Below are 41,226 nucleotides of genomic sequence, written 5' to 3' on the forward strand. Positions count from 1 at the left end.
AGGGCGGGGCGGCGGCGGGTCCGGCGCCGGTGGGCGGGACGTCCGCGCCGACGGGCGGAGCGCGGGTCCAGGAGCACGGTCGCCGCCTCGGCGCCGGGCGGAGCGGACGCCGCGCGGACCCGCGGCCGGTCCGCCTCGCCCCCGACGAGGTCGTCGTCCTCCTCGCGCAGCCGCCCGGTGCTCCTCGGCGGAGCGGGCGGCGAGACGACCTCCGGGGCGGGGCGCCACGGCAGGGTGCCCTCGGGCAGGCAGGTCTCGGCCGGCCCGAGGTTCAGCACGGTGCCGGTCACCGAGGACTCGGCGATGCAGATGCCGTAGACGCCCTCCTCCGCCAGCGGGGCCAGCACCTCGCGGTACGGCCCGGCGGCGGTCGGGTCGAACTGGCCGATCGGGCGCAGCCCCGCCGGCTCCACCGCGAGCACCGTGATGCCGCCCTCGTGGGGCTCCAGGGCGACCTGGATCCGGGGTGAGCGCAGGGCCTCGGTGGTGGCGCGCTGCACGCCGTCGGAGGACAGCGGGACGAAGGGCATGCGGGAACTCCGGCGGCGGACGCTGGGGAGCGGACGCCCGGTTATCGGAGGGCGGCGCGTGGTGTTACTCGATCGGGTGACGGTTCGCTCAGAAGGACCGCGTCTCGGGGTCCTGGCCCTGCGCCGCCCGGCCGCCGTCGACCGGGACCGTCGCCCCGGAGACGAACGAGGCCTCCTCGGACAGCAGCACCGCCACGACGGCCGCCACCTCTTCGGGGCGGCCCACCCGGCCCACCGGGTGCAGGCGGCGCATCTGGTCCGCGACGTCGGCGGCGGCCTGCGGCCCGATCCGCCCGAGCAGGTCGTCGTAGCGGGCGGTGGCGATCGAGCCCAGCGCGACTGCGTTGGCCCGGATGCCGTGCGGCCCGTACTCGACGGCCGTGGCCCGGGTCAGCCCCTCGACCGCGGCCTTGGCCACCGAGTAGGGCAGCGCGCCGGGCACGGCCCGCGACGCCTGGTGCGACGACACGTTGACGATCGACCCGCCCGACCCGCCGGCGAGCAGCCTGCGCACCGCCACCGCGGTGCCCACCACCGCGGGGGCCAGGTTGGCCGTCACGAGGTCGAGCACCGCGGCGGCGCCGTCGACGTGCAGGTCGGCGTCGCGGAAGAGCGCCGCGTTGTTCACCCAGCCGCCCAGTGGGGCGATGGCGGCGGCCCGGTCGGCGGCCCGTTCCGCCACCGCCTCGTCGGCGGCGCTGCCGGTGACCGCCGCGGCGCCGGGGAGCCCGGCGAGCCACTCGACGGCCGCCGGGTCGAGCTCGACGGCGACGACGCCGTGCCCGTCGGCCAGCAGGCGCTCCACGATCGCCCGGCCGATCCCGCGCCCGCCCCCGGTGACGACGAACGACCTTCCGCGAGGAGTGCCCATGGCGGCGAGGCTGCTGCGTCCGGCGCCGCGCCCGCAAGCCGGAATCAGGTGGCGGGGTGCCCGCCGGTGCTCAGCGGCAGCAGGTCGGAATGCTTGGCCGCGAAGCCGTCGCCCGCCTTGTGGCCCTGCAGCCTGCGCCGCACGAACGGCATGACGAAATCGCGCATCCAGCGCAGGTCCTCGACCTGGCGGTGCCGCCACGGGGCGGGCTCGGCCGCCGGCAGCGGGGTGCGCCAGTCGTCGGTGACGGGCTCGCCCAGCGTCTCCAGCACGCGCAGGGCGACCCGGCGGTGCCCCTCGGCGGTCAGGTGCAGCCGGTCGCGGCCCCAGGTGCGCGGGTCGGCCAGCGGGGTCATGCCCCACAGGTCGACGACGGTGGCCCCGTGCCGGTCGGCGCTGGCCCGCATGAGCTCGTTGTAGCAGGCGACCCGGCCGCGCAGGCGGCGGATGACCGGGTGCATGCGGCCCAGGTCGAAGCCGGTGAACACGAACACCCGGGCGCCCGTTGCGGTCAGCCGCTGCAGCGCGGCGTCGAACCGGGCGGCGAGGTCGTCGGTGTCGCAGGACAACCGGATGATGTCGTTGCCGCCCGCGCAGAACGCCACCAGGTCGGGGCGCAGCCGCTCCGCGACCGGGAGCTGCTCGGCGACGATCTCGTCGAGCAGCTTGCCGCGCACGGCCAGGTTCGCGTAGCGGAACCCGGGCCGCCGCTCTCCGAGGTGCTCGGCGACGCGGTCGGCCCAGCCGCGCGGTGTGCCGTCGGGTCGCCAGTCGTCCAGGCCCTCGGTGAAGCTGTCCCCCAGTGCGATGAAGCTGTCGGCCGGCGCGATCCACTCGCCCATGTCGACGCCCCCCTTCCGTCACCTGCCCGTCCCCGCGTCGACGGGTGCCGTACCGACCAGGATTGCTCAGCGGGCGGGCCGTGCGCCAGCGTCGCGGCACACCGACGGGTGGAACCCCGCGGCTCCGACGGAGATCACCGGGGCGGCCCTGGGATCCGCGCGTCGGGATAGGGCACCCTTGCCTCATGTCCGGTGGGGAGCAGCGCCCGGAGCCGTCGCTGGCCGACGTGCTGGGCGGGCGCGGCGGCGCCGTGGACGCGACCGTCCCGGTCGTGGCGTTCGTCCTGGTCTTCACCCTGGGCGACGCGCTCGGCTGGCCGTCCCCCGTGGCGTGGGGCGGCGGTGCGGCCGTGCTGTCCGCCGCGGTCGTGGCGGTGGTCCGGGTGCTCGCCGGCCGGCGGCCGCGCGCGGTGCTGCTGGGGATGCTGGGCGTGGCGGTCGCGGCGCTGGTCGCCGCCTACACGGGCCGCGCCGTCGACTTCTTCCTCGTCCAGATCGCCTCCAACGCGGCGAGCGCGCTGGCCTGGGCGGTGTCGATCGTGGTCCGCTGGCCGCTGCTCGGGCTCGTCGTGGGCACCGCGCTCGGCCAGCGCACCCGCTGGCGCCGCGACCCGCACCTGCTGCGCGGCTACCAGCGGGCCAGCTGGGTGTGGGTCGGCCAGTACCTGGTGCGGCTGGCCGTGTTCCTGCCGCTGTACTGGGCCGACGCGGTCGTCGCCCTCGGGATCGCGCGGACCGCGCTGACCTGGCCGTTAGTGGCCCTGTGCGTAGCGCTATCGTGGCCGGTACTCCGTTCGGCCCTGCCTCCAGGCCATGGAGGGCTGCGCCATCCGGAGGATCATGGAAAGACGGCCCGCCCGACGGCGTGAACGCTCTCACGAAAAGTGATCGACTGGAGCTTTCCGGTCATCTCGTCGGTTGGAACGGGTAAGCCGTGGGACCGCCACCTCCTCACCGGCCACCCGCCGGTAGCGGGGGGTGACGGTCGACGACCGCTTCGCTCGACGACCGTGATTCGGAGCCATGCCACACCACCCCACCGCGCCCCGCCCCCTCCCGGACGGGCCCCGGCCCTACCCGGAGCCGCGTCCCGACCCCCGCGCCGGTCACCCCGACACCCGGCCCGTTCCCCATCCCGACGGCCCGCCCGGGTTCAACCCGGGTGGCCCGTTCCCGCGACCCCGCCCGCCGGTTCCGGGGTACCCGAACGGCAGCGGGCACGGCAATGGGCACGGCAATGGGCACGGCAATGGGCACGGTGCCGGCCGCGGCCCCGGAAACGGGCACGGCGCCGGCGACGGCGCGACCGTCCGCGTCGACACGACCCCCGAGCGCCCGAGGTCCGAGCTGTCGCCGACGAAGGTGCTCGCCGGCGCCGGCGCCGCGGTGACCTCGGCGCTGCTCGGCTCGTTCTTCGGCGCCGACGGCACCATCGTGGGCGCGGCCTTCGGGTCCGTGGCCAGCACGGTGGCCGCCACCGTCTACCAGCGCTCGCTCGACCGCACCCGCGAGACGCTCGTGGCCAGGGTCCGGGTCCGCCGCAACCCCGCCGACCCGGCGCACCGGTCGGACTCCGAGATGACGGTCCGGCTGCCCCCGGTCGACGCCGACGGGGCCGACCGGCCCGTGCTCGACGAGCCGGCCCCGCGCGGGCGCCGCTGGCTGCTCTGGGTCGGGGCGACGGTGCTGGTGTTCGCGCTGGCGATGGCCACCATCACCGGCATCGAGCTGGCCAAGGGCTCCACCATCACCGGCAACGACCAGGGCACCTCGGTGGGGCGGGTCGTCGAGCGGCCCCCCGCCGCGCCCGAAGAGGAGGAGGAGCCCGGCTCGACGGGCACCGACTCCGACACCACCGCCACCCCGGAGCCCACCGCCGACCCGGAGAGCCCGACCACCGCCACCCCCGACCCGGACGCCCCCGGCGGCGCGGAGGGCGACTCGCGGACCCAGGAGGACGACGAGCAGGCCCCCGAGGACGACCCCGGCGGTTCGGTCGACATCCGGCCGACCGAGCGGGACACCCCCGGCGAGACCCCGGCGACCCCCGACAGCGGCGCCCGCACCGGCGCGGGCGGCGGTGCCGGTCCGAACATCAGCAACCACTTCGGCTCCGGCCTGGGCGACCGGTTCGGCACCGATGTGGAGGAGACCACGGTCGCACCGCCGACGACGCGCCCGTAGCGTCGGCGGACGTGCCCGACCTCGACGGCGCCGCCCGGCGCTCCCTGCTGGCCGACGCCCGCCTCTACCTCTGCACCGACGCCCGCCGCTCCCGCGGCGACCTGGCCGAGTTCGCCGACGCCGCGCTGAGCGGCGGCGTCGACGTCCTGCAACTGCGGGACAAGGGCCCGGAGGGCCCGCTGGAGGCCCGCGAGGAGCTGGCCGCACTGGAGGTGCTGGCGGCGGCCTGCGCGGAGCACGGCGCCCTGCTGGCCGTGAACGACCGGGCCGACGTCGCCCTGGCCGCCGGCGCCGACGTCCTGCACCTCGGCCAGGACGACCTGCCCGTCGAGTGGGCGCGCCGGGTCGTCGGGGACGAGGTCGTCGTCGGGCGGTCGTCGCACAGCCCGACCGAGACCGCGACGGCCGCCGAGGAGCCGGGCGTCGACTACTTCTGCGTCGGCCCCTGCTGGCCGACGCCGACCAAGCCGGGCCGCCCGGCGCCGGGGCTCGACCTGGTGCGCGAGGTGGCCGGACGGTCGCCGCTGCGGCCCTGGTTCGCCATCGGCGGCATCGACGAGCGGCGCCTGGACGAGGTGCTGGCCGCGGGCGCGACCCGGATCGTGGTCGTCCGCGCGATCACCGAGGCCGAGGACCCGGCCGCCGCGGCCGCGAGCCTGCGCGCCCGGCTCCCCTGACCGCCCGGCTGTGGGCCGGGCCGCGATCCGGGTGCGGGCGGCGCGCGGCGGCGTAGGGTGGCGGCAGGTGACGCACGGGAGCCCGGGCAGCGGGCTGAGAGGGGATCGCGGATCCCGACCGTCGAACCTGATCCGGGTCATGCCGGCGCAGGGAGCGGAGTGATGACTTTGTCGCGGTTGACCGTCGTCGGGGCGGGCGTCATCGGGCTGAGCTGCGCGTGGCGCGCCGCCGATGCCGGCTACGACGTGACGGTGCTCGACCCGGCGCCGGCCTCGGGCGCCTCCCGGGTCGCCGGCGGGATGCTGGCCCCGGTCACCGAGGCGTGGCCGGGGGAGGAGGGCCTGCTCGGGCTCGGCGTCGAGTCGGTGCGCCGGTGGCCGGGCTTCGCCGAGCGGCTCGCCTCGGCGGCGGGACGTCCGGCCGGGCTGCGCACCGAGGGCACGGTCGTCGCGGCCACCGGCACCGGCGACCGCGCCGAGCTGGACGCGTTGGCCGGCTACCTGGCCGGGCTCGGTCGGGAGGTCGAGCGGCTCGGTGGGCGCGAGCTGCGGCGGCTGGAGCCGGCCATCGGGCCCGAGGTGCGGGGCGGGCTGAGCGTGCCCGGCGACCTCGCCGTCGACAACCGCGTCCTGCTCGACGCCCTGCGGGCCGCGGTGGAGCGGGCCGGGGCGGTGGTGCGCCACGTCGAGGTCCGGGAGGTGCTCGACGACGGCGAGCGCGTCACCGGCGTCCGCACCGTCGACGGCGACCTGCCCGCGGAGCGCGTGCTGGTCTGCGCGGGCGCCCACTCGGCGGCCCTGCACCCGGCGCTGCGCGGGCTCGTCCGGCCGGTGAAGGGCGAGATCCTGCGGCTGGCCGCGCGGGCGGGCGCGTTCCCGCCGCCGTCGCGCACGGTGCGCGCCCTGGTCGACGGCCGCCCCGTCTACGCCGTCCCCCGCGACGACGGGGGGCTGGTGATCGGGGCCACCCAGGCCGAGACCGGGTTCGACACCGAGGTCACCGTGGGCGGGGTCCGCGACCTGCTGCGCGACGCCGAGCGGGTGCTGCCCGGCATCGCCGAGTACGCGCTGGTCGAGGCGGCGGCCGGGCTGCGCCCGGGCAGCCCCGACAACGTGCCGCTGCTCGGCGCGCTCGGCCCGGCCGGACTGCTGGTCGCCACCGGCCACCACCGCAACGGCATCCTGCTCGCCCCGCTGACCGCCGACGCCGTGCTCGGGCTGTTGCGGGGCGAACCCGACCCGGCGGCGGCGGTGGCCGACCCCGCCCGGTTCGCGGCGGCGGGACACGGGCGCTGAGCGCCGGAGGGAGCGAGGGATGCAGGTGTGGATCAACGGTGCCGGGCACGAGCTGCCGGCCGGGGCGCGGGTGGCCGCGGTGCTCGACGTGCTCGGCCTGCCCGGGCGCGGCGTCGCCGTGGCCGTCGACGGGGAGCTGGTGCGCCGGGCCGACTGGCCGATGACCCCGCTCGCCGAGGGGGCCCGGGTGGAGGTCGTGACCGCGGTGCAGGGAGGGTGAACGTGGGCAGCGGGACGCTGGTCGTCGGCGGTCGGAAGATCGCCTCACGGCTGATCATGGGAACCGGGGGCGCCGCCAACCTGGAGGTGCTCGAGCGCGCGCTGGTGGCGTCCGGCACGGCGCTGACGACGGTGGCGATGCGGCGGGTCGACGCGGCCACCGGCACCGGGGTGCTCGACCTGCTGCGCAGGCTCGACATCGAGGTGCTGCCCAACACGGCGGGCTGCCGCACCGCGGCCGAGGCCGTGCTGACGGCCCGGTTGGCCCGCGAGGCGCTGGAGACCGACCTGGTCAAGCTGGAGGTCGTGGCCGACGAGCGCACCCTGCTGCCCGATCCGGTCGAGCTGCTCGACGCCGCCGAGCAACTCGTCGACGACGGCTTCACCGTGCTGCCCTACACCAACGACGACCCGGTCCTGTCGCGCCGGCTGGAGCAGGTCGGCTGCGCGGCGGTGATGCCGCTGGGCTCGCCGATCGGCACCGGGCTGGGCATCCGCAACCCGCACAACATCGAGATGATCGTGGCCGAGGCGGGCGTCCCGGTGGTGCTCGACGCCGGGATCGGCACCGCGTCGGAGGCCGCGCTGGCGATGGAGCTGGGCTGCGACGCCGTCCTGCTGGCCACGGCCGTCACCCGGGCCGCCGACCCGGAGCGCATGGCCACGGCGATGCGCCTGGCCGTCGAGGCGGGCCACGCCGCCCGTCACGCCGGCCGCATCCCGCGCCGCTACTGGGCCCGCGCCTCCTCGCCCGACCGCGACGACTGAGCCGGCTGACTGACCCCGGCCGGAGTTCAGGAAAGCCACGATGCTGCCCTGTGCGGGCAGCATCGTGGCTTTCCTGAACCGGGTGGTGGACCTCTCAGCGGGTGCGGGCGGGGGCCAGGTCGGGGGACGCGGGCGGGGCGGAGGGCACCTTGGCGATCGTGGTCCGCAGCGGGACCTCCCGGATGAGGATCACCGACACCAGCGTCACCAACGAGGCCGCGGCGGCGATCAGGAACACGAACGAGATGCCGTCGCCGTAGGCCGCGCGGATCAGCGTCGCCTGCGCCGGCTGCGCCGTGGCCAGCGCCTCCAGCGCGTCGGGGCTGCCGCCGAGCAGGTCGGAGACGCGGCCGTCGAGCACCACGCCGAGCAGCGTGACACCGACCGTGCCGCCCATCGAGCGGAGGAACGCGACGAGCGAGCTGGCCGCACCGACGTTCGACACGTCGACCGTGTTCTGCACGGCGAGCACCAGGTTCTGCATGGTCATGCCCATGCCGGTGCCCAGCAGCACCAGGAAGATCGACACCTCCCACACCGGGGTGGCGTGGTCGATCGTGGCCAGCAGCGTCAGCCCGGTGGTGATCAGCGCGGCGCCGACCAGCAGGTAGGGCTTCCAGCGCCCGAACCGGCTGATCAGCTGGCCGGAGACGGTCGAGGAGACGACCAGCCCGCCGATCAGCGGCAGGGTGAGCAGGCCGGCGGCCATCGGCGAGTAGGCCCGCCCGATCTGGAAGTACTGGCCCAGGAACACCGAGCCGCCGAACATCACCACACCGGCGATCATGCTGGCCAGCACGGACAGCACCACCGTGCGCTCGCGGAAGAGCCACATCGGCACGACCGGCTCGGGCACCTTCGTCTCGACGATGACGGCGGCGGTCAGCGCGGCCACGCCCAGCGCGACGAGCGCCCAGGACGTCGGGGAGCTCCAGGGGAACTGCTCGCCGGCCAGCGAGACCCAGACCAGCAGGGTGGACACGCCGCCGACGATCAGCGCGGCGCCCCAGTAGTCGAGCTTGACCTCGCGGCGCACCGTGGGCAGGCGCAGGGTCTTCTGCACGACGAGCAGCGAGACCAGCGCGACCGGGACGCCGACGAAGAACGTCGCCTGCCAGCCGAGGCCGGGCGTGTCGACCAGCAGGCCGCCGATGAGCGGGCCGGAGACGGTGGCCGCGGCCAGCACCGAGCCCATGTAGCCGGAGTACCGGCCGCGCTCGCGCGGCGGGATGATCGCCGCGATCACGACCTGGGCGAGGGCCTGCAGCCCGCCTGCGCCGACGCCCTGCAGGAACCGCCAGCCGATCATCTCGCCCATCGAGTGGGAGAACCCGGCCCCGATCGAGGCCGCGATGAAGATCACGGTGGCCGCCTGGACCAGCGGTTTCTTCGGGAACAGGTCGGCGAGCTTGCCCCAGATCGGGGTGGACGCGGTGGTGGCCAGCAGGGTGGCGGTGACGATCCAGGTGTAGCCGGTCTGCGAGCCCTGCAGGTCGCTGACGATCGCGGGGAGCGCGTTGGAGACGATCGTGTTCGACAGGATCGCCACGAACATCCCGGTCAGCAGGCCGCTGAGGGTGGTGACGATCTGCCGGTGGGTGAGCCCCGGGGCGTCCTGGGCCGGGGCGGTGGACGGGCTGGTCATGCGGTGGTGCCTCTCGAACTGGTCAGTGCGGGGTGGCCGGAGCGGGCCGGAGCGGCGGGGGCTCCGGGGGGTCCGGCGGCGCGTTCGGAGATCTCCTCCGCGATCGCGGTGATGAGGCGGGCGGTGGCCTCGACGTCGGTGTCGGGCAGGCGGGCCAGCGCGCCGCGCAGCCAGTCGCGGCGCAGCTCGGCCAGCTGGGCGAGCAGGTCCTGCCCGGCGGGGGTGAGCCGCACGAGGCTGGCGCGCCGGTCGGCCGGGTCGGGCCGCCGGCACACCAGGCCCTTGGTCTGCAGCTCGCTGATCTGCCGGCTGACCACCGACTGGTCGACCCCGCGCAGGGCCGCGATCTCGCTGAGCCGGCGCTCGTCCTCGCCGAGCAGCCGGACGAGTTCCAGGACGGCCATGGTGGAGGGGGCCCCGCCCTCGGCCGCGCGGTGCGTCAGAGCGCGCCAGCTGCGGAGGAGGGCCTGGACGGCGTCGGCGAGCTGGTCGGCCGCGCGGTCGGGGGCGTACCCGTCCGCCGCGCCGTTAGTTCGCATAGGACAACTATAAGACCAATGGTTGCACCATGCAATCGAGTTGGCGGACGTCACAGCGCCCGGCCCACCCCCGTCGAGAACGAAGTTGTAGTGATCAACAAGCCCTGTGGATCACCACAACTTCGTTCTCGACGGGCCGGGGCTCAGGAGGGGACGACCGGGACGACCGAGGCGCGGTGCCGGCGGGCCAGCTCGCGGTAGATGTCGGGGTTGGTGTCGATCCAGCCCTTCGCCGACGCGCTCAGCGGCCCCTTCACCCTGGCCACGGTGTCCAGCACGAGCTGTTCGTCGGGCACGACGGTGTTCGGCGGGATCGTGGCGCCCGCGCCGATCAGGCAGCGCGCCCCGATCCGGGCGCCGTCCTGCACGGTGGCGCCGTTGCCGATCAGCGCGTCGGTGCCGATGACCGCGCCGTGCACCACGCAGAGGTGGCCGATCGTCGCGCCCGCGCCGACCTCGGTCACCGGGTCGGTGCCGCCGTGCAGCACGCAGCCGTCCTGCACGTTCGCGCCCTCCCGGATCACGATCGGCCCGAAGTCGGCGCGGAGCACGGCGTTGTACCAGATCGAGGCGTTGGCCTCCACGTGCACGTCGCCGACCAGGGTGGCCGTCGGAGCCACGAAGGCGTCGGGGTGGACGGTCGGGGCGATCCCCTCGAACGAGAACAACGGCATGGCCGGCAGCCTGTCACGCGGACGCCGACGCTGCCGCCGATCCGCCGCGCCGGGCATCGCCCGCTCGGGTGACGTGTGCCACGCGCCGGCGGCCGGTCGGGCAACCTGTGCGGATGGGGGTGGGACGAGGCGACCGCGTTGCCGGCGCCGTCGCGGCGGCCGCGCTGATCGGCGCGGCACTGGCCGGCTGCACCGACGGGGACGCCGCGGCGGTGCCGGTGCCCACCATCGCCGCCGGCCCGACGCCCGCGGCCGCGCTGCCCACCGGGGAGCCCTCCGCCGAGCGCGCGCTGCCCGTCTACTACATCGCCGACACCGGCGACGGGCCCCGGCTCTACCGCGAGTTCCACCAGGTCAGCTCGGCCGATCCGGCCACCGACGCGGTCGGGGAGATGCTCGGCGCCGACTCCGGCCTCGACCCCGACTACCGCTCGCACTGGCCCCCCACCGCCGCCCTGCGCGGCCCGGTGACCACCGGCGACGGGCTGATCACCGTCGACCTCACCGGTTTGGGCCCGGAGCCCGTCGACCAGTCGCTGGCGCCCATGGTCGTCCAGCAGCTGGTGTTCACGGTGCAGGCGGCCCTGCAGTCGGTCGACCCGGTGCGCATCCTGGTCGACGGCGAGCCCGTCGACGACCTGTGGGGCGTGCCCACCGCCGACCCCGTCCGCCGCGGCGACACCCTGCGGCTGCGCTCGCTGGTCCAGATCGACGAGCCCGCCGACGGCGCGACCGTCGGCCAGGAGGTGGCCGTGGCGGGGGAGGCGGCGGTGTTCGAGGGCACCGTGCGGTGGGAGGTCCTGCGCGGCGATCAGGTCGTGCAGACCGGCTACACGACCACCGCCGAGGGCCAGAAGTTCTCCCCGTACCGGTTCACGGTGCAGCTGGGCCGGGGCGAGTACGTGGTGCGCGTGAGCGAGGACGACGCCTCCGACGGCGAAGGGCGCGCCGTGCTCACCGACGACAAGACCATCACCGTCGACTGAGCGTCACCCGCCGAACAGGGCGTTCAGGTCGGCGTGCCCGATCTGCTCCGCCGCGTACCCGAACGTCCCCCGCTCGCGCAGCTCCACCGCCGCCTCCCGCAACCGCCCGTACAGGGCCCGGGCCAGGCTGCCGCCGACCGTCACCCGCCGTACCCCCAGCTCGGCCAGCTCGGCCATCGACAGGTCCGCCCCGGTGAGGCCCATGACCACGTTCAGCGGCCCGTCCAGCTCACCGACCAGCGCCGCGATGGTCGCCCGGTCGGCGGCCCCGGGCACGAACGCGCAGTCGGCACCCGCGGCCAGGTAGGCGTTGGCCCGCCGCACGCACTCGGCGAGCCCGGCGCCCGTCAGCAGCCCGTCGGTCCTCCCGACCAGCACGAACGGCGTCCCGGCCGCGTCCGCCGCGGCGCGGGCGGCGCGGATCCGGTCGACGGCCAGCCCGCGGTCGAGCAGCTCCCCGTCGCCGGTGAAGTCCTCGATGTTGCCGCCGACCGCCCCGGCGACGACGGCGAGCGAGATCGTCTCGGCCACGTCCTCCGGTGCGGAGCCGTAGCCGTCCTCCAGGTCCGCGCTGACCGGCACGTCCACCGCCGCCACGATCTCCCGGACCCGCTCCAGCATCGGCCCACGCGCCAACCGGTCGCGGGCGACGTGGTCGGGGCGACCGTGCGAGAAGGCGATGCCGGCGCTCGTCGTGGCGAGTGCGGGGAATCCGGCCGCGGCGAGCACGCGGGCGCTGCCCGCGTCCCAGGCGTTCGGCAGCAGGAAGCAGCCCTGCCGGTGCAGGTCGGCGAAGGAGGGGTTGGGGTCCACGCGTCGAACGTAGGGCCCGGCCGGGGGCGGCAGAACCGGGCCGATCTTGTTGGGGTCATAAGCCCTGCCTATGGTCGGGCGGCGTGGAGAACCTCCAGCGGCTGCGCGTGCTGCGCGCCGTGGCCGACCACGGCTCGTTCACCGCGGCCGGATCGGCGCTGTCGATGACGCAGCCCGCCGTCTCCCAGCAGGTCAGCGCGCTGGAACGGGAGATGGGGTCGCGCCTGGTCGAGCGCTCGACGCGCGGCGCCCGGCTCACCGCGGCCGGCGAGGTCGTGCTGCGGCACGCCCTGCACATCCTGCGCTCCTCCGACGACGCCCGCCGCGACCTCGACGAACTGCGCCGCGGCGACCTCGCCCCGGTGCGGGTGGCCGCCTACCCGACCGCCTGCACCCACCTGCTGCCCCCGGCGGCCGCCGCCTGGCGGAGCCGCCGCCCGGGCTCGCCGTTCGCGTTCACCGAGTGCGACGCCGCCCGGGCCGTCGCGCTGCTCCGGCAGGGCGCCGTGGACCTCGCCCTCACCTACGACTACGCCGCGCACCCCGCCGACCTCGACCACCTGCGCACCCACCCGCTGCCCGACGACCCGCTGCGGCTGGTGCTGCCGGTCGGGCACCCACTGGCCACCGCCCCGGTCGCCGACCTCACCGCGCTCGCCGGCGAGCCCTGGATCAGCGGCACGGCGTTCGCCTGCGCCGAGTCGCTGCGGGCGATCTGCGGGGTCGCCGGCTTCACCCCGCGGGTGGCGCTGGACTCCGACCGCTACCCGACCACGCTGGCGCTGGTGGCGGCCGGGCACGGTGTCGCGCTCGTCCCGGCCTCCGCGCTCGCCGGCCCGCGGCCCGGCGTCGTCGTCCGGCCGGTGCACCCGGCCCCGCCGCCGCGCAGGCGGTGGGCGGTGCTGGCCGCCCGCCCGGCCCCGGCCGTCCTCGACCTGCTCGACTGCCTGGTCGCCGCGGCGACGCCGTAGCGGCGGTTCAGTCGGGTGTGCGGTGGGGCGCGCGGAGGCCGAGGGCGCGCAGCTCCAGCGCGGCGAGCGCCTGCACGGCCTCCCGGTCGTCGCGCCGCCACGCGGCGGCCGGGTCGGGGCTGACGCGCAGCAGCCTGCGCACCGGCCGGTTGGTGATCGCGCGCAGGGCCAGCAGGTCGGTGTCGACGCCGCGCACCTGCGCGGCCGACGCCGCCGACCGGGCGTAGCGCAGCCGCAGCGGCAGCCAGGTCAGCACGACCGGCAGCGCGCCGAGCACGACGATCCCGATGGCGGTGCCGGAGGCGATGGTGCCCACCGTGCCGGCGAGGTCGCGCCCGGCCGTGGCGATCGAGTCGCCGGCCCCCGTCCCGGCGCCGAGGGCGCGAGCCAGGTCCTCGCCGACGAGGGGCAGCTCGCCCGCGGTGCGGGCGGCCTCGTCGAAGACGCCGCGGATGCCGTCGCCCGCACCGCTGAGGGTGTTCGCGGGGGTCTGCAGCCGCAGCAGCACCTCGCGGGCCGTGCTGGCGACGTCCACGCACAGCCAGACCCACGCCACCACGAGGACGTCGACGACGATCTGGAGCAGGAACCGGGTCGGGCGCTCCGCGTAGAACCGCATGCGGCGGTGTCTACCCGAGTCCGGCCCCGCCCGCCGAGCCGTGCGCCGGCGGGGCGGCCGCTCCGATCCGACCCCGCCCCGGCTCACCCCTCTCCGGGGCTCCGCGGCACCGCTGGGCGGTCCGGGCGGGCCGGCTCAGCCGTTGATGTGGATCGGGCCCTCGCGGCGACCGAGCGGTTCGCCGCCCCCGCCCCAGTGCTTCGCGATCATCTCCGCGGCGATCGAGACGGCGGTCTCCTCCGGGGTCCGCGCGCCCAGGTCCAACCCGATCGGGCTGGACATGCGGGCGATCTCCTCCTCGGTGATGCCGCGCTCCCGCAGCCGCTCCAGCCGGTCCTCGTGGGTGCGCCGGGAGCCCATCGCGCCGATGTAGGCGACCTCGGGCAGGCGCAGCGCGACCTCCAGGAGGGGGACGTCGAACTTGGGGTCGTGGGTGAGGACGCACAGGGCGGTGCGGCGGTCGATGCGGCCGGCCTCGGCCTCGGCGGCGAGGTAGCGGTGCGGCCACTCGACGACGACCTCGTTGGCGCCCGGGAAGCGGGACGCCGTGGCGAACACCGGGCGGGCGTCGCAGACGGTGACCCGGAAGCCGAGGAAGTTGCCGATCTTGGCGACGGCGGCGGCGAAGTCGATGGCGCCGAAGACGATCATCCGGGGCGGCGGGGCGAAGGACTCCACGAACACCGACAGGCCCTCGCCGCGGCGCTGGCCGTCGACGCCGTAGGTGAGCATGGCGTTGCGGCCGGCGTCGAGCAGGCCGCGGGCGTCGTCGCGCAGGGCGTCGTCGAGGCGGGCGGAGCCGGTGCCGCCGTCGGTGCGGTCGGGCCACACGACCAGCCGCTTGCCCAGCCGCTCGGCCGGGCCGGAGACCACGGTCGCCACCGCGACCGGCTTCTCGTCCCGCACGGCCTCGGCGACGGCGCCGAGCTGCGCGAAGGACTCCGGGGTGACCTTCTCGACGAAGATGTCGATGATGCCGCCGCAGGTCAGGCCGACGGCGAACGCGTCGTCGTCGGACACGCCGTAGCGCTGCAGGACCGGGCGGCCCCCGGCGAGCACCTGCTCGCCGAGCTCGTACACCGCGCCCTCGACGCAGCCGCCGGACACGCTGCCGACGGCCTCGCCGGCCGGGCCGACCAGCATCGACGCGCCGGCCTGGCGGGGGGCGGAGCTGTAGGTCCCGACGACGGTGGCCAGGGCGGCGGTCTCGCCCTTCTCCCACCACTCGTCGAGCTTGGCCAGCACATCACGCATGCCTGATCACCTCGAGCAGCTTCTCCAGAGTGGCCAGGGAATGCCCGGCCAACAAGTCGTCCAAGTACGGGAGGGCGGCGACTATTCCGCCCTGCACGGGTGAGTACCCGTCCTTGCCGGCGTGCGGGTTGACCCAGACCAGCCGGTGGGCGAGCCGGCTGAGCCTGCTCATCTGGGTGGCGAGCAGGTCGGTGTCGCCGCGCTCCCAGCCGTCGGAGAACACGACGACGATCGCCCGGCGGGCCGCGCCGCGCTGCCCCCAGCGGTCGACGAAGGCGCGCAGCACCTCGCCCAGCCGGGTGCCGCCCGACCAGTCGGGGATGGCGTTGCCGGCGGCGGCCAGTGCGCGTTCGGCGTCGCGCATGCGCAGCTCGCGGGTGATCCGGGTGAGGCGGGTGCCCAGCGTGAACGCCTCCACCGACCCCGGCGCGCGCCGGACGACGACGTGCGCGAACCGCAGCAGCGAGTCGGCGTAGGGCTCCATCGAGCCGGACACGTCGACCAGCAGCACGATCCGCCGCGGCCGCGCCGAGCGGTCGCGGCGGCGCAGCTCGCGCAGCTCGCCGTGGTTGCGCAGCGCCGCGCGCAGGGTGCGGCCCGGGTCGGCGAAGCCGGAGCGGTTCGGGCGCCGCCGCCGGGAGGGCCGGTCGGGCAGCTGCGGGCGCAGCAGGGCCAGCAGCCGGCGCAGGTGCTCGCGCTCGGCCACGGTGAGCTCGCCCACGTCGCGGTTGCGCAGCAGCTCGGTGCCGCTCGCCCTGGCCTGCAGGTTGGGGTGGTCGGCGCTGTCGTCGGCGTCGGCGGAGTCGGGATCGCTGGTCAGGGCGGCGAGCTTGGGCGGTGGCGGCGGGCGCTGGTCGACGACCTTGGTGCGGTTGCCCTCCCGGGTGTCGAACCACGCCGTGAAGGCCTGGTCGTAGCGGGGGAGGTCGTCCGGGTCGGAGCACAGCGTCAGCCGGCCGGCCCAGTACGTCTGCAGCTCGCTGGTGACGTCGAGCTCGTCGAGCGCGCCGAGGAACGCCGCGACCCGGTCGGTGGTGACGGCCAGGCCGGCACCGCGCAGGACGGCGGTGAAGCCGACGAGGGCCTGCACCGGGTCGCCGTCGGGTTCCGTCCGGACGGTCGGCGTTGGCATGGGCATGGGCGGGTCAGGAGGCCAGCAGGGTGTCGAGCTGCGCGCGGACGCGGTCGGCGTCCTCGCGGTACTTGAGCACGGCGCCGAGGGTGGCGGCGGCGCTGTCCACGTCGAGCTGGCGCGCGCCGACGAGCTGCAGCGCCCGCGCCCAGTCCAGGGTCTCGGCGACACCGGGCGGCTTGAGCAGGTCGGCACCGCGCAGCCGGCGGACGGCGCCGGCGACCTGGGCGGCCAGCCGCTCGGGGACGCCGGGCAGCCGGGCGTGCAGGATCTCGATCTCGCGCTGCAGGTCCGGGTGGTCGAGCCAGAGGTAGAGGCAGCGGCGCTTGAGGGCGTCGTGCACCTCGCGGGTGCGGTTGGAGGTGAGCACGACCAGCGGCGGCGTGCTGGCGCGGATCTCGCCGACCTCGGGGATCGTCACCGCGTGCTCGGTGAGCACCTCCAGCAGGAAGGCCTCGAACTCGTCGTCGGCGCGGTCGACCTCGTCGATGAGCAGCACGCTCGGCGTCGTCTGCAGCGCGCGCAGGATGGGCCGGGCGAGCAGGAAGCGCCGGTCGTAGAGGGAGGCCTCGATCGAGTCGGCGTCCAGCTTCTCGCCGGCGGCGCCGGCCGCGGCCTCCAGCGAGCGCAGGTGCAGCAGCTGGCGGGGGAAGTCCCAGTCGTAGAGGGCCTGCGAGGCGTCGATGCCGTCATGGCACTGCAGGCGGATGAGCTCGGCGCCCTGCACCTGGGCCAGCGCCTGGGCCAGTGCGGTCTTCCCGGTCCCCGGCTCGCCCTCGCAGAACAGGGGGCGGTTCATGCGCATGGCGAGGAACGCGGCGGTGGCGAGTCCGTCGTCGGCGAGGTAGCCGGTGGTGCGCAGCAGGCCGGCCAGTTCGGTCGGCGAGGCCGGGACAGTGGGAGCAGCGGCGTCCCGGGGGCGATCGTTCACCTGACCAGCATGACAAAACGCGGGGTTGACAGCCACCGCACGGCCGATGTCACGTCACGGCACGTGAGCGCGCTCTCACGATGCGTCCGAATCGGGTGTGACGCAATCCGAGATACTTCCGAGATGGAGGTGTTTCATTCGCCGTGATGCCGACGTGATGATCCGGTGTCTACCTGGGGAAGTGTCGCAATCGCCGGGATAATCGTACCGTTACAGTGACGAGGGTCACCGCAACCAGATTTGGCATTTCGTCGTCCGGGTTCCGTAGCGTCGGCGGCCGTCTCCCCGACCAGGGCGACGAAAACTGCATCCGGAGCCGTCGCGTCAATGCCCCGTCCGCGGCTCCGGTCCGTCGAGCACAGACGGGACGGGGCCGTGGACATTTGCAATCCGAAAACGTCGTCCCCCGACGACGGAAAAGGATCAACGAATCGCTGCGTCGGGCTCCCACGGCCTGACCAGGGCGAAGGGTCCCGGTGACGCGCCAGGAGAAACCTAGATGTCGTCTCGAAGTCTCGTCCGCCTCGCGGTTGTCGGAGCTGTCGCAGCAGGGGCCTCGGCCGCACTCGCGGGTACCGCGAGCGCAGCCCCCGACTCTGCCTGGGACAAGCTCGCACAGTGCGAGAGCGGCGGAAACTGGAGCATCAACACCGGCAACGGCTACTACGGCGGGCTGCAGTTCAGCCCGCGCACCTGGCGCGCCTTCGGCGGCACCGGGATGCCCCACCAGGCCAGCAAGGCCGAGCAGATCGCCGTCGCCGAGCGCACCCTGGCCGCCCAGGGTTGGGGCGCCTGGCCGTCGTGCTCGAAGAAGATGGGTCTGCGCGGTCTCCCCGCCGAGCCGGCCAAGGTCCGCGCTTCCGCCCCGGCCCCGGCTGCTCCCGCCCCGGCCGCCCCGGTCGCCAAGAACGGCGCCGACTACACCGTCGTCGCAGGCGACACCCTCAGCAAGATCGCTGCCCGGGAGCGCGTCCCCGGCGGTTGGCAGGCGATCTACCAGCGCAACACCGACGTGCTGAGCAACCCGAACGTGCTCCGCGTCGGCCAGCAGCTCGACCTGCGCTGACGCCGCGGGGCGACCCGTGCACCCCTCCACGCGGTCGCCCGGGTCGTGGGCGGGGGCAGGCGCCACCGCGCCGCCCCGCCCCGACCGTCAGGTCGAGTTGACCCACTCGTCGGTGCCGTCGGTGAAGACCTGGTGCTTCCAGACCGGCAGCAGCCGCTTCACCTCGTCCACCAGCTCCGCACAGGTCTCGAACGCCGCCCGCCGGTGGTCGGCGGCGACGGCGCAGGCCAGCGCCACGTCGCCGACGGCGAGCGGGCCGATGCGGTGGCTCACCGCGATCGCCCGCACCCCCTCGGCCCCGGTCGCGACCTCGGCCGCGACCTCGGCCACCACCCGGGCCGCGCTCGGGTGCGCGGAGTACTCCAGCCCGGTCACCGACCGGCCGCCGTCGTGGTCGCGCACCACGCCGGCGAACGTCACGACCGCGCCCGCGGCCGCCCGGTCGACGAGTTCGGCGTGCCGGGCGACATCGAGCGGCTCGTCGCCGACCGCCGCCAGCACGACCTCGGCGGTGCCGCGCACCCCTGCCGGTCGTCCGCTCGCAGGCTCGCTCATCGCTCTCCCTCGCTGCGCGAGCTCGGCGCTTCGCGCAGAGGCGCTGTGTTGGATGATTCGCTCGCAGGCTCGCTCATCGCTCTCCCTCGCTGCGCGAGCTCGGCGCTTCGCGCAGAGGCGCTGTGTCGGATGATTCGCTCGCCAGCTCGCTCATCGGTGATCTCCTCCGCGCAACTGGTCGACGGCGTGCTCCAGGACTCCGTCCAACACGGACAACCCGTCGCGAACCCCACCTGTCGATCCGGGGAGGTTCACCACCAGGGTGCGCCCCGCGACACCCGCCACGCCACGCGACAGGACCGACGTGGGCACCTTGTCCGAGCCGGCCGCGCGGATCGCGTCGGCCAGTCCGGGCACCTCGTAGTCCAGCAGGGCGCGGGTGACCTCCGGGGTGGCGTCGGTCGGGGAGATGCCCGTGCCGCCGGTGGTGATGACGACGTCGACGCCGTCGGCGACCGCGGCCCGCACCGCCTCGCCGACCGGCTCGCCGTCCGGGGCCACGGTGGGCTCGGGGGTGTCGAAGCCCCGCCCGCGCAGCCACTCGACGATCACCGGTCCGCTGCGGTCGGCGTAGACGCCGGCCGCCGCGCGGTTGGACGCCGTCACGACGCGGGCCGTGCCCCTTGCCGGCGACATCACCGGTCCTCCGGGCGGGTCCAGGTGCCGGTCTTGCCGCCCTCCTTGCGCTCGACGCGCACGCCGTCGAGCACGGCGGCCGGGTCGACGGCCTTGACCATGTCGTGCAGGGTCAGGCCGGCCACGGCCACCGCCGTGAGCGCCTCCATCTCGACGCCGGTGCGGTCGGTGGTCTTCACCGTGGCCCGGATGTGGACGCTGTCGCCGTCGGGCCGCAGCTCGACGGTCACGCCGCCGAGGGCGATCGGGTGGCACAGCGGCACGATGTCGGGGGTGCGCTTGGCGCCCATGATGCCGGCGATGCGGGCGGTGGCCAGCGCGTCGCCCTTGGGCAGGCCGTCGCGGCGCAGCAGGTCCACCACCTCGGCCGTGGTGCGCAGCGTGCCGGTGGCGATCGCCGTGCGGGCGGAAGGGTCCTTGCCGGTGACGTCGACCATCCGGGCGGCCCCGGCGGCGTCGACGTGGGTGAGCTCCACGTCCGCACCCTACGTGCCGGGCGCGGACGGCGGGCGGTCACCGGAAACGGTCGAGTTGTGCGGAGGTTTTGGTGATGTGCGTCACAGCAGGGCAACCGTTGGAGATCACCGACGTCATTCGATCGTGCGCCCTGACGTGGGCGGATGAACGCCAAACCCGCCGATCGGCCTAATTTTGGCGTGCGCACCTGTGCGACGGGGCCGGTTTGCACTCCGGCCGATCACCCGTAGCGTCCGCTGCGGCTCGTCCGGGTGCCCCAGATCCGGCCGGCCCCGGCGACCGCAGCGCTCCCCTGTCCGGTGGTCCCGGCTCCCCGTTGCCTCTCAACGAGCGCGGGACAGGAACGGCACGGGTCCACCGGCTCCCAACCGGACCGGACCGCCGGGTTGCGCAGCGCGCGGAGATCGACATGGCCCGCTACCGCGGTCGTCATCGCAAGCCGAGCAACACCGGGCGCGTCGTCGCCCGCACCGCGCTCGCCGGAGCCGTCGTCGGGACCCCGCTGCTCGTCGCGCCCGCCGCCAACGCGGCATCGGACAGCACCTGGGACCGCCTCGCGGACTGCGAGAGCAGCGGCAACTGGTCGATCAACAGCGGCAACGGCTACCACGGCGGCCTGCAGTTCTCCCCGCGCACCTGGAACGCCTTCGGCGGCCAGGAGTTCGCCCCGCGGGCCTACGAGGCCTCCCGCGAGGAGCAGATCGTCGTCGCCGAGCGCGTGCTCGCCGAGCAGGGCTGGAAGGCCTGGCCGGCCTGCTCCAGCAAGCTGGGCATCCGCGGCGAGCCGGCCACCGACCGCGGCGCCCCCGCCCCGCAGACCGAGGTCCGCGTCCGGGCGAGCGCCCCCACCTCGGGCGACTACGTCGTCCAGCGCGGCGACACCCTCTCCACGATCGCCCAGCGCAACGGCGTCGCCGGCGGCTGGCAGGAGCTGGTGCAGAAGAACCCCGGGCTGGCCGCCAACCCGAACCGGCTCAGCATCGGGCAGCACATCACCCTCTGACGCACCAGAGCCCCAGACGGGCTCTCAGCGGCCGCCGCGGTAGCGAGCCAGCTGCTCCGGGGTGTCGAGGTCGCCCGGTGCGGCGACGTCGCCGCACTCGACGAGCCGCAGCGCCGGGTTGCCGGCGAGGTAGTCGCGGGCCCCGGCGTCGCCGACGGCGGCGGCCCGCACCCCCGCCCAGTGCCCGCGTCCGATGAGGACCGGGTGGGCCGGGCGCCCGTCGTAGGCGGCGCGGACCAGGGAGTCGGTGCCGGCCTCGGCGGCCAGCCGAGCGACGGCCGCGGCCGTCACGCCGGGCAGGTCGACCAGGTGCACGACGGTCGCCTCGGCGTCCGTGGCGTCGAGCGCGTCGAGGCCGGTGCGCAGCGAGGCGCCCATGCCCTCGGCCCAGCCCTCCGCGACGACGTGCGCGACGCCCGCCGGCAGGAGGGGGGCGACGGCGTCGGCCCCGGCGCCCAGGACGACGACGAGCGGCGCGCAGCCGCCGTCGGACAGCACCCGCACCGCCCGTCGGACCAGCGGCTCGCCGTCCAGCTCGACGAGCGCCTTCGGGCCGCCCATCCGCCGGCCGGCCCCGGCCGCCAGCAGCAGGCCGGCCGGGGCGGTGCGGCGCCCGGCTATCGGTTGATCTCCGTGACGGGGTGCACGTAGGGCACGTCGTCGAGCGGGAACTCGACGTCCCCGAACGGCGACAGGGAGCCCTGCGTGGCGGCGGCGAGCTCGCTCACCGGGTGCTCGCCGTCGGGCAGGTCCGGCCAGGTCGGGTCGATGCGGCCCGGTCGGGCGTGCTTGGCCACGTGTCCTCCTCGGTTGACGCCGGTTTCGGCGCCATTATCCCGCACGGGCGCGCCGGACGTCCGCCGGACGTGGCCGACTACCGTGGACGCGATGCCAACCACGCTGGTCGACTGGCTGCGCGGGCGCGACGACGACGCGCTCGCCGCGCTGCTGCGGCTGCGACCGGACCTCGCCGTCCCGCCGCCTGCCGACCTCACGGTGCTGGCCACCCGGGCCGCGATCCGGGCGTCGGTGCACCGCGCCTGCGACGACCTCGACACGGTCACCCTGGCCGTGCTGGAGGCGCTGGTGGTGGCGGACGCCGACACCGCGCCGGTCGCGGTGGCCGAATTGCGCAGGCTGCTGGGGCCGGACGTGCCCGCCGCGGCCTGCCGGACGGCACTGGCGGCCCTGCGCGAGCGGGCGATCGCCTGGGGGCCGGACAGCGCCATCTCGGTCGTCCCCTCGGCGCGTGACGTCGTCCCCCGGCACCCCGGCGGGCTCGGCCGCCCTGCCGCCGGACCGGCGGCCTCCACCGCCCTGCCGCGGCTGCTGGCCGAGGTCGCCGAGGACGAGCGCCGCGTGCTGGACGCGCTGGCCGCCGGCCCGCCGATCGGGCGCAGCCGGGCGGGGTCCGACCCGGCGAGCCCGGTCGGCCGGCTGATCGCGAAGGGCCTGCTGCTGCGGGTCGACGCCGAGACCGTCGAGCTGCCCCGACAGGTCGGGCTGGCGCTGCGCGGCGACCGGCCACTCGGGAAGGTGTCGGTGCGCCCTCCCGACCTCGGCGCGCGCGACCGCGGCGCCGACGCCGTCGACCGCACCACGGGCGGGGCCGCGCTGGAGCTGCTGCGCCGCGTCGACCTGCTGATCGCGTTCTGGGGTCGCACCCCGCCGCCCGTGCTGCGCTCCGGCGGGCTGGGCGTGCGCGACCTGCGCCGGGCCGCCCGCGAGACCGACTCCGACGAACCGACCGCCGCGTTGCTGATCGAGCTGGCGGCGGCCGCCGGGCTGGTCACCGAGACCGACGCCGTGCCCCCCGAGTACGTCCCCACCACCACCGCCGACGTGTGGGCCACCGGCGGGCCCGGGATGCGCTGGACGCAGCTGGCCCGCGCCTGGCTGGACATGCCGCGGCTGCCCGGCCTCGTCGGTCGCAAGGACGACGCCGGCCGCGCCATCAACGCGCTCTCCGACGGCGCGCGGCGCCCGCTGGCCCCGCGCGACCGCCGCCGGGTGCTGGCCGGTCTGGCCGAGCTGGAGCCCGGCACGGCCCCCGGCTCGGTGGCGGCGCTGTCCGACCTGCTGGCGTGGCGGGCCCCCCGGCGCGGCGGCCGGCTGCGCGACGAGGTCGTCGGCTGGGTGCTCGCCGAGGCCACCACGATCGGGATCGTGGCCCTGGACGCCATCTCCGGGCCCGGGCGGGCGGTGCTGGACGACCCGGCGGCCGCACCGACCGCCCTGCGGGCCGTGCTGCCCGACCCGGTCGACCACGTGCTGCTGCAGGCCGACCTCACCGCCATCGCGCCGGGGCAGCTGGAGTCCGGCCTGGCCGCCGAGATGGAGCTGGTGGCGAACGTGGAGTCGGCGGGCGCGGCGACGGTCTACCGCTTCACCGAGGCGTCCGTGCGTCGGGCCCTCGACGCCGGGCGCACCGCCGCCGACCTCCACGAGCTGCTGAGCACCCGGTCGGCCACCCCCGTCCCGCAGGGGCTGACCTACCTCGTCGACGACGTCGCGCGCCGGCACGGGCGGCTGCGCGGCGGCGCGGCCGCCTCGTTCCTGCGCTCGGAGGACGAGGTGCTGATCGCCGAGGTGCTGGCCCACCCCGACACCGGGGGCCTGCAGCTGCGCCGGATCGCGCCGACGGTAGCCGTCTCGCCGCTGCCGCTGGTCGAGGTCATGGACGGGCTGCGGGCGGCCGGGTTCACCCCGGCCGCCGAGGACACCGGCGGCGCGGTCCTCGACCTCACCGACCGCGGCCGCCGGGCCGCCCCGCGACGGCGCGGGCCGTCGACGTCTGGGCTGCCGCCCGAGCCGGACACGGCGCAGCGGCTCGCACTGGTGTCCCGGATGCGCGCGGGCGAGGCGATGGCGGGGGCCCGCTCGGGGCGCGTCGGGCCCGTGGAGCGGGCGTCGAACGGCACCACGGTCGACCTGCTGCGCACCGCGGCCGCGTCGGGCCGCAACGTCTGGATCGGCTTCGTCGACGGGCACGGCGTCGCGGGGGAGCGCGTGCTGGAGCCGGTCAGCGTCGGGGGCGGAGTGGTCGAGGGTCGCGATGCCGTCGACGGCGCGGTGCACCGGGTCCCGCTGCACCGCATCACCGGCATCGCCCTGGTCGACTGAGCCGCGGGCGGGGCGGTCGACCAGGAGGCCGTGCGCGGGACCCGGGGGCCCACGCACGACCCCGCTAGCGGGCCCCGGCGGTGAGCCGGTGGTGCATCGCGTGCTCCACCAGCGCGATCAGGGTCTGCTTGGTCGACTGCCGGTTGCGGGCGTCGCAGCTGACGATGGGGATCGACGGATCGATCGACATCGCCTCCCTGACGTCCTCGACGCGGTGCTGCAGCAGGCCGTCGAAGCAGTTCAGGCCGACGACGTAGGGCAGACCGCGGTCCTCGAAGAAGTCGATGGCGGCGAAGGAGTCGGCCAGTCGGCGGGTGTCGACCAGGACCACGGCCCCGATCGCGCCACGTACGAGGTCGTCCCACATGAACCAGAACCGGTGCTGGCCCGGCGTGCCGAACAGGTACAGGATCAGCTCGGAGTCCAGCGACACCCGGCCGAAGTCCATGGCCACCGTGGTGGTGACCTTGTTCGGCGTGGCCTCGAGGTCGTCGACGCCCTGGCTGGCCTCGGTCATCACGGCCTCGGTGGTCAACGGGACGATCTCGGAGACCGAGCCGACGAACGTGGTCTTGCCGACGCCGAAGCCCCCGGCGACCACGATCTTGGCCGAGATCGTCGCCGCGGTGGCGATCGACTGCGGCCTAGAGCCGACGGAGTCCACTCAACACCCTTTCCATCAGGGCGAGGTCCGGCACGTTGCCGGCGCTGCTCGCGGTCTGGTGCACGGTCACGATGCCGAGGCTGGCCATGTCGCCCAGCACGACCCGGGCGACGCCCAGGGGCTGGGAGATCAGGGCCGCCACCTCGGCAACCGAGCGGGTCTGCTCGCACAGCTCCGCGACGGTGCGGTGCTCGACCTGCAACAGGCCCATCTGATCGCGACCCCGCTGGCTGGTCGAGACGAGCGTCTCGATCGCCAGGTCGAAGCCGGACTTGGTACGTCCACGGGTCCACGCGTACGGCCGCACCGCGGCCGCACCGATCGGACCGGACTGTTCGACGTCGCCCGCGGTCATGTCGATGGGCGGCGCGAGGTTGGGACCAGCACCCGGCGGGGTCTGCTGCGGCATCGTCTGGAGGGACGACTGCTGCGGCACCGGGTGGGCCGGCAGGGGCGGTGGCGTCTCGTACTGGGTGTCCGCCCTCGGCGCCTCCGCGGGCGGGACACCGTCGTCACGCCTGCGGCCCCACCTGCGACGGCGCGGGGAGCGCCCGGCGTCGAGGCTGAAACCGTTCATCACGTCGGCGAAAGTGGGCTCCGAGGGAAGCCGGCGCTCATCATCGGGACCGGAGCTCATCGGGCATCACCTTCCTCCTGCCGATCGGGACTTTCATCGATACCGGGCGGTCAGCGCAACCGCCGGTCATGTCACGGGCCGAACGAACCCTGCAGCTCCGCGCGGAGCTCCGGGGTGAGCAGCTGACCGACCCGGTCGACCAGCAGTGTCATCTCGTATCCGATCAGGCCGATGTCACAACTGGGTGACGCCAGCACCGAGAGGCAGGAACCATCGCTGATGGACATCAGCAGCACGATGCCGCGGTCCATCTCCACCACGGTCTGCACGACGCCGCCTGCGTCGAAGCAGCGGGCCGCGCCCTGGGTGAGGCTGATCAGCCCGGAGGCCACCGCGGCGAGCTGGTCGGCGCGGTCCCGGGGCAGCCGGTCGGAGCTGGTGAGCAGAAGCCCGTCCGCGGACACCACGATGGCGTGCGCGACACCGGGCACCCGCTCCGCGAAGTTCGTGACCAGCCATCCGAATCGGCTCGGCTGGGTCTGTGGCGCCGTCATGAAGACTCCTCGTCGTGATTGCCACCCGCGCCTGCGGGGTCGTTGCCACCGTTGGATCCGGATCCGTTAGGAGTTGCCGTACCGCCGCGGAGCCGCTGTTCGCGGCCCTGTCGGACACCTTGTTGATAGCTCGCCAGCCGGCCCCGGATGTTCTCGGCACTGCGCGCCGGGGACGCCGGAGCGGCCAGCACAGCAGATCCTGCACTGCCGGGGACGAGCCGTGCGCGCGGGCGGCGCTTCGGCAGCCCGGCCGTCGTGAGCTCGCTCGCCCGGTCGTCGGCGGCGGCACCGCGGGCCGCGCGCCACCCGTCGTCGGCCTCGGTCGCGAAGTCCCGGGTGCCGCGACCGGCGATCGCGCCCACCGGCTCGGGCTCGGGCTGCGGCTGGGGCTGGGGAGCCGGTCGCTCGACCTCGGCGGGAGCCGGCGCGGGCGCCGGAGCCGGAGCCGGAGCGGGCGCCTGGGCGACCGGAGCCGCCGCGGGGGCCGGCGCGGGTGCCGGGGTCGGGGTGACCGCCGGCTGGGCGGTGGTCTTCTGCGAGTCGTAGTCGACCGGGATCTGGCGGTTCGACCGGAACCAGGCCGAGGCGATCTCCTCGAAGATCGGCGTGGTCTCGGTCGGGTCGAAGCGGCGCTGCTCCTGCTGCTGCTGTTGCGGGGGCGGCGCCATCGGCCGGCGGCCGACGGGCGGGCCGTCGGGCTGCGGCTCGGCCGGGACGACCGGCGCGAACAGCCCGTCGGCCGCGCTGCTGTCCGAGGGACCGGCGAACGGCTGCGGGCGCGACGCGCGCGGCTCGCGCTTGGGCAGCTCCGACGCCGGTACCCGCTGCGGGAGCTCCGGGAGCGCCCGGTCGGGACGGGACTGCTCCGGCTGCGGCCGCTCGGGCTGGGCCGGCGGCATGTCCGGGCGCGACCGCTGGGCAGGCTCCGACGGGTGCAGCGACCGCGGGCGCCCGTCCTCGACCGGCTCGCGCGGGGGCAGCCCCGGCGGCTGCGGCGACGTGCCGGGGACCCGGCGCGGCAGCGGGGAACCCGAGTACTGGTGCCCGCGCCCGCCCTCGTCGGTCGGCTCGCCGGGAGCGCCCCGCTCCTCCTCCGGCGGCTGGGCCGGGAAGGACCGCGACGGCGTGACCGGCCCGGTCTCGCGGGCGTGCGGAGCGCGCTCCTGCTGGCCCTGCTGACCGTGCTGCTGACCGTGCTGCTGACCGCGGCCGGCCGGCGGCATGCCCGGCGACGAGCCGTTGCCACCGCCGTTGTGGCCGCCCTGGAAGAAGCCCGGGTCGGCGCCGCTGCCCGGGTAGGGCTGGGCGTCGGGACGGCTGTCGGGTCGGGGCTGGTGCTGCCGAATGGACGCCGTGCGCCTGGCGGCGGCCTCCTGGTCGCGGCGGGCCTGCTCGGCGATCTCGCGGGCCCGGTCGTCGTGGGACCGTGCCGGCTGGTCGGCCGGGCCGCCACGGCCCCGGTCGGCGTCGGGGGGCAGCGGCGGGCCGTCGCGGTCGGGCCGCAGGGTCGAACCGGGACGGCGGGTCGGCAGGTGCGGGGTGCCGTTCGCGGCGGGCGGCGGGGCACCCAGCGGGTAGCCGCCGCTCTCCGGGGCCTGCGCGTCGAAGACGCTCGTCGGGTTCGACGGGCCGTCGGTGCCGGCAACCAGCGCGGAGAGGGAACCGTTCGGCGAACCGTTCGGCAATCCGTTGACACCGGAGCCGTTGGCCACCCGCTGCGGGAGGCCGTTCGGGGTGGCCTGGCTCGGCTGGCCGCCGAACGGGCGGGGCGCCTCGGAGCCCGGCGTCGCCGAGATGAGGTAGGCCGGCACGGTGACCGAGGCGGTCAGCCCGCTGGACTGGCCCGCGGTGGAGGTGCCCAGCCGGACGCTGATGCCGTGCCGGGCGCCCAGGCGGCCGACCACGAACAGGCCCATGCGGCGCGAGGCCGAGACGTCGACCGAGGACGGGCCGGCCAGGCGCTGGTTGGCGTCCATCAGCTCGTGCTCGACCATGCCGACGCCGCGGTCGGAGATCTCCACGACGACCGAGCCGTCCGGGGTGCGGGCCGAGCTCATGACCACCTGCGACTCCGGCGGGGAGAAGTTGGTGGCGTTGTCCAGCAGCTCGGCCAGCAGGTGCACGAGGTCGGCGCCCGCGCGGCCGGCCACGGTGGCCGTCGGCGGGGACTGCACGACGATCCGCTGGTACTGCTCGACCTCCGACACCGCCGCCCGCAGCACGTCGACCAGGGGGATCGGGGCCGCGTTCCGCTTGGCGAGGTCGGTGCCCGCGAGGACCAACAGGTTCTCCGAGTTGCGCCGCATGCGGGTGGCGAGGTGGTCGAGCTGGAACAGGTTGGACAGCTGGTCGGGGTCCTGCTCGTTGCTCTCCAGCTGCTCGATCAGCTGCAGCTGGCGCTCGACCAGCGCCTGGCTGCGGCGGGAGAGGTTGACGAACATCGCGCTGACGTTCTGCTGCAGCGCCGCCTGCTCGGCGGCCAGCCGGACCGCCTGGCCGTGCACCGCGTCGAACGCCCGGGCCACCTGGCCGACCTCGTCGCTGCTGGTGATGGGCACCGCGTCGACCGCGACGTCGGGCGTCTCACCGGCGCGCATGCTCTCGACCGCCTGCGGCAGCCGCCGCTCGGCGACGTCCAGGGCGGCGGTGCGCAGCACGCGCAGCGACCGGATCAGCGCCCGGGCGACCAGGATCGCGACCGTGATGCCGGCCAGCAGGCCCAGCATCAGGATCACCGACTGGATGCCGGCGTTGTTGCTGGCCGCCTGCTCCGCCGCGACCGAGGTGTTGACCAGTTCGGTGCGCAGCATCTGCGCGGACCGGTCGGCCGCCGCGCGCGAGCCGTTGTAGGCGGTGTCCCACTCGAACGGCTCAAGGGTGATCTCGCCGTCGGACGGGGTGGCCAGCAGCGCCAGCTTGAGGCGCTCGCGCTGGGAGTTGGCGGCGTCGTCGAGGAAGTTGCCGAAGGTGGACAGCTGCTCGGGGGTCAGCGCGACCTGGTACTCGCGGTAGTCCGCGGTGAGCTGGTTGTCCGTCGCGGTGACCGTGTTGACGTCGCCGGTCTGCAGCGTCTTGGCCCTGATCGCCGTGCCGAGCACCGTGTGCTGGATGGCGAGCTGCTCGTTGGCGCTGGTCACGGCGGTGAGCGCGTCGGCGAGGCCGGCGGTGCCCGGGGTGCGCAGCTGGCGCAGCAGCGCGCGGTCGAGGACGTCGACGCCCTCGATGAGCTGGGTGTAGCGGCCGCGGACCTGGTTGACGCCCGCCGCCGCGTTGTCGGTGACGTCGCCGCGCAGCACCGACAGCTGCGACAGCCCCGACTCGGCCTGCTGCAGCGCCGAGATCGTGGTGGCGTCGAGCTCGGTGGCGCCGCGGACGGTGGTCAGCATCTCGCCGATCTCGATGTCGGCGTTGCTGAAGCCGATCTCGAGCACGCTCCGGTCGCCCCCGCGCAGCTCGGCCACGAACAGCGTGGCCTCGTCGCGCTCCCCGCGCAGGGCCGACGCGGCCTCGGCGACCTCCTGCTGGACCTCCAGCAGCCGGGTGCTCCGGCCCAGGTCGGCGGCGTCGCCGGCCTGGTCGGCGACGCGCAGCACGCCGAGCACGAGTGCGAGAACGGCGGGCAGCAGACCGACGACGGCGAGCTTCCACACCAGCGTCCAGTTGCGCGGATTCAGCCGCTCGGACCAGGACCGGCTGGTCTCCGTGGTGGTCACGTCAACGTCCCCCTGAGGATTGCCGGCGACGATCCGCCGAACTTTGGCACGCACGGACGTCCGCTGGCGACCCTGAACTGGACGAAGGGCAGTCCAGGGTCGGTGGATGACCGGAATCGGGCGGCACGCCCGCGGGGCATGGGCATCGGGACAGTCCGTAGCGCCTTAGGTGGTCGGGGCTGAACCGGTCGGGTGTCCGGTCCGGGAGGGCGAGCACGCTCAGTGGGGTTCTCCGACACGCACCCCCCGGTGGCCGGGTGAGGGCCGTCCCGACCCGGTAGGATCTTGGCGGCACGCGTGCGCTCGGACTGAGAGCCCGGGCAGTATAACCCTGGGGTCGTCGGCGATCCTCGGGCCCGTACCCGCACCCGGTCCGACCCGTCCGGCCGGGTCAACGCGCCGGGCCGGCTGCCCCACCGCTCCCCGCCGGACGGCGGCCGGCCGTCGGTGTGCGCGCGTACCGTCGTTGCGGGCGCCCGGCACTCGGCGCCCTCGTCCGAGGAGTGACCGACCATGTCCGACGGTCCGCTGATCGTCCAGTCCGACAAGACGCTGCTGCTCGAGGTCGACCACCCCGACGCCGAGTCCGCCCGGATCGCGATCGCGCCCTTCGCCGAGCTCGAACGCGCCCCCGAGCACGTCCACACCTACCGCGTCACGCCGCTCGCGCTGTGGAACGCGCGCGCCGCCGGCCACGACGCCGAGCAGGTCGTCGACGCGCTCGTCCGCTACTCCCGCTACGCCGTCCCGCAGCCGCTGCTGGTCGACGTCGTCGACACGATGGGCCGCTACGGCCGGCTGCAGCTCACCCAGTCGCCCGTGCACGGGCTGGTGCTCGTCGCGCTCGACCGCGCCGTGCTGGAGGAGGTGCTGCGCCAGAAGAAGATCGCCCCGCTGCTGGGCAACCGCATCGACGACGACACGGTCATCGTGCACGCCTCCGAGCGCGGCCACCTCAAGCAGGCCCTGCTGAAGATCGGCTGGCCGGCCGAGGACCTCGCCGGCTACGTCGACGGCGAGGCCCACCCGATCGCGCTCGCCGAGGACGGCTGGACGCTGCGCGACTACCAGAAGGCCGCCGTCGACGGGTTCTGGGCGGGCGGCTCGGGCGTCGTGGTGCTGCCGTGCGGCGCGGGCAAGACGCTCGTCGGCGCGGCCGCGATGGCCCAGGCCCAGGCCACCACGCTGATCCTGGTCACCAACACCGTCGCCGGCCGGCAGTGGAAGCGCGAGCTCATCGCCCGCACCTCGCTCACCGAGGACGAGATCGGCGAGTACTCGGGCGAGCGCAAGGAGATCCGCCCGGTCACCATCGCGACCTACCAGGTGATGACCCGCAAGTCCAAGGGCGAGTACCGGCACCTGGAGCTGTTCGACTCCCGCGACTGGGGCCTGGTCATCTACGACGAGGTGCACCTGCTGCCGGCCCCGGTCTTCCGGATGACCGCCGACCTGCAGTCCCGCCGCCGCCTCGGCCTCACCGCCACCCTGGTCCGCGAGGACGGCCGCGAGGGCGACGTGTTCTCCCTGATCGGGCCCAAGCGCTACGACGCGCCGTGGCGCGACATCGAGAACCAGGGCTGGATCGCCCCCGCCGAGTGCACCGAGGTCCGCGTCACGCTCACCGACAACGAGCGCATGGGCTACGCCGTCGCCGACGCCGAGGAGCGCTACCGGATGGCCTCCACCGCGCGCACCAAGCTCAAGGTGGTCCGCGCGGTCCTCGACCGCCACCCGGGCGAGCCCGCCCTGGTCATCGGCGCCTACCTCGACCAGCTCGACGAGCTCGGTGCGGAGCTCGACGCCCCGGTCATCCAGGGCTCCACGAGGAACAAGGAGCGCGAGGCCCTCTACGACCGCTTCCGCCGCGGCGAGATCCCGGTGCTGGTCGTCAGCAAGGTCGCCAACTTCTCCGTCGACCTGCCCGAGGCCAGCGTGGCGGTGCAGGTGTCGGGCACCTTCGGGTCGCGGCAGGAGGAGGCGCAGCGGCTCGGCCGGCTGCTGCGGCCCAAGGGCGACGGCCGCCAGGCCCACTTCTACTCGGTGGTCTCGCGCGACACGGTCGACACCGACTACGCCCAGCACCGCCAGCGGTTCCTGGCGGAGCAGGGCTACGCCTACCGGATCGTCGACGCCGACGACCTGCTCGGGCCGGCGGTGCCGGACCCGAGCTGACCACCCTCGTCCCTCCTCTTCACAAGGGCGTTGTCCTCTTCACAGCCTCCCCGGAGGCTGTGAAGAGGACGCAAACCCTGCGCGGACGGCCTGAGCAGGGCTTGTCCGCCCCGATTGCAGAGCGATGTCGGCCGTTCGCTTTGTGCGACTGCTCTTATTGGGCTAATCTGTTCTCAGGCTGCGAAAAGGCGTCGGACCCGGGGGTCGTCATCTCCACTGTCGGATGGATCCTCGTCGGGGCGGCCGTCTGGCTGGTCGTCGCCACGGGTGTCGGCATGGTGATCGGCCGGACCATCCGGCTGCGCGAGCGGCAGGTCTTCGACGATCCGGAGGAGACCCCGCACTCCGGCATCCCCAGCCAGAACATGGGCTCGCACGACCGCGACCACCGCCGCTGAGCCCTCGCGACGTGACGGGTGTCGCATCCGACGTCCGGTGTGTGCGAATCTCCGGTCATGCCGACGCGGGGTGATCGTGCGGCCGCCGACCGTGCGGCCGAGCACCAGCGCCTGCTCGACGCGCTGCTCGTGGAGCGCGAGGGGCTGCTCACGGTGCTCGACCGGGTGCTCGCGCTGCGCGGCACCGCCCGGCTGCTGCGCGACGCGGCCGGCGCCGACGCCGGGTTCGTCGCCGACACCGACGGCGACGGCGGCGTCATCCGCTGGCTCGCCGGCACCCGCACCGACTCCCTGCAGGACCTGATCGTGCCCGTCGGCCAGGGCGTCGGCGGGCGGGTGATGGCGCTGGGCCGGCCGGTGCGGGTGAGCGACTACGTGACCTCGCGCAGCATCACCCACCAGTTCGACAGCGTGGTCAGCCGGGAGGCGCTCTCGGCGATGCTCGCGGTGCCGATCGTGCGGGAGCGGGCCGGTCGCCAGCAGACGGTGGCGGTGGCCTACGCGGCGCTGCGCGGCCCGGGCGAGTTCGGCGACGACGCCGTGCGGGCGGTGCAGGGGGTGGCGGCGGACGCGGCGGTGGCGCTGGCGCTGGCCGAGCGGGCCGAGGCCGGCCGGGAGACGGCGGTGGCCGCCGAGCGCAGGCGGATGCAGGCATCCCTGCACGACTCGGTGGGGGCGATGCTGTTCTCGATCGGGGCGCAGGTCCGCGACCTGCGCTCGACGCTGCCCGACAACCCGGTCCTGCGCACCCGCCTCGGCAGGCTGGAGTCCGACGTGTCGGCGGCCGCGCTGGCGCTGCGCGAGTCGCTGCTGGCGCTGTCGGAGTCCAGCCCGGAGCGGGCGCTGCCGATCGAGCTGGCCGAGCACTGCCGCAGCTTCCAGGCCCGCACCGGGGTGGCGGCCCGGCTGGTGCAGCTCGGGGAGGTCAGCCCGCTGGACGCCGAGCGGACGACGTTGCTGGTCGGCGCGGTGCGGGAGGGCCTGTTGAACGTGGAGAAGCACGCCGGGGCGAGCACCGTCGTGGTGAGCCTGGGCGAGGACGAGGGTGGGGTCCAGGTGGCCGTGGCCGACGACGGCGCGCCGGCCGAGCCGGCCGGGGCGGAGGGCGTGCCCGGCACGGGGTTGGGGCTGCGGATGCTGGCGGAGCGGGCGGCGCGCTTCGGCGGGCGGGTCAGCCTGGTGCACGACGAGGACGGCGGCTCGACGCTGCGCATGCTGCTGCCGGCGCCGGGCCGGGCGTGATGGGCGAGCTCTGCAGGGACCGGCGATGAGTGCCGCCAAGGTGATGGTGGTCGACGACCACCCCGTCGTGCGCGACGGGGTGGCGCTGCTGCTGCGCGGTGAGCCGGCGCTCGTGGTGGTCGGGTCGGCGGAGAGCGGGAGGTCGGCGCTGGACCGGGCCGCCGGCCTCGCCCCCGACCTGGTGCTGCTCGACCTGCGGCTGCCCGACATGCTCGCCCCCGAGATCGTGGCCGGGCTGCGGGAGCGGGTGCCGTCGGCCCGGGTGGTCGTGTTCACCGCGCACGGCGACCACCACGGCGTGCAGGCCGCGCTCGACGCCGGGGCGCACGGCGCGCTGCTCAAGGACGCGGCGGCCACCGACCTGGTCGACGCGCTGCGCCGGGTGCTGCGCGGCGAGCGGGTGTGCGACCCGCGGATGGACCCGGGCGGGGCCAGCCGGGCGGCGCTGGCCCGCAGCGGGCTGACCCGCCGCGAGTACGAGGTGCTGCGCCTGGCCGCCCAGGGCCGGACGAACCCGGAGATCGCGGAGAGCACGGGCCTGGCCCGCAACACGGTCAAGACCTACCTGCAGTCCGCGTTGCACAAGCTGGGCGCCCGCAACCGCGTCGAGGCCATCGGCAAGGCGTCCGAGGCCGGCCTCCTCTGACCCACCCCCCGTCGAGAACGAAGTTGTTGCGGATGTTAGCGCTCACAACTCGCAGCAACCTCGTTCTCGACGGGATGGGCGACAGTTGGGCGCTTCCCGGATAACGGACTGTCAACATTCGTGCCGCCCCTCTCCAAGTGGGGGTGCCTGGTTGCTGTGATCCCTCACACGATGACCCCGATCGGCCGAACGGGGTCGCCGGAGCGAGGGAGCTCGAAGTGGTCACTGGGTTCCGACGGGCAGGTGCCCCGGAGTGCTGAGCGTGCGCGGGCTCTCCGTGCGGTACGGCCGGTCGGTGCTGGCCCTCGACGGCATCGACGTCGAGGTGCCCGACGACGGCGTGCTGGCGGTGCTCGGCGGCAACGGCGCGGGCAAGTCGACCCTGCTGCGCGCGGTCTCGGGCACCCTGAAGCTGCACCGCGGCGCGATCACCGCAGGCGAGATCCGGGTCGACGGCGAGCGCATCGACCGGCTCGACCCGGCCGTCGTGGTGCGGCGTGGGGTGGTGGCCGTCCCCGAGGGCCGCCAGGTGTTCGCCCGGATGACCGTCGAGGAGAACCTGCGGGCCGGCGGGCTGGGCGCCCGCTCCGCGGCCGACCGGGCAGCGGCGCGCCGCCGGGTGCACGACCTGTTCCCGGTGCTGGCCGAGCGGGCCGCCCAGCGGGCGGGGCTGCTGTCCGGCGGCGAGCAGCAGATGCTGGCCATCGGTCGGGCGCTGATGTCCGGGCCGCGGCTGCTGCTGCTCGACGAGCCGTCGCTCGGGCTGGCCCCGCAGATGGTCGGCCGGATCGGGGGGATCATCCGGGAGATCCACGCGCAGGGCACGGTGGTGGTGCTCGTCGAGCAGAACGCGACGATGGCGCTGCGGGTCGCCGACCACGCCGCCGTGCTGGAGGTGGGCCGGATCGCGCTGTCCGGCCCGGCCGACGAGCTGGCCGCCAGCGACGACGTGCAGCGGCTCTACCTCGGCGGGCACGCCGAGTCGCAGGCGCAGGCCGAGACCGAGGCCGCCGCGGCGCAGGCGCAGCGGCGCGGCCGGACGCTGTCGCGGTGGGTCGGATGAGCGCCGGCACCCGCGACGAGGCCGCGGTGGCCGCCGAGCCGCCGACCGGCCTGCGCGACGACGTCCGCGAGCTGGTGGTCGAGGACCTGACGCTGCGCTTCGGCGGGATCACCGCGCTCGACGCCGTCAGCTTCACCGTCGCACCGGGCACCGTGCACGCGCTGATCGGCCCGAACGGGGCCGGAAAGTCCAGCTGCTTCAACGTGATCAGCGGGCTGTACCGGCCCACCCGCGATCCGGCGCCCCGGGAGCCGGGCGTGCGCCACCGGGTGCGGGCGCCGCGGGAGGTCCGCTACGGCGACGCCGACCTGACCGCGCTGTCGCCGCACAAGCTGGCCGCGCTGGGCATCGGTCGCTCCTTCCAGAACATCGCGCTGTCGCCGGGCTCCACCGTGCGCGACAACGTGCTGACCGGCCGGCACGTGCTGACCCGCGGCGGCTTCCTGTCCGGCGGGCTGCGGCTGCCCCGGACGGTGCGCGAGGAGCGCCGGCACACGGCCAGGGCCGAGGAGATCTGCGACTTCCTCGGGTTGGCCGACCGGCTCGACACCGTCGTCGGGGTGCTGCCCTACGGCGTGGCCAAGCGCGTCGACATCGCGCGGGCGCTGGCCATCGAGCCCACGCTGCTGCTGCTCGACGAGCCGGCGGCCGGGCTCAACGCCACCGAGACCGCCCAGATGGCGGTCACCATCACCGGGTTGCGCGACGCGTTGGGCATCTCGGTGCTGCTGGTCGAGCACGACATGGGCCTGGTCATGGGCATCGCCGACCGGGTCAGCGTGCTCGACTTCGGCCGGTTGATCGCCGACGGGCCGCCGGCCGAGGTGCAGGCCGACCCGGGGGTGATCCGGGCCTACCTGGGCACCGGCGAGGACGAGACCGACGACGAGACCGACGGCGGCGCGACCGCCGACGGCGGCGGGGACGGGGTGCCGTCGTGACGACGTTCGTGCAGCTGCTGGTCAACGGGCTGGGCAAGGGCGCGGTCTACGCGCTGCTGGCGCTCGGCTTCGTGGTGATCTTCAAGGCCACCGAGGTGGTCAACTTCGCGCACGGCTCGCTGGTGCTGGTGGGCGGGTACCTGGTCTACGAGCTCAAGGACGCGCTCGGCTGGCCGACGGCCGCCGTGGTCGGCGTGCTCGCGGCCGCGCTGGCCGGGCTGCTGATCGAGCGGGCGCTGCTGGCCAACGCCACCTCCGCCGACCACAACGGCCTGGCCCTGCTCACGATCGGCATCGACGTCATCATCACCGAGGAGATCGTCCGCCGGGTCGGCGCCGACATCCCGTTCATCGGCGACCCCTACGACGCCCAGCCGATCCAGCTCGGCGCGGTGACGGTCTTCCGGACGCAGGCCATCGCGCTGGTCGTCGGGGCGGTGCTGATCGCCGCGTTCCTGCTGGCCTTCCGCTACTCCAGCTGGGGCGTGGCGATGCGCGCGCAGGCGGAGAACCGGGAGGCCGCGGCCCTGATGGGCATCCGCAGCTCGCGGGTCACGGCCACGGCGTGGCTGGTGGCCGGGGCGCTGGCCGGGGTGGCGGTGCTGTTCATCGCCACCCAGGACTTCTCCGGGGCCGGGCTGGGCCGCGGCACCCACGCGATCGCGCTGGTCGCGTTCCCGGCCGCGATCCTGGGCGGGCTCGACTCGACGGCCGGCGCGGTGGTCGGCGGCATCGTCGTCGGGCTCACCGAGGCGCTGTCGGCGCAGTACATCTCCTTCGAGTTCTCCAAGAGCGCGGTGTTCCTGGTGATGCTGGTGGTGCTCGTCGTCCGGCCCTCCGGGCTGTTCGGGACCAAGGAGCTCAGTCGTGTCTGACACGCTGGTCAAGCCCTCGTCCGCGCAGCCGGCGCCGGCGGCGCCGAAGCGCCGCCGCAACTGGCTCGCCATCGCCGCGACCGCCGTCGGGCTGGTGCTGCTGGTGCTGCTGCCGGTGATCATCGGCACCGAGGTCGCCTACCTCAAGGTGGCGCAGTACATCCTGATCGGCGCGGTCGGCGGGATCGGGTTGACCCTGCTGGTCGGCCAGGCCGGCCAGCTGTCGCTGGCGCACCCCTTCTTCCTGCTGGTCGGGGCCGTCTCCTACGCGGTGCTCTCCGGCGAGGCCGAGGCCGACCTGGTGGGCCTGGGGCTGCCGCCGGTGATCGGGCTGATCGGCGCGGTGGCGGTCAGCGGCCTGCTCGGGCTGGCGTTCGCCCCGGTCGCCGGCCGGCTGCGCGGCATCTACCTGGGCGTGGCGTCGCTGTCGCTGGTGTTCCTCGGGCTCTGGCTGGGGCAGTCGCTGGAGTCGCTGACCGGTGGCACGTCCTCGGGGCGCACCCCGCCGACCTTCGAGCTGTTCGGCTTCGCGTTCGCCAACAGCGAGCCGGCCCCGACGATCCTCGGCGTCGCGATCCAGAAGCAGCAGCGGCTCTGGTTCCTGTTCCTGGCCCTCGCGGTGATCGCCTACCTGCTGGCCAGGGGCGCGGTGCGCAGCCGGATCGGCCGGGCGTGGCGGGCGGTGCGCGACAACGAGGCCGCCGCCGCGGCGATGGGGGTGAACGTCACCCGGGTCAAGGCGGGGGCGTTCGTGGTGTCCTCGGCCTACGCCGGCCTGGCGGGCGTGATGACGGCGCTGTGGCTCGACCTGGTCAAACCCGACGAGAACGAGTTCACCGGCAACTACTCGCTGACCGTCGCCATCGCCTTCCTGGCCATCGTGATCATCGGCGGGCTGGGCTCGGTGCCGGGCGCCGTCTTCGGCGCCGTCGTGGTCTACGGGCTGCAGCAGTTCTTCCTGCTCGGCGCCAACGAGTTCGGCTGGTTCGCCGACGCCGAGTTCGGCGGCCTGACCGCCGTCGTGCTCAGCGCGTTCGTCTACGGGACCGCCGTCGTGCTGGTGGTCCTGTTCGAACCCGGCGGCGCGGCCGCCATCGGCCGGCGCCTGGTGGGCCGACGCGCCCCCGCACCCGTCCCCGCCGCCCCCGGCGGGCGAGACACCCCCGAGAGGAACGACGATGATCCCAGGGCGTAGAGCAGCGGTGCTGGCCGCGGCGTTGGCGAGCACGCTGGTGCTGGCGGCCTGCGGCAGCACCGCCGACCAGCAGCCGGCGGGCGAGGCCGGCGCGGGCGGGGTGAAGACCGACAAGGGCGTCACCGACACGACGATCACGCTCGGCGTGATGGGCGACAACACCGGCCCGTTCAAGAACCTGGGCGCCGGGCTCAACGCCGGCAACCAGCTGTGGGCCGACGACGTCAACGCCGCCGGCGGGATCTGCGGGCGGCAGATCCAGCTGGAGGTCGTCGACCACGGCTACAAGGCCGACACCGCCAAGACCCTCTACCCGCAGCTCGAACCCAAGGTGCTGGGCATGGTGCAGCTGCTCGGCTCGCCGGTGCTGGCCGCGCTCAAGCAGAACCTGATCGACGACAACCTGCTGGCCGCCCCGGCGTCGTGGTCGAGCGAGGTGCTCAACAACCCGAGCATCATGATGATCGGCACCACCTACGACCTGGAGATCGTCAACGGGCTGGCCTACCTGCAGCAGCAGGGCCTGCTGGCCGACGGCGACAAAATCGGCCACATCTACATCGACGGCGAGTACGGCGGCAACGGGCTCAAGGGCTCGCAGTACTACGCCGAGCAGCACGGGCTGACCATCACCGAAGCCAAGATCACCTCGACGGACAACGACCTCACCGGCATCGTCACCGGGATGCGCGGAGAGGGCATCAAGGTGCTGGTGCTGACCACCACGCCGAGCCAGAGCGCCTCCGCGCTGGCCGCGAACCAGGCCCTCGGGCTGAACGTGCCGGTGCTGGGCAACAACCCGACGTTCGACCCGGCGCTGCTGGACAGCCCGGCCGCCGGCGCGTTGGGCGCGCTCTACGTGGCCGCGTCCAGCCCGCCGTTCTCCTCCGAGACGCCCAAGGCCGTCGAGGTGGCCAACGAGTACAAGCAGAAGTACCCGAGCGCCCCGGTCAACGCGGGCGTGCACACCGGCTACGTCGAGGGCATGGTGTGGCAGGCCGTGCTGGAGAAGGCCTGCGAGGCGGGCGACCTCAGCCGCGCCGGCGTCGCCACCGCGCTCACCACGCTGACCTCGGTGAAGACCGACGACCTGGTGACCGAGCTGGACTACAGCTCGCCCGGCGCGCCGCCCACCCGCGGCGTCTACATCGCCAAGGTCGACCCGGCCGCCGAGGGCGGGCTGACCGAGGTGGCCCCGCTGTTCACCGCGTCCGAGGCCGAGGGCTACAAGGCGCCGTACCAGCAGTAGCACCCACCCCGATGACCCCGGGGGTACAACGGCGTACCCCCGGAGACCAGCCGCGCCCGACCCCGGGTCGGGGGGGGGGGCCGGGCTGGGGGGGGGGGGGGGTGCTGCCCGATGGATCCCGGCCCCGGCGGCGGCAGAGTCGTGGACATGGAGAACAGCAGCCGACCCACCGTCGACCCGATCCTCGACCCCAGCTTCGGCGCGACGACCACGACGCAGCCCCGCCGCCGGTTCGAGCTGCGCCGCAGCCGCACCGACCGCATGCTCGGCGGCGTCTGCGGCGGACTCGCCGAGGCCCTCGGCGCCGACCCGGCCCTCGTCCGCCTCGGCCTGGTCGCGCTGACCGTGCTCGGCGCCGGCTCCGGCGGGCTGCTCTACATCGCCGCCTGGATCCTCGTCCCCGAAGCCGACGCGTGACGCGCGACCGGGTGTTCGCGCGGACCTGACCGCGCGGACGTCCGAGTCATGGTCGAGGTGTTCTCGTTCACAGCGCGTGCAGGACGCTGAGGTGGTCGTACGCACGCGACGCCTGCTCGGCGCGGAACAGTTGAGCCTTGCGCTCCGACCAGGAGTCGATCGCCTGCATCACGCTGGGCACGCCCGCCGGAGTCCTGCCGGTCAGTCTCGTGGCGGCGAAGTGCACCGTGCTCAGCAGTTCCATCCCGTAGGGGAACTCGAAGCCCGCAACGACGCCCGTGAACTTGTCAATGACGTGCTGGAATTGCGGATCGCGGTCGAGCATCTCATGCGCCTCGGCGAGGGCGCCGCCTCGCAATGAGATGGTGGCTCGGCTTCCGCCGGTACCGTCGCCGAACCCCACGATGAAGTGACCCTCGATCTCGCTGATGAACTGGTTCATGCCTTGGGAGTACGGACCGTAGTAGCTCGGCACGAAGTCGAAATCGGACGGCCAACCGCAGAGTTGCATGAAGTAAGCGACCTTCTGGGCTTCCATGAGGGACAGCTTGCTGTTCATGTTGAGGCCCGCGGCTGCACTCCTCGCGATGTACAGCTCGAAAGCGAGCAGCATGGCCGCGTAGTCGCGGGTCATCGTGGGTCGGTCTGTGTTCACCGGCATCGCCGAGGCGTCCGGCGCGCCGGCGGGTGCGAAGAGATGCACTTCCACATCCGCCAGGTCGGAAAACGCAGAAATGATCAACGGTCGAACGTCGCTCCAGTCAAGTCCGCCGTTCCCGCACCCCAGCGGGGGTACCGCGATGGATCGGATTCCGCGTTCATCGATGATGCGCCGAAGGTCAACGAGACCCGCCTCGATGTCCTGGATCCTCGACTTGGACCTCCAGTGGCCCTTGGTGGGAAAATTGACGATCAGTTTTGGATTGCCGAGACCGTCAACCGAACATGTGAACATCGTGCCGAGTGCGACCTCGTTGCGCCGGCACGCCTCCGCGTAGGACCGGAAGTTGCCGGGGAAGGCGCGCTTGAACTGCAAGGCGATCCCCTTGCCCATGACGCCGACGGTGTTGACCGTGTTGACGAGGGCCTCGACGTCAGCTTCGAGAAGGTTTCCGGTGCCTTCCAGTATCATGGTCCGACCTCCGTCCGGTAGTACCAGTCCGGGCGCACGCTGATCGTTGGGATCTGGCTCAATGCTGCGGCCACCCGGTTGCTCATGTCGTCGGTCATCACCACGATACCAGCGAGCGCCGACACTGGGAATCTCTCGAACACCAGGAACTCCGCCATCCGTCGGCGCATTCGATCGCCGTCGGTTTCGGTGTTGTTCCAGTACTTCTCCTCCATGAGCGGCCAGTCGACGATCCGCTCCAGTGTCGCCCAGTCGTTGCAGTGGACCGTGACAGCCGCCGCACAGTTGCCGTCGCTGCCGAACCACTGCAATCCAGCCGAGTGGACACGTCGGAACGATGAGACCAGGTATACGAGTTCGGACTGCGGTCCGGTGAAGGTCGGAACCGAACCGCGCGAGATTTTGTACAGCATGGGGGACCGAGGTGCGAAGTAGAAGGGGATGTACTGAGGTGATCTCAGCGAGTAGGTAAACGTCCGGGCGGGCGACACGGACATTCGGGATGATCTACGTGGTGCTGGTCAGGACGCGGGGTCCTCGATAGGCAGGTTCTCTCTCACAAGATCCACCACAA

The 41,226-nt window shown here is 74.5% G+C and carries 43 protein-coding genes and 1 riboswitch; of the genes, 21 read left to right on the forward strand and 22 right to left on the reverse strand.

Annotation, left to right across the window (positions count from 1 at the left end; all coding sequences use genetic code 11):
- The 3 genes from KIK08_RS12805 to KIK08_RS12815 all read right to left on the reverse strand — a co-directional run.
- Nucleotides 1–530: hypothetical protein (locus tag KIK08_RS12805; protein WP_214403313.1), on the reverse strand; the 530-nt coding region annotated here is incomplete at its 3' end.
- Nucleotides 531–618: 88 nt separating this feature from the next.
- Entirely contained in the window at nt 619–1,401 is a 783-nt protein-coding gene (locus tag KIK08_RS12810; RefSeq protein ID WP_214403314.1) for an SDR family NAD(P)-dependent oxidoreductase, read from the reverse strand.
- A 44-nt stretch (nt 1,402–1,445) separates the two neighbouring features.
- A complete protein-coding gene (locus KIK08_RS12815; RefSeq protein ID WP_214403315.1) occupies nt 1,446–2,243 on the reverse strand; it encodes an SGNH/GDSL hydrolase family protein in 798 nt (265 codons plus the stop codon).
- Nucleotides 2,244–2,428: 185 nt separating this feature from the next.
- Between KIK08_RS12815 and KIK08_RS12820 the strand changes: the two genes are divergently transcribed.
- The 6 genes from KIK08_RS12820 to KIK08_RS12845 all read left to right on the forward strand — a co-directional run bounded on the left by KIK08_RS12820 (nt 2,429) and on the right by KIK08_RS12845 (nt 7,387).
- Nucleotides 2,429–3,112, forward strand: coding sequence for a DUF3159 domain-containing protein (locus KIK08_RS12820; RefSeq protein WP_214403316.1), 684 nt, complete (start codon nt 2,429–2,431; stop codon nt 3,110–3,112).
- A gap of 493 nt (nt 3,113–3,605) precedes the next feature.
- The gene (locus tag KIK08_RS12825; RefSeq protein ID WP_214403317.1) at nt 3,606–4,427 is read left to right on the forward strand and encodes a hypothetical protein; all 822 of its coding nucleotides are present in this window, start codon (nt 3,606–3,608) and stop codon (nt 4,425–4,427) included.
- An 11-nt stretch (nt 4,428–4,438) separates the two neighbouring features.
- Complete coding sequence (gene thiE, locus KIK08_RS12830) at nt 4,439–5,104, forward strand: thiamine phosphate synthase (protein ID WP_214403318.1); 666 nt, start codon at nt 4,439–4,441, stop codon at nt 5,102–5,104.
- Nucleotides 5,105–5,168: 64 nt separating this feature from the next.
- Nucleotides 5,169–5,275: riboswitch (TPP riboswitch) on the forward strand.
- Nucleotides 5,267–6,400 carry a glycine oxidase ThiO gene (gene thiO, locus KIK08_RS12835; protein ID WP_214403319.1) on the forward strand — a complete coding sequence of 378 codons (1,134 nt, stop codon included), beginning with the start codon at nt 5,267–5,269 and terminating at the stop codon, nt 6,398–6,400. It overlaps the preceding riboswitch by 9 nt.
- 19 nt (nt 6,401–6,419) lie before the next feature.
- Nucleotides 6,420–6,620 (forward strand): sulfur carrier protein ThiS, encoded by a 201-nt coding sequence (gene thiS, locus KIK08_RS12840; RefSeq protein ID WP_214403320.1) that lies wholly within the window; start codon nt 6,420–6,422, stop codon nt 6,618–6,620.
- Nucleotides 6,621–6,622: 2 nt separating this feature from the next.
- The gene (locus KIK08_RS12845; protein WP_308257610.1) at nt 6,623–7,387 is read left to right on the forward strand and encodes a thiazole synthase; all 765 of its coding nucleotides are present in this window, start codon (nt 6,623–6,625) and stop codon (nt 7,385–7,387) included.
- Between the two features lie 94 nt (nt 7,388–7,481).
- Here the strand turns inward: KIK08_RS12845 and KIK08_RS12850 are convergent, their stop codons facing one another.
- The 3 genes from KIK08_RS12850 to KIK08_RS12860 form a co-directional block, all read right to left on the reverse strand.
- Nucleotides 7,482–9,032, reverse strand: coding sequence for an MFS transporter (locus KIK08_RS12850; RefSeq protein WP_214403322.1), 1,551 nt, complete (start codon nt 9,030–9,032; stop codon nt 7,482–7,484).
- Entirely contained in the window at nt 9,029–9,571 is a 543-nt protein-coding gene (locus KIK08_RS12855) for a MarR family winged helix-turn-helix transcriptional regulator (protein WP_214403323.1), read from the reverse strand. Before KIK08_RS12855 ends, KIK08_RS12850 begins: the two co-directional genes overlap by 4 nt.
- 143 nt (nt 9,572–9,714) lie before the next feature.
- A complete protein-coding gene (locus KIK08_RS12860) occupies nt 9,715–10,245 on the reverse strand; it encodes a gamma carbonic anhydrase family protein (RefSeq protein ID WP_214403324.1) in 531 nt (176 codons plus the stop codon).
- 113 nt (nt 10,246–10,358) lie between these two features.
- On the opposite strand from KIK08_RS12860, the gene KIK08_RS12865 reads away from it, so the two are divergent.
- Entirely contained in the window at nt 10,359–11,231 is an 873-nt protein-coding gene (locus KIK08_RS12865; RefSeq protein WP_214403325.1) for a Gmad2 immunoglobulin-like domain-containing protein, read from the forward strand.
- Between the two features lie 3 nt (nt 11,232–11,234).
- Here the strand turns inward: KIK08_RS12865 and KIK08_RS12870 are convergent, their stop codons facing one another.
- Nucleotides 11,235–12,044, reverse strand: a complete 810-nt coding sequence (locus tag KIK08_RS12870; RefSeq protein ID WP_214403326.1) for an isocitrate lyase/PEP mutase family protein — start codon at nt 12,042–12,044, stop codon at nt 11,235–11,237.
- An 83-nt stretch (nt 12,045–12,127) separates the two neighbouring features.
- Here KIK08_RS12870 and KIK08_RS12875 point away from each other — a divergent pair, with 83 nt between their 5' ends.
- On the forward strand, nt 12,128–13,015 hold the full coding sequence (locus tag KIK08_RS12875; protein ID WP_214403327.1) for a LysR family transcriptional regulator: 888 nt from the start codon (nt 12,128–12,130) through the stop codon (nt 13,013–13,015).
- A 7-nt stretch (nt 13,016–13,022) separates the two neighbouring features.
- Here KIK08_RS12875 and KIK08_RS12880 read toward each other — a convergent pair whose 3' ends face one another.
- The 4 genes from KIK08_RS12880 to KIK08_RS12895 all read right to left on the reverse strand — a co-directional run bounded on the left by KIK08_RS12880 (nt 13,023) and on the right by KIK08_RS12895 (nt 16,951).
- A complete protein-coding gene (locus KIK08_RS12880) occupies nt 13,023–13,634 on the reverse strand; it encodes a hypothetical protein (RefSeq protein WP_214403328.1) in 612 nt (203 codons plus the stop codon).
- Nucleotides 13,635–13,769: 135 nt separating this feature from the next.
- Entirely contained in the window at nt 13,770–14,888 is a 1,119-nt protein-coding gene (locus KIK08_RS12885; RefSeq protein WP_214403329.1) for an XdhC family protein, read from the reverse strand.
- Nucleotides 14,881–16,020, reverse strand: a complete 1,140-nt coding sequence (locus KIK08_RS12890) for a vWA domain-containing protein (RefSeq protein ID WP_214403330.1) — start codon at nt 16,018–16,020, stop codon at nt 14,881–14,883. The genes KIK08_RS12885 and KIK08_RS12890 overlap by 8 nt, the downstream gene beginning before the upstream one ends.
- A 13-nt stretch (nt 16,021–16,033) precedes the next feature.
- A complete protein-coding gene (locus KIK08_RS12895) occupies nt 16,034–16,951 on the reverse strand; it encodes an AAA family ATPase (protein ID WP_214403331.1) in 918 nt (305 codons plus the stop codon).
- Nucleotides 16,952–17,450: 499 nt separating this feature from the next.
- Here KIK08_RS12895 and KIK08_RS12900 point away from each other — a divergent pair, with 499 nt between their 5' ends.
- The gene (locus tag KIK08_RS12900) at nt 17,451–18,017 is read left to right on the forward strand and encodes a LysM peptidoglycan-binding domain-containing protein (protein WP_214403332.1); all 567 of its coding nucleotides are present in this window, start codon (nt 17,451–17,453) and stop codon (nt 18,015–18,017) included.
- An 87-nt stretch (nt 18,018–18,104) separates the two neighbouring features.
- On the opposite strand, the gene KIK08_RS41705 is transcribed toward KIK08_RS12900, so the two are convergent.
- The 3 genes from KIK08_RS41705 to moaC form a co-directional block, all read right to left on the reverse strand.
- A complete protein-coding gene (locus KIK08_RS41705; RefSeq protein ID WP_214403333.1) occupies nt 18,105–18,572 on the reverse strand; it encodes a molybdenum cofactor biosynthesis protein MoaE in 468 nt (155 codons plus the stop codon).
- 150 nt (nt 18,573–18,722) lie between these two features.
- Nucleotides 18,723–19,208, reverse strand: a complete 486-nt coding sequence (locus KIK08_RS41710; protein ID WP_214403334.1) for a MogA/MoaB family molybdenum cofactor biosynthesis protein — start codon at nt 19,206–19,208, stop codon at nt 18,723–18,725.
- Complete coding sequence (gene moaC, locus KIK08_RS12915) at nt 19,208–19,684, reverse strand: cyclic pyranopterin monophosphate synthase MoaC (protein WP_214403335.1); 477 nt, start codon at nt 19,682–19,684, stop codon at nt 19,208–19,210. The genes KIK08_RS41710 and moaC overlap by 1 nt, the downstream gene beginning before the upstream one ends.
- A 410-nt stretch (nt 19,685–20,094) precedes the next feature.
- Between moaC and KIK08_RS12920 the strand changes: the two genes are divergently transcribed.
- Nucleotides 20,095–20,688 carry a LysM peptidoglycan-binding domain-containing protein gene (locus tag KIK08_RS12920; RefSeq protein ID WP_214403336.1) on the forward strand — a complete coding sequence of 198 codons (594 nt, stop codon included), beginning with the start codon at nt 20,095–20,097 and terminating at the stop codon, nt 20,686–20,688.
- A 24-nt stretch (nt 20,689–20,712) separates the two neighbouring features.
- Here KIK08_RS12920 and KIK08_RS12925 read toward each other — a convergent pair whose 3' ends face one another.
- Together KIK08_RS12925 and KIK08_RS12930 are read right to left on the reverse strand one after the other, a co-directional pair.
- A complete protein-coding gene (locus tag KIK08_RS12925) occupies nt 20,713–21,309 on the reverse strand; it encodes a nucleotidyltransferase family protein (protein WP_214403357.1) in 597 nt (198 codons plus the stop codon).
- A complete protein-coding gene (locus KIK08_RS12930) occupies nt 21,306–21,485 on the reverse strand; it encodes a hypothetical protein (RefSeq protein ID WP_214403337.1) in 180 nt (59 codons plus the stop codon). The genes KIK08_RS12925 and KIK08_RS12930 overlap by 4 nt, the downstream gene beginning before the upstream one ends.
- 91 nt (nt 21,486–21,576) lie before the next feature.
- Between KIK08_RS12930 and KIK08_RS12935 the strand changes: the two genes are divergently transcribed.
- Nucleotides 21,577–23,811 (forward strand): helicase-associated domain-containing protein, encoded by a 2,235-nt coding sequence (locus KIK08_RS12935; protein ID WP_214403338.1) that lies wholly within the window; start codon nt 21,577–21,579, stop codon nt 23,809–23,811.
- Between the two features lie 64 nt (nt 23,812–23,875).
- On the opposite strand, the gene KIK08_RS12940 is transcribed toward KIK08_RS12935, so the two are convergent.
- From KIK08_RS12940 to KIK08_RS12955, 4 genes are all read right to left on the reverse strand, one after another.
- Complete coding sequence (locus KIK08_RS12940) at nt 23,876–24,475, reverse strand: GTP-binding protein (protein WP_214403339.1); 600 nt, start codon at nt 24,473–24,475, stop codon at nt 23,876–23,878.
- Nucleotides 24,456–24,884, reverse strand: a complete 429-nt coding sequence (locus KIK08_RS12945; RefSeq protein ID WP_250556901.1) for a DUF742 domain-containing protein — start codon at nt 24,882–24,884, stop codon at nt 24,456–24,458. The genes KIK08_RS12940 and KIK08_RS12945 overlap by 20 nt, the downstream gene beginning before the upstream one ends.
- Before the next feature lie 299 nt (nt 24,885–25,183).
- Nucleotides 25,184–25,606 carry a roadblock/LC7 domain-containing protein gene (locus KIK08_RS12950; protein WP_214403341.1) on the reverse strand — a complete coding sequence of 141 codons (423 nt, stop codon included), beginning with the start codon at nt 25,604–25,606 and terminating at the stop codon, nt 25,184–25,186.
- On the reverse strand, nt 25,603–29,319 hold the full coding sequence (locus KIK08_RS12955; RefSeq protein ID WP_214403343.1) for a sensor histidine kinase: 3,717 nt from the start codon (nt 29,317–29,319) through the stop codon (nt 25,603–25,605). Before KIK08_RS12955 ends, KIK08_RS12950 begins: the two co-directional genes overlap by 4 nt.
- Nucleotides 29,320–29,832: 513 nt before the next feature.
- Between KIK08_RS12955 and KIK08_RS12960 the strand changes: the two genes are divergently transcribed.
- From KIK08_RS12960 to KIK08_RS39880, 10 genes are all read left to right on the forward strand, one after another.
- The gene (locus tag KIK08_RS12960) at nt 29,833–31,494 is read left to right on the forward strand and encodes a DNA repair helicase XPB (protein WP_214403344.1); all 1,662 of its coding nucleotides are present in this window, start codon (nt 29,833–29,835) and stop codon (nt 31,492–31,494) included.
- A gap of 275 nt (nt 31,495–31,769) precedes the next feature.
- On the forward strand, nt 31,770–31,892 hold the full coding sequence (locus KIK08_RS41005; protein WP_256446225.1) for a hypothetical protein: 123 nt from the start codon (nt 31,770–31,772) through the stop codon (nt 31,890–31,892).
- A gap of 57 nt (nt 31,893–31,949) precedes the next feature.
- On the forward strand, nt 31,950–33,134 hold the full coding sequence (locus KIK08_RS12965; RefSeq protein WP_214403346.1) for a GAF domain-containing sensor histidine kinase: 1,185 nt from the start codon (nt 31,950–31,952) through the stop codon (nt 33,132–33,134).
- 25 nt (nt 33,135–33,159) lie between these two features.
- Entirely contained in the window at nt 33,160–33,780 is a 621-nt protein-coding gene (locus tag KIK08_RS12970; RefSeq protein WP_250556902.1) for a response regulator, read from the forward strand.
- Between the two features lie 253 nt (nt 33,781–34,033).
- Complete coding sequence (locus tag KIK08_RS12975; RefSeq protein ID WP_214403347.1) at nt 34,034–34,843, forward strand: ABC transporter ATP-binding protein; 810 nt, start codon at nt 34,034–34,036, stop codon at nt 34,841–34,843.
- On the forward strand, nt 34,831–35,784 hold the full coding sequence (locus KIK08_RS12980; protein WP_408004671.1) for an ABC transporter ATP-binding protein: 954 nt from the start codon (nt 34,831–34,833) through the stop codon (nt 35,782–35,784). The genes KIK08_RS12975 and KIK08_RS12980 overlap by 13 nt, the downstream gene beginning before the upstream one ends.
- A complete protein-coding gene (locus KIK08_RS12985; protein ID WP_214403349.1) occupies nt 35,781–36,659 on the forward strand; it encodes a branched-chain amino acid ABC transporter permease in 879 nt (292 codons plus the stop codon). Before KIK08_RS12980 ends, KIK08_RS12985 begins: the two co-directional genes overlap by 4 nt.
- Nucleotides 36,652–37,854 (forward strand): branched-chain amino acid ABC transporter permease, encoded by a 1,203-nt coding sequence (locus tag KIK08_RS12990; protein WP_214403350.1) that lies wholly within the window; start codon nt 36,652–36,654, stop codon nt 37,852–37,854. The genes KIK08_RS12985 and KIK08_RS12990 overlap by 8 nt, the downstream gene beginning before the upstream one ends.
- The gene (locus KIK08_RS12995; RefSeq protein ID WP_214403351.1) at nt 37,838–39,103 is read left to right on the forward strand and encodes an ABC transporter substrate-binding protein; all 1,266 of its coding nucleotides are present in this window, start codon (nt 37,838–37,840) and stop codon (nt 39,101–39,103) included. Before KIK08_RS12990 ends, KIK08_RS12995 begins: the two co-directional genes overlap by 17 nt.
- 147 nt (nt 39,104–39,250) lie before the next feature.
- Nucleotides 39,251–39,520 carry a PspC domain-containing protein gene (locus KIK08_RS39880; protein ID WP_214403353.1) on the forward strand — a complete coding sequence of 90 codons (270 nt, stop codon included), beginning with the start codon at nt 39,251–39,253 and terminating at the stop codon, nt 39,518–39,520.
- A 67-nt stretch (nt 39,521–39,587) separates the two neighbouring features.
- On the opposite strand, the gene darG is transcribed toward KIK08_RS39880, so the two are convergent.
- Complete coding sequence (gene darG / locus KIK08_RS13005; RefSeq protein WP_214403355.1) at nt 39,588–40,652, reverse strand: type II toxin-antitoxin system antitoxin DNA ADP-ribosyl glycohydrolase DarG; 1,065 nt, start codon at nt 40,650–40,652, stop codon at nt 39,588–39,590.
- Nucleotides 40,649–41,149 (reverse strand): type II toxin-antitoxin system toxin DNA ADP-ribosyl transferase DarT, encoded by a 501-nt coding sequence (darT, locus tag KIK08_RS13010; RefSeq protein WP_256446226.1) that lies wholly within the window; start codon nt 41,147–41,149, stop codon nt 40,649–40,651. Before darT ends, darG begins: the two co-directional genes overlap by 4 nt.
- Nucleotides 41,150–41,226 lie beyond the last annotated feature (77 nt).

It is taken from the genome of Pseudonocardia lacus (assembly GCF_018531445.1).
Taxonomy (GTDB): Bacteria; Actinomycetota; Actinomycetes; order Mycobacteriales; family Pseudonocardiaceae; genus Pseudonocardia; species Pseudonocardia lacus.

Excerpts from the sequence above, each read along its gene's own strand:
- KIK08_RS12970 (WP_250556902.1), top strand. The coding sequence starts at position 33,160 with ATGAGTGCCGCCAAGGTGATGGTGGTCGACGACCACCCCGTCGTGCGC.
- KIK08_RS12950 (WP_214403341.1), bottom strand. The coding sequence starts at position 25,606 with ATGACGGCGCCACAGACCCAGCCGAGCCGATTCGGATGGCTGGTCACG.
- thiS (WP_214403320.1), top strand. The coding sequence starts at position 6,420 with ATGCAGGTGTGGATCAACGGTGCCGGGCACGAGCTGCCGGCCGGGGCG.
- KIK08_RS12965 (WP_214403346.1), top strand. The coding sequence starts at position 31,950 with ATGCCGACGCGGGGTGATCGTGCGGCCGCCGACCGTGCGGCCGAGCAC.
- KIK08_RS12945 (WP_250556901.1), bottom strand. The coding sequence starts at position 24,884 with ATGCCGCAGCAGACCCCGCCGGGTGCTGGTCCCAACCTCGCGCCGCCC.
- KIK08_RS12855 (WP_214403323.1), bottom strand. The coding sequence starts at position 9,571 with ATGCGAACTAACGGCGCGGCGGACGGGTACGCCCCCGACCGCGCGGCC.
- KIK08_RS41710 (WP_214403334.1), bottom strand. The coding sequence starts at position 19,208 with ATGTCGCCGGCAAGGGGCACGGCCCGCGTCGTGACGGCGTCCAACCGC.
- KIK08_RS12885 (WP_214403329.1), bottom strand. The coding sequence starts at position 14,888 with ATGCGTGATGTGCTGGCCAAGCTCGACGAGTGGTGGGAGAAGGGCGAG.
- KIK08_RS12960 (WP_214403344.1), top strand. The coding sequence starts at position 29,833 with ATGTCCGACGGTCCGCTGATCGTCCAGTCCGACAAGACGCTGCTGCTC.
- KIK08_RS12880 (WP_214403328.1), bottom strand. The coding sequence starts at position 13,634 with ATGCGGTTCTACGCGGAGCGCCCGACCCGGTTCCTGCTCCAGATCGTC.
- KIK08_RS12860 (WP_214403324.1), bottom strand. The coding sequence starts at position 10,245 with ATGCCGTTGTTCTCGTTCGAGGGGATCGCCCCGACCGTCCACCCCGAC.
- KIK08_RS41705 (WP_214403333.1), bottom strand. The coding sequence starts at position 18,572 with ATGAGCGAGCCTGCGAGCGGACGACCGGCAGGGGTGCGCGGCACCGCC.
- KIK08_RS12920 (WP_214403336.1), top strand. The coding sequence starts at position 20,095 with ATGGCCCGCTACCGCGGTCGTCATCGCAAGCCGAGCAACACCGGGCGC.
- KIK08_RS12865 (WP_214403325.1), top strand. The coding sequence starts at position 10,359 with ATGGGGGTGGGACGAGGCGACCGCGTTGCCGGCGCCGTCGCGGCGGCC.
- KIK08_RS39880 (WP_214403353.1), top strand. The coding sequence starts at position 39,251 with ATGGAGAACAGCAGCCGACCCACCGTCGACCCGATCCTCGACCCCAGC.
- darG (WP_214403355.1), bottom strand. The coding sequence starts at position 40,652 with ATGATACTGGAAGGCACCGGAAACCTTCTCGAAGCTGACGTCGAGGCC.
- KIK08_RS12820 (WP_214403316.1), top strand. The coding sequence starts at position 2,429 with ATGTCCGGTGGGGAGCAGCGCCCGGAGCCGTCGCTGGCCGACGTGCTG.
- KIK08_RS41005 (WP_256446225.1), top strand. The coding sequence starts at position 31,770 with ATGGTGATCGGCCGGACCATCCGGCTGCGCGAGCGGCAGGTCTTCGAC.
- thiO (WP_214403319.1), top strand. The coding sequence starts at position 5,267 with ATGACTTTGTCGCGGTTGACCGTCGTCGGGGCGGGCGTCATCGGGCTG.
- KIK08_RS12890 (WP_214403330.1), bottom strand. The coding sequence starts at position 16,020 with ATGCCAACGCCGACCGTCCGGACGGAACCCGACGGCGACCCGGTGCAG.
- darT (WP_256446226.1), bottom strand. The coding sequence starts at position 41,149 with ATGTCCGTGTCGCCCGCCCGGACGTTTACCTACTCGCTGAGATCACCT.
- KIK08_RS12995 (WP_214403351.1), top strand. The coding sequence starts at position 37,838 with ATGATCCCAGGGCGTAGAGCAGCGGTGCTGGCCGCGGCGTTGGCGAGC.
- KIK08_RS12935 (WP_214403338.1), top strand. The coding sequence starts at position 21,577 with ATGCCAACCACGCTGGTCGACTGGCTGCGCGGGCGCGACGACGACGCG.
- KIK08_RS12810 (WP_214403314.1), bottom strand. The coding sequence starts at position 1,401 with ATGGGCACTCCTCGCGGAAGGTCGTTCGTCGTCACCGGGGGCGGGCGC.
- KIK08_RS12850 (WP_214403322.1), bottom strand. The coding sequence starts at position 9,032 with ATGACCAGCCCGTCCACCGCCCCGGCCCAGGACGCCCCGGGGCTCACC.
- KIK08_RS12815 (WP_214403315.1), bottom strand. The coding sequence starts at position 2,243 with ATGGGCGAGTGGATCGCGCCGGCCGACAGCTTCATCGCACTGGGGGAC.
- KIK08_RS12900 (WP_214403332.1), top strand. The coding sequence starts at position 17,451 with ATGTCGTCTCGAAGTCTCGTCCGCCTCGCGGTTGTCGGAGCTGTCGCA.